The organism is Methylacidiphilum caldifontis, from assembly GCF_017310505.1.
In the GTDB taxonomy this organism is placed as follows: Bacteria; Verrucomicrobiota; Verrucomicrobiia; order Methylacidiphilales; family Methylacidiphilaceae; genus Methylacidiphilum; species Methylacidiphilum caldifontis.
On sequence record NZ_CP065957.1, the window covers coordinates 921219 to 978889 of the forward strand.

The 57671-nt window shown below is 42.4% G+C and carries 54 protein-coding genes (1 of these 54 only partly in view); 11 read left to right on the top strand and 43 right to left on the bottom strand.

Translation table 11 applies throughout. The annotated features are described in order from the left end of the window. On the top strand, positions 1-968 hold the 3' portion of the coding sequence (locus tag IT6_RS04355; protein ID WP_134440389.1) for a cytochrome-c peroxidase. Its footprint begins 73 nt before the window's first position; 968 of the gene's 1041 nt are visible here — the last part of the coding sequence; its start codon lies beyond the left edge, outside the window; it ends in the stop codon at positions 966-968. A 134-nt stretch (positions 969-1102) separates the two neighbouring features. Continuing rightward, positions 1103-3259, top strand: coding sequence for a ligand-binding sensor domain-containing protein (locus IT6_RS04360; RefSeq protein WP_206828100.1), 2157 nt, complete (start codon positions 1103-1105; stop codon positions 3257-3259). A 311-nt stretch (positions 3260-3570) separates the two neighbouring features. Here IT6_RS04360 and ftsH read toward each other — a convergent pair whose 3' ends face one another. The 4 genes from ftsH to IT6_RS04380 all read right to left on the bottom strand — a co-directional run bounded on the left by ftsH (position 3571) and on the right by IT6_RS04380 (position 8338). Beyond that, the gene (ftsH, locus tag IT6_RS04365) at positions 3571-5631 is read right to left on the bottom strand and encodes an ATP-dependent zinc metalloprotease FtsH (protein ID WP_134440391.1); all 2061 of its coding nucleotides are present in this window, start codon (positions 5629-5631) and stop codon (positions 3571-3573) included. A gap of 143 nt (positions 5632-5774) precedes the next feature. Then, entirely contained in the window at positions 5775-6908 is a 1134-nt protein-coding gene (gene mqnE / locus IT6_RS04370) for an aminofutalosine synthase MqnE (RefSeq protein WP_206828102.1), read from the bottom strand. Between the two features lie 4 nt (positions 6909-6912). Then, positions 6913-7776 carry a UbiA-like polyprenyltransferase gene (locus IT6_RS04375; RefSeq protein WP_134440393.1) on the bottom strand — a complete coding sequence of 288 codons (864 nt, stop codon included), beginning with the start codon at positions 7774-7776 and terminating at the stop codon, positions 6913-6915. A 7-nt stretch (positions 7777-7783) separates the two neighbouring features. Then, complete coding sequence (locus IT6_RS04380) at positions 7784-8338, bottom strand: UbiX family flavin prenyltransferase (RefSeq protein ID WP_134440394.1); 555 nt, start codon at positions 8336-8338, stop codon at positions 7784-7786. Between the two features lie 339 nt (positions 8339-8677). Between IT6_RS04380 and IT6_RS04385 the strand changes: the two genes are divergently transcribed. Together IT6_RS04385 and IT6_RS04390 are read left to right on the top strand one after the other, a co-directional pair. Then, positions 8678-9364, top strand: coding sequence for a response regulator (locus tag IT6_RS04385; RefSeq protein WP_206828105.1), 687 nt, complete (start codon positions 8678-8680; stop codon positions 9362-9364). Positions 9365-9387: 23 nt separating this feature from the next. Beyond that, complete coding sequence (locus tag IT6_RS04390) at positions 9388-10113, top strand: class I SAM-dependent methyltransferase (protein WP_206828107.1); 726 nt, start codon at positions 9388-9390, stop codon at positions 10111-10113. Here the strand turns inward: IT6_RS04390 and dapB are convergent. Genes dapB through dapF form a run of 3 tightly spaced genes read right to left on the bottom strand, consistent with a single transcriptional unit; the run spans position 10108 to position 12636 of the window. Beyond that, positions 10108-10857, bottom strand: a complete 750-nt coding sequence (gene dapB, locus IT6_RS04395; RefSeq protein ID WP_134440397.1) for a 4-hydroxy-tetrahydrodipicolinate reductase — start codon at positions 10855-10857, stop codon at positions 10108-10110. The two genes, IT6_RS04390 and dapB, sit on opposite strands and share 6 nt — an antisense overlap. A gap of 38 nt (positions 10858-10895) precedes the next feature. Further along, positions 10896-11801 (bottom strand): 4-hydroxy-tetrahydrodipicolinate synthase, encoded by a 906-nt coding sequence (dapA, locus tag IT6_RS04400; RefSeq protein ID WP_206828108.1) that lies wholly within the window; start codon positions 11799-11801, stop codon positions 10896-10898. A 13-nt stretch (positions 11802-11814) separates the two neighbouring features. Further along, entirely contained in the window at positions 11815-12636 is an 822-nt protein-coding gene (gene dapF / locus IT6_RS04405) for a diaminopimelate epimerase (RefSeq protein WP_206828110.1), read from the bottom strand. Positions 12637-12692: 56 nt separating this feature from the next. On the opposite strand from dapF, the gene hisH reads away from it, so the two are divergent. Both hisH and hisA read left to right on the top strand, forming a co-directional pair. Next, on the top strand, positions 12693-13376 hold the full coding sequence (hisH, locus tag IT6_RS04410) for an imidazole glycerol phosphate synthase subunit HisH (protein WP_242524340.1): 684 nt from the start codon (positions 12693-12695) through the stop codon (positions 13374-13376). Next, positions 13373-14089, top strand: coding sequence for a 1-(5-phosphoribosyl)-5-[(5-phosphoribosylamino)methylideneamino]imidazole-4-carboxamide isomerase (hisA, locus tag IT6_RS04415; RefSeq protein WP_134440400.1), 717 nt, complete (start codon positions 13373-13375; stop codon positions 14087-14089). Before hisH ends, hisA begins: the two co-directional genes overlap by 4 nt. A gap of 284 nt (positions 14090-14373) precedes the next feature. On the opposite strand, the gene IT6_RS04420 is transcribed toward hisA, so the two are convergent. The 3 genes from IT6_RS04420 to IT6_RS04430 all read right to left on the bottom strand — a co-directional run bounded on the left by IT6_RS04420 (position 14374) and on the right by IT6_RS04430 (position 17721). Then, positions 14374-15495, bottom strand: coding sequence for a metallophosphoesterase (locus IT6_RS04420; protein WP_206828112.1), 1122 nt, complete (start codon positions 15493-15495; stop codon positions 14374-14376). Between the two features lie 345 nt (positions 15496-15840). Continuing rightward, positions 15841-16308 carry a DoxX family protein gene (locus IT6_RS04425; protein WP_206828512.1) on the bottom strand — a complete coding sequence of 156 codons (468 nt, stop codon included), beginning with the start codon at positions 16306-16308 and terminating at the stop codon, positions 15841-15843. A 132-nt stretch (positions 16309-16440) separates the two neighbouring features. Beyond that, a complete protein-coding gene (locus IT6_RS04430) occupies positions 16441-17721 on the bottom strand; it encodes an RNA-guided endonuclease InsQ/TnpB family protein (protein WP_206828114.1) in 1281 nt (426 codons plus the stop codon). Positions 17722-17741: 20 nt separating this feature from the next. Here IT6_RS04430 and tnpA point away from each other — a divergent pair, with 20 nt between their 5' ends. After that, positions 17742-18155, top strand: coding sequence for an IS200/IS605 family transposase (gene tnpA, locus IT6_RS04435; RefSeq protein WP_206828123.1), 414 nt, complete (start codon positions 17742-17744; stop codon positions 18153-18155). Between the two features lie 12 nt (positions 18156-18167). On the opposite strand, the gene carB is transcribed toward tnpA, so the two are convergent. The 6 genes from carB to tgt all read right to left on the bottom strand — a co-directional run bounded on the left by carB (position 18168) and on the right by tgt (position 27366). Then, positions 18168-21446, bottom strand: a complete 3279-nt coding sequence (carB, locus tag IT6_RS04440) for a carbamoyl-phosphate synthase large subunit (RefSeq protein ID WP_206828134.1) — start codon at positions 21444-21446, stop codon at positions 18168-18170. Between the two features lie 100 nt (positions 21447-21546). Beyond that, positions 21547-22656 carry a cyclic dehypoxanthinyl futalosine synthase gene (gene mqnC / locus IT6_RS04445; protein WP_134440404.1) on the bottom strand — a complete coding sequence of 370 codons (1110 nt, stop codon included), beginning with the start codon at positions 22654-22656 and terminating at the stop codon, positions 21547-21549. Further along, positions 22653-23387: a menaquinone biosynthesis protein gene (locus tag IT6_RS04450; protein ID WP_206828136.1), complete on the bottom strand. Its 735-nt coding sequence runs from the start codon at positions 23385-23387 to the stop codon at positions 22653-22655. Before IT6_RS04450 ends, mqnC begins: the two co-directional genes overlap by 4 nt. Positions 23388-23412: 25 nt before the next feature. After that, complete coding sequence (secD, locus tag IT6_RS04455) at positions 23413-25704, bottom strand: protein translocase subunit SecD (RefSeq protein ID WP_134440406.1); 2292 nt, start codon at positions 25702-25704, stop codon at positions 23413-23415. A gap of 90 nt (positions 25705-25794) precedes the next feature. Next, on the bottom strand, positions 25795-26208 hold the full coding sequence (gene yajC / locus IT6_RS04460; protein ID WP_206828145.1) for a preprotein translocase subunit YajC: 414 nt from the start codon (positions 26206-26208) through the stop codon (positions 25795-25797). Between the two features lie 18 nt (positions 26209-26226). Beyond that, positions 26227-27366 (bottom strand): tRNA guanosine(34) transglycosylase Tgt, encoded by a 1140-nt coding sequence (tgt, locus tag IT6_RS04465; RefSeq protein WP_206828147.1) that lies wholly within the window; start codon positions 27364-27366, stop codon positions 26227-26229. A 201-nt stretch (positions 27367-27567) separates the two neighbouring features. Between tgt and IT6_RS04470 the strand changes: the two genes are divergently transcribed. The 4 genes from IT6_RS04470 (at position 27568) to IT6_RS04485 (ending at position 33282) form a co-directional block, all read left to right on the top strand. Beyond that, the gene (locus IT6_RS04470; protein ID WP_134440409.1) at positions 27568-28596 is read left to right on the top strand and encodes a galactose-1-phosphate uridylyltransferase; all 1029 of its coding nucleotides are present in this window, start codon (positions 27568-27570) and stop codon (positions 28594-28596) included. 36 nt (positions 28597-28632) lie between these two features. Beyond that, the gene (locus tag IT6_RS04475; protein WP_134440410.1) at positions 28633-30795 is read left to right on the top strand and encodes a glycoside hydrolase family 57 protein; all 2163 of its coding nucleotides are present in this window, start codon (positions 28633-28635) and stop codon (positions 30793-30795) included. After that, a complete protein-coding gene (locus IT6_RS04480; RefSeq protein ID WP_206828149.1) occupies positions 30783-32825 on the top strand; it encodes an alpha-amylase/4-alpha-glucanotransferase domain-containing protein in 2043 nt (680 codons plus the stop codon). The genes IT6_RS04475 and IT6_RS04480 overlap by 13 nt, the downstream gene beginning before the upstream one ends. A 151-nt stretch (positions 32826-32976) precedes the next feature. Continuing rightward, positions 32977-33282, top strand: coding sequence for a hypothetical protein (locus IT6_RS04485; protein WP_242524342.1), 306 nt, complete (start codon positions 32977-32979; stop codon positions 33280-33282). Between the two features lie 120 nt (positions 33283-33402). Here IT6_RS04485 and IT6_RS04490 read toward each other — a convergent pair whose 3' ends face one another. From IT6_RS04490 to IT6_RS04620, 27 genes are all read right to left on the bottom strand, one after another. Continuing rightward, positions 33403-33573, bottom strand: a complete 171-nt coding sequence (locus IT6_RS04490) for a hypothetical protein (RefSeq protein ID WP_206828153.1) — start codon at positions 33571-33573, stop codon at positions 33403-33405. 30 nt (positions 33574-33603) lie between these two features. Further along, positions 33604-34131 (bottom strand): RNA-guided endonuclease InsQ/TnpB family protein, encoded by a 528-nt coding sequence (locus IT6_RS04495; RefSeq protein ID WP_206828161.1) that lies wholly within the window; start codon positions 34129-34131, stop codon positions 33604-33606. Positions 34132-34519: 388 nt separating this feature from the next. Beyond that, the gene (locus IT6_RS04500) at positions 34520-34963 is read right to left on the bottom strand and encodes a DUF5069 domain-containing protein (RefSeq protein ID WP_134439353.1); all 444 of its coding nucleotides are present in this window, start codon (positions 34961-34963) and stop codon (positions 34520-34522) included. A 62-nt stretch (positions 34964-35025) separates the two neighbouring features. Beyond that, entirely contained in the window at positions 35026-35826 is an 801-nt protein-coding gene (locus IT6_RS04505) for a cytochrome c oxidase subunit II (RefSeq protein ID WP_206828163.1), read from the bottom strand. Positions 35827-35847: 21 nt separating this feature from the next. Next, complete coding sequence (locus tag IT6_RS04510) at positions 35848-36129, bottom strand: hypothetical protein (RefSeq protein ID WP_134439355.1); 282 nt, start codon at positions 36127-36129, stop codon at positions 35848-35850. A 48-nt stretch (positions 36130-36177) separates the two neighbouring features. Continuing rightward, positions 36178-36501, bottom strand: a complete 324-nt coding sequence (locus IT6_RS04515) for a hypothetical protein (RefSeq protein ID WP_206828165.1) — start codon at positions 36499-36501, stop codon at positions 36178-36180. Positions 36502-36511: 10 nt separating this feature from the next. Next, positions 36512-36718 carry a hypothetical protein gene (locus IT6_RS04520; RefSeq protein WP_134439357.1) on the bottom strand — a complete coding sequence of 69 codons (207 nt, stop codon included), beginning with the start codon at positions 36716-36718 and terminating at the stop codon, positions 36512-36514. Between the two features lie 13 nt (positions 36719-36731). After that, the gene (locus IT6_RS04525) at positions 36732-37028 is read right to left on the bottom strand and encodes a cytochrome C oxidase subunit IV family protein (protein WP_134439358.1); all 297 of its coding nucleotides are present in this window, start codon (positions 37026-37028) and stop codon (positions 36732-36734) included. Between the two features lie 49 nt (positions 37029-37077). Further along, positions 37078-37869, bottom strand: coding sequence for a cytochrome c oxidase subunit 3 (locus IT6_RS04530; protein ID WP_134439359.1), 792 nt, complete (start codon positions 37867-37869; stop codon positions 37078-37080). 42 nt (positions 37870-37911) lie between these two features. Beyond that, positions 37912-39759, bottom strand: a complete 1848-nt coding sequence (locus IT6_RS04535) for a cytochrome c oxidase subunit I (protein ID WP_206828166.1) — start codon at positions 39757-39759, stop codon at positions 37912-37914. A gap of 134 nt (positions 39760-39893) precedes the next feature. Beyond that, positions 39894-40493 (bottom strand): c-type cytochrome, encoded by a 600-nt coding sequence (locus IT6_RS04540; RefSeq protein WP_206828168.1) that lies wholly within the window; start codon positions 40491-40493, stop codon positions 39894-39896. A gap of 41 nt (positions 40494-40534) precedes the next feature. Further along, positions 40535-41140, bottom strand: a complete 606-nt coding sequence (locus IT6_RS04545) for a cbb3-type cytochrome c oxidase subunit II (RefSeq protein ID WP_242524343.1) — start codon at positions 41138-41140, stop codon at positions 40535-40537. A gap of 15 nt (positions 41141-41155) precedes the next feature. Continuing rightward, positions 41156-42616, bottom strand: a complete 1461-nt coding sequence (locus IT6_RS04550; protein ID WP_242524344.1) for a heme-copper oxidase family protein — start codon at positions 42614-42616, stop codon at positions 41156-41158. A gap of 12 nt (positions 42617-42628) precedes the next feature. After that, complete coding sequence (locus IT6_RS04555) at positions 42629-42994, bottom strand: hypothetical protein (protein WP_206828170.1); 366 nt, start codon at positions 42992-42994, stop codon at positions 42629-42631. Between the two features lie 265 nt (positions 42995-43259). Then, a complete protein-coding gene (locus IT6_RS04560; RefSeq protein ID WP_206828172.1) occupies positions 43260-43532 on the bottom strand; it encodes a c-type cytochrome in 273 nt (90 codons plus the stop codon). A gap of 843 nt (positions 43533-44375) precedes the next feature. Next, positions 44376-45077, bottom strand: a complete 702-nt coding sequence (locus IT6_RS04565; protein WP_206828174.1) for an ABC transporter ATP-binding protein — start codon at positions 45075-45077, stop codon at positions 44376-44378. Continuing rightward, positions 45074-46249, bottom strand: a complete 1176-nt coding sequence (locus IT6_RS04570) for a nitrous oxide reductase family maturation protein NosD (RefSeq protein ID WP_206828176.1) — start codon at positions 46247-46249, stop codon at positions 45074-45076. The genes IT6_RS04565 and IT6_RS04570 overlap by 4 nt, the downstream gene beginning before the upstream one ends. 16 nt (positions 46250-46265) lie before the next feature. Continuing rightward, a complete protein-coding gene (locus IT6_RS04575) occupies positions 46266-46718 on the bottom strand; it encodes a nitrous oxide reductase accessory protein NosL (protein WP_206828177.1) in 453 nt (150 codons plus the stop codon). Further along, positions 46715-47317, bottom strand: a complete 603-nt coding sequence (locus IT6_RS04580; RefSeq protein WP_206828179.1) for a hypothetical protein — start codon at positions 47315-47317, stop codon at positions 46715-46717. The genes IT6_RS04575 and IT6_RS04580 overlap by 4 nt, the downstream gene beginning before the upstream one ends. A 14-nt stretch (positions 47318-47331) precedes the next feature. Next, positions 47332-49314: a Sec-dependent nitrous-oxide reductase gene (gene nosZ / locus IT6_RS04585; protein ID WP_206828181.1), complete on the bottom strand. Its 1983-nt coding sequence runs from the start codon at positions 49312-49314 to the stop codon at positions 47332-47334. A 30-nt stretch (positions 49315-49344) separates the two neighbouring features. Further along, positions 49345-49800, bottom strand: coding sequence for a c-type cytochrome (locus IT6_RS04590; RefSeq protein WP_390881577.1), 456 nt, complete (start codon positions 49798-49800; stop codon positions 49345-49347). Between the two features lie 121 nt (positions 49801-49921). Further along, on the bottom strand, positions 49922-51124 hold the full coding sequence (locus tag IT6_RS04595) for a hypothetical protein (RefSeq protein WP_206828185.1): 1203 nt from the start codon (positions 51122-51124) through the stop codon (positions 49922-49924). Further along, positions 51121-51738, bottom strand: coding sequence for a c-type cytochrome (locus tag IT6_RS04600; protein WP_134439364.1), 618 nt, complete (start codon positions 51736-51738; stop codon positions 51121-51123). The genes IT6_RS04595 and IT6_RS04600 overlap by 4 nt, the downstream gene beginning before the upstream one ends. 14 nt (positions 51739-51752) lie before the next feature. Further along, positions 51753-52352 (bottom strand): DUF3341 domain-containing protein, encoded by a 600-nt coding sequence (locus tag IT6_RS04605; protein WP_134439365.1) that lies wholly within the window; start codon positions 52350-52352, stop codon positions 51753-51755. Next, a complete protein-coding gene (gene nrfD / locus IT6_RS04610; RefSeq protein WP_134439366.1) occupies positions 52342-53784 on the bottom strand; it encodes an NrfD/PsrC family molybdoenzyme membrane anchor subunit in 1443 nt (480 codons plus the stop codon). Before nrfD ends, IT6_RS04605 begins: the two co-directional genes overlap by 11 nt. Continuing rightward, complete coding sequence (locus tag IT6_RS04615; RefSeq protein ID WP_206828187.1) at positions 53781-56912, bottom strand: 4Fe-4S dicluster domain-containing protein; 3132 nt, start codon at positions 56910-56912, stop codon at positions 53781-53783. The genes nrfD and IT6_RS04615 overlap by 4 nt, the downstream gene beginning before the upstream one ends. A 57-nt stretch (positions 56913-56969) precedes the next feature. Beyond that, positions 56970-57626 (bottom strand): cytochrome c3 family protein, encoded by a 657-nt coding sequence (locus tag IT6_RS04620; protein WP_134439368.1) that lies wholly within the window; start codon positions 57624-57626, stop codon positions 56970-56972. Between the last annotated feature and the right edge of the window lie 45 nt (positions 57627-57671).

Consider the following 57671-nt stretch of genomic DNA (forward strand, 5'->3'; position numbering starts at 1 on the left):
GGTTTTCTCAAGATATCACGCCGGATAAAGTTAAAACCATCTTTGGCATTATTCCAAAAGTAGCCGAAAACCCTTCTAATCCCGTTACTCCAGAAAAAGTGAACTTGGGCCGTTATCTCTTTTTCGATCCAAGGCTTTCAAAGAGCGGCAAGATTAGCTGCAACTCATGCCATAGCTTGGCTAATAGCGGGGTAGATGGGTTGGCCACTTCCATCGGCCACAAATGGCAAATCGGTCCAAGAAATGCTCCAACAGTATTAAATGCAGCCTTGGAATTTAGCCAATTCTGGGATGGTCGAGCCAAGGATGTTGAAGAGCAAGCCATGGGACCTATGCTTAATCCCAAAGAAATGGCTTCGACTAAAGAACTTGTAGTCCAAAGACTGAAAAGCATCCCCCAATACGTCGACATGTTTAAGAAGGCATTTCCTGATGAAACGGACCCCGTTACTTTTGAAAACACCGCAAAAGCGATAGCTGCTTTTGAACGTACTCTTTTGACTCCCTCTCGTTTCGATCGATACATGGATGGCGATCTTTCCGCTTTAAGTCCAGAAGAAAAAGAAGGACTGAAAACTTTTATCCAAACGGGTTGTATTTCATGTCATAATGGAACAGACATTGGAGGAGGGATGTTTCAAAAGTTCGGGTTGGTCAACAAGGTCAGCTGGTTGCAGGACCTAGGTAGATTCGAAGTGACCAAGAATCCTGCAGATAAATATGTTTTCAAAGTACCTAGCCTGCGTAACATTACTAAAACGGCCCCTTACTTTAACAACGGTCATACTTGGTCTCTTGAAGAAGCCGTAAAAACAATGGGTTATGTACAGCTGGGGAAGACTTTGAGTGATGAAGAGGTCAAGAAAATAGTGAGCTTTCTGGGAAGTCTTTCTGCAGAACCTCCATTACAAGTTACATTGCCTAATCTTCCACCCTCGACTCCACAAACCCCTAGACCAATGCCCTGAAAAGGTTATAAACGGTAGAAAAACAAAACTTTGGATTTCGGGTTTAGGGTTTTATGGGCTTTCTATTTTGTAAAAGTGTAGCCTTTTTATCTTCATACGAAAGGAAAAGGATATGCACCCTGGGTAAAGCTCTTATGAATTTTTTTAAAAAGTTTCCAACAATCTTCGTTTTGCCCTTATTTTTGTTTCTTCCTGTCCCCGAAATCCATGCTATTCATCCCCAAAGGATAATCTTAGATAGCTACAACGACTTTGCCCAGGGAACATCTGAAAGTGTCGAAATCAAGGCTGAAGGATTCCTTACTCCCTCTCCTTTCATAGAAAAGATTTGCAGTCTTCCCGCTGAACAAGCCTGGTCTATATTGGCTGAATCTTATGACAGCTGTCTTATAGGTACATCTCCAGAAGGAAAACTATTTCGCGTAAAAAAAGACGGTTCTTACCAACTCATTGCAAAGTTTCCAGAGGGCAATGTTTCTGCTTTAACAAAAAACAAGAAAGGAGAAATTTTTGTAGGGACTTCACCCGATGGAAAAATCTATAAAATCGAGCCCAATGGTCATTTCAAAGTTTTTTTTGATCCTAAAGAAAAATATATCTGGAGCATGATCTGTGATGATAAATCGAATCTCTATGTAGGCACCGGAACAGCAGGACGCATCTATCGATTAACAGAAGAAGCTAAAGGAGAAATCTATGCCACAATCAGCGAGACTCATGTCCGATGTTTACTTTTACATCCCACAAAAGAAACCTTGCTTGCAGCCACAGCAAATCGGGGAGCCGTTTACGAAATTTTCCCAGGTGGAAAAGCCATCTTGCTCGTCGATCCTGAAAAAGATGAGATCAATCAGCTCGTTGTTGGAGACAACCATTGCGTTTATTTTTCCACTGTGGGGAAGAAAAAATTTGGCCGGTTACCCAACCAACCTCAACCAGATAGTTCTTCTCTACTACCCGAAGGATGGATAGAAGTAAGTGGGGAACAGGACGAAAACAAAGAGTATCCCAGCTCGAAAACACAACCCCTTGTAAACATTAAGCCCACTATTCCTCCTCGATTGTCTGAGATTTGGAAAATAGAAACTTCAGGGCTATCTTATCCCATTTGGAGCAGTAAGGATTTTGTTTTTGCCATTCAATGGTTTAAAAACAGGCTTTTTATAGGGTCAGATTCTGGAGGTTACATCTATGCGGTGGATACCAACGGAAAAATGGATCGCGTTTTGAAGACTGACTCTAGCCAGCTTAATGCTTTTGCCCTCTCTGGTAACCAGCTTTTCATTTCCTCGAGCAACCCCATTCATATTTATTTAACCGGAGAGAGCATGAGAGAAAGGGAAGCTATCTACCGTTCCTGGCCCATAGATGCCGGATCAATTGCCAAATGGGGATCTATACGGCTCGAAAAAGAGGGAAACGTAGAAGTTTTGACAAGAACGGGCAATACTCATAGGACAGAAGCCGGATGGTATGGCTGGCAGCCGCTCGTAGATAATCATTGCACAAGTCCAAGCGGAAGGTACTTACAATTCGAACTTCGACTTGGGAAAAATGCCAAAGTCAGCCGCGTGGAAATCGCCTGTCTGCCTAATAACATTCCTCCTAAAATTGAACTTTTAAAAATTCTTCCACCTGGAATTTCTTACAGCAGCCTCATGATGCCACCCCCTCCCCCTCCAACCAAAACTATTGAACAACTCCTTTCTCATGACGAAAAATCCACCGACTTCGAAAGCCAAAGCATGCCTCCACGCTTTCAAGTCAAGGAAAGCCGAGGCCTTCGAACAGTCGTTTGGAAAGCCATAGATCCGGATGGGGATAACCTTAAATACAGTATTTTTTTCAAACCCTACCCTTCTTCCGCTATTTGGACCCTGCTCGCCAAGGAACTTGATGAAAGTTTGTTTAGCTGGGATACCACCGGATGGCCTGATGGCTTTTATGTCTTAAAAATAGAAGCCACCGATGAGAAGGATAATCCTTTAGGCATGGGGTTATCTGCATCACTAGAAAGTAGACCTTTTTTGGTTGATAACACCCCCCCAAAAATCCTTATCCAGAACAAGGACAATGCAATTAGCATCACGGTCACAGATGAAGGAAGTGGTATTAAAACGGTGGAAATTTCTGAAGATGGGAAAACCTTTACTCCTCTTTATCCCAAAGAAGGAATGCTCGATTTTAGAAAACAAGAATTTGTTATCGGGTTAACCCCCGAAAAGAAAATCCGTTTTATCCGTGCCGAAGATGAAAGTGGAAATATATCCAATGCACTTTTGAATAACTGATCTAAAAGTGATTTCAACAAGGAGCATCCAAATTTCTTCCAAGTTGTTTCATCTTGTGCATTGTCCAGCTGTGAAGCCAAAGGCCTTATGATTAAATCCAAAAACTTTGTTAAATTTGTATTGCTTGATCGACAAATGAATTACAGCTTATTAATGTTATATTGAGTCGTCGTTTCGTGCTAAACGAACTTGGTAAGAGACCAGTCCTGCAATAATCCTCACTAGATGAATCTAATAGAGCCAATCACAACTAAACGACAAAGGATATAGCAAATATCCCCTTTCCCCGACAATCGTTTACCAAGCTCAAATTAAGCCGGTGCACCTTCAAGACCTGGCAACAGCCCATCGTTTTTTGTTGCTTCTTGTTGCCTTGCCGGGTTTTTCGTCGAAGACTCATCACCAGAAGGTAGGGCAGGAGTATTCTTAGAAGGAGGATTAGTCATTTTGCCCGTTTTTACAATTTCAATCACTTGATCGGCATTAAGGGTCTCATACTCTAGGAGAGCTTGAGCCAAAGCCTCGACTTTATCTTTGTGATCCAGGATTATTCTTTTGGCTTTTTCATAAGCGGTTTGAATAAAATGCTGGACCTCATGATCTATAGCCTGAGCAGTAGCTTCACTATAACCCCTGGATGTACCCAACTCTCGACCAAGAAACACCATGGAGCCGTCATCCGCATAATGGACCATACCCAGCTTTTCACTCATACCCCATTCGCACACCATTTTCCGGGCATACCACGTAGCCTGGCGGATATCGCCGCTTGCCCCACTTGATATATCTCCCAGGAATACTTCCTCTGCAACTCTTCCTCCCATAGCTACACACAGGTCGTCAAGGACCTCTTTTTTACGCGCATTGTATTTATCAGAAGCTGGAAGCATCATGGTCACGCCCAGGGCAGGCCCTCGAGGAATAATGGTAACCTTGTGTATAGGATCGGTATTTTCCAAAAGGACATTAAGAACGGCATGACCCGCTTCATGATAAGCGGTGGTCTTTCGTTCTTCTTCACTCATAGCAAGGCTGCGCCGTTCCTTTCCCCACCGCACTTTATCACGGGCTTCTTCCAGATCTGGTTGATCTACGCAGTCTTTCCCCTTTTTGGCTGCAATCAAGGCCGCTTCATTGATAAGATTGGCCAATTCGGCTCCGGAAAATCCCGGAGTTCCCCTAGCCAAGGCTGTCAGGTCGGCATTCTTTGAAAGCTTAATCTTCTGTGCATGGACTCTAAGGATCTGTTCGCGACCCCGGATATCGGGCAAGTTAACTCGCACCTCCCGGTCAAATCTGCCAGGTCTCAAAAGAGCGGGATCCAAAACGTCTTTTCTATTAGTCGCCGCAATCACAATCACCCCTTCTTGAGACTCTATTCCATCCATTTCTACCAAAAGGGCGTTCAAGGTCTGTTCCCGTTCGTCATGCCCTCCTCCAAGGCCAGTCCCTCGAGCACGACCAACAGCATCAATCTCGTCAATAAACACAATACAAGGAGAATGACGCCTCGCCTGCTCAAACATATCCCTTACTCGAGAGGCTCCCACCCCTACGAACATTTCCACAAAATCTGACCCACTAATACTGAAGAAAGGAACGTCAGCTTCTCCAGCAATAGCCTTGGCCAATAAAGTTTTTCCTGTTCCCGGAGGACCCACCATCAGTACCCCTTTGGGAATCCTTCCTCCAAGTTTTTGAAATTTCTTAGGGTCCTTGAGAAATTCAACCAACTCCTGGACCTCTTCTTTCGCTTCTTCAACTCCAGCCACATCTTTAAAAGTAACTTTCGTTTTTCCTCCACTCAAAAGACGCGCTCGGCTTTTCCCAAAGCTAAAAGCACCCCTTCCCGCCATCCTGATCTGCTGGCGGAAAAGAAAATAGAGCGCTAAAATGAACAGAAGGAAAGGAAGAACGCTTAAAAAAGCTTGACCCCAAAAATTATGAATGACTTTCACGTCAATTTCTGGAAAACCCTTGGTGGCCAGAAATTGTTTCAAATCTCGGTTAAATTCTAAATCCACAACGGTGCGGAAGGGAACAACAATCTCCGCATTTTCTGTTGGCCCCGCCGGCCGTGTATACCTCCCTTCCAAAAAGGTCTGTCCTGTAGAGGTATCTCGAATAAAAACTAAAGACTTAACTCTTCCTTGATCTAAAAGGCGAGTTAACTGGGGAAGAGATTTCTGTTCAATCCCTGGTCCTTGGTTTACACTCACATAGTAAGCCAATACAACAAAAAGGATTGAAACCAGAAAGAAAAGAAATCCTTTCCAATTTGATTCACCACCGGGTTCGTTTTTCGATGAATCGTTTCTTTTTAATGATGAACCTTTTTTCATTTTCGGAAATTGCAAAGAAGACTTAGACATACCAATTAATTATTATTTTTTATTAAACATAATACCATTACAAATAATTTCTTGCAAACGAAAGCTGGTATTTATGCAGTTTTTCCTCATTTCTTTAAGGGAAAAGTCGAAAGTAAATCCAGCAAGCTTTTCCCAAGCCATGTTCAGAGAAAACAGTAATCCAATTTACGGTAATAGGTATCACGGCGAATAGGAATTTTACCCGCATTTTCGATCGTTTTTTGTAACCTGGTCACGGTCTGGCCAGCTGGAGTTTTAGCCCCAGCCATGTGAAATATTTTTTCTTTTTCTATTGTTCCATGCAGGTCATCGGCACCAAAATTCAGGGCAAGTTCAGCAATAGCCATCCCCGAACTGATCCAATAGGCGGTAATATGATCGAAGTTATCCAAGAACAACCTACTGACAGCTATCGTTTTTAAAAAATCGATACCTGTAGCCTTCTTTATATTGCCAAGTTTTGTATTTTCTGGTTCAAAGGCAAAAGGGATAAAGGCGCAAAATCCTTTCGTTTCATCTTGGAGATCTCGCAACCTCGATAAGTGATCGATCCGATGGTTTAAACTTTCAACATGGCCAAAAAGCATGGTCGCCGTGCTTTTTTTCCCAAGACTGTGCCAAAGCCGATGAACTTCGATCCATTCATCAGCGGTTTCTTTTCCTGCACAGATTTTCCTTCTTATTATAGGATCAAATATTTCAGCTCCTCCCCCAGTTAAGGAATCCAGTCCAACCGAAGCAAGATCTTCAAGCACCTCGATAATCGGTTTTTTGGCTATTCTTTTTGCCAAATGCCTTATTTCAACCGCCGTAAAAGCCTTAATCATGACTTGAGAGACCTTTTCTTTAATCTCCCGTACCAAATCGAGGTAGTAGGAATAAGGAAGTTTCGGATGTAACCCTCCCACGCAATGAACTTCGGTTGCCCCTTTTTCTACAGCATCCGTAGTTTCTCTTACTAGTTCTTCAATAGAATAGCTAAAGGCTCCATCTTGGCCTTCCCTTCTATAAAATGCACAAAACTGACAGCTCAAAATACAAACGTTTGAATAATTAAGGTAGCGATTAAGAATATAGGTAGCCACGGCTCCATTTTTATCCCTGGAAACCTGTTCAGCTAGACTGCCCACAAAATTAATATCAGGACATTCATAAAGGCGCAGGGCATCGCTAGAACTTAGTCTCTGGCCTTCAGCGATCTTCTCAACCACATCAGCCAGTCCAAGCCGCATTGAATGGTCAAACAATGAGCCCTTTATGCTGCACTGCATTTTCATAATTTTAAATGGCGATACTTAAAATTACTCCAACAAAAATAAAAATGCTGATCCAAGCATTCATATTAAAAAAAGCGATATTGATCTTGGCCATTTCTCCTGCTCGGCTCAAAAAATGTTCATAAACAAGAATAACGGCTACCACGCCCAAGGCTATCCAATAGGGCCATTTCATTGTTCCGATCCATCCAAAGATAGCCCAACAGATCCATGCCAAAACATGGAGTAAGGCAGCAAGTTTCAAAGAAAAGTTCTCTCCAAATTGTGCTGGGACTGAATATAAACCCAACCGTCTGTCAAATTCAACATCCTGCAGAGCATAAATAATATCAAAGCCAAAAGTCCAGAAGAAGACCGCAAGAGATAAAAGATAAGGCAAAAGATCGTTGAGATTGTCCCTAACCGCTGCCCATGCACCAAGGGGAGCAAGGCTCAAGCATAATCCCAAAACGGCATGTGAATAGGATCCTAATCTTTTAGTTAACGAATAAAAAATGATAAGAAATGCTGCCACCGGAGATAGGATAAAACAGAGAAAATTTAAGGAATAAGCTCCAATCTCGAATATTCCCAAGGAGATAATCCCTAGAACCAAAGCTTCTCTTTTGGTTGCAAGTTTTGTTCTTCGTTGGGTCCTGGGATTTTGTTTGTCATATTCCCAATCGAGAAAACGGTTAAAAGCCATGGCTGCCGTCCTGGCTCCAACCATACACAGTAAGATTCCCACCAAAATCCTAACCGAAGGCAGTCCCCTAGCTGCAACCGCCATAGAGGTTAGTGCAAAAGGCAGGGCAAAAAGGGTATGCGAAAATTTTACAAGCTCAAGAAGGTTTCTTAGTTTGATAAAAAGTTTTGACAAATTGTTCACTGTTATTCTAAAAACTCTCTTTCCAGCGGGTCGACAAAGCATTATCTATACCTAAGTGATCCAATACTCTTGCATTGACCGTATCGATCAGATCATCAATGGTCTGGGGTAATGCATAGAAGGAAGGACAAGCAGGTAATATGACCGCACCAGCTTCTGCCAAAGTTGTTAAATTACGAAGATGAATCAGGTTAAGAGGAGTTTCTCTAATGACCAAGATCAACTTTCTTTTCTCTTTCAGGAAAACATCCGCGCTCCGAGTAATGGTCGAATTAGAAACACCCTGAGCAATCCGGCAAGCTGTACCGACAGAGCAGGGAATAATGACCATGGCATCAAAACGTGTAGATCCACTCACAAAAGGAGCATCCATAGTATTATCATTGTATAAACCAAATTTTTTAGGAATATCTAGTCCGCGGTTCAACTCCAATGCAATCACCTGCTTGCCCCGGTTACTCACCACTACATGAATTTCATGATCAGTCTGAGAAAGAAAATGGAGCAATCTTTGAGCATACAACGATCCGCTAGCTCCGGTAATCCCCACTACGATTTTCATCTGTTTTTTTATTACCTTTTTTTTAAGCTAGAAACAAGTTTTCTTATCACAATACCAGCAGTTCTTCCGAGTTGATCCTTATCTCAGGCCTAGCTAAATCATATAGAACACGAGGTTTTTATAAGCTTTTATAAAAGCGGTTTTTTGTTTTTCTAATAATAACTTAGTTGCATTTTTTCTCTTTTAAATGCTTTTTAGTTTTGTCGGTTATTTAAAAAAGTTTCAAGCCAGGGATATTGTACAAAAAGCCTCATTCCTAGTTCGTCTTGACAGGAGGAGGAAAAATAGGAAAACAGGTTGAGTTTAATAATTAAATGTTTTCAAAAAATTGAGAAAAGAATGGAAAACAAAAGTAAAATCAGAAAAGACAAAATTAAAATATTTATAGTTGATGATCATCCCGTAGTACGGGAAGGAATTATTCAGCTTCTGAGTCGAGATAAAAATCTTCAGATCTGTGGGGAAGCGGGCAATGCTTACGATGGTTTTGAATTGATAGGGAAAGTGTTGCCCGATATCGCAATCATTAATCTTTCCATGCCGGGTAAAAACGGTTTGGAACTTATTAGGGATATCCGCTGTGCCTATCCTCAGGTCCACAATCTTGTTTTTTCCATGCATGATGAAATGATTTATGCCGAAAGAGCTTTAAAGGCTGGTGCAAGGGGTTATGTGATGATGACTGAAGGGGGGGAAAAACTGATAGAGGCGATTTACAAAATTGCTAGGGGAAAGATCGCTGTCAGCCCGAAAGTTTCAAACCTAATTATTTCCAATATATCAACAAAAACTCAAAAAACGATCAATAATCCCACCCAGCTTTTGAGCAACCGGGAATTTGAAATTTTTCAACTTATAGGCAAAGGTTATGGCATAAGACAGATCTCAGAACAACTGCATATCAGCGTCAAAACCGTTGAATCGTATAGAAGCTCAATCAAGGAAAAGCTGAAAATCAAATCTACCGAAGAACTTGTTCACTATGCGGTAAGCTGGTGTCAAGCTGAATTTCTAGGAATGAAATAATCATCACAGGTCGGCTCATTAATATGAAAGATTATTTTGTCAAACGAGCTCAACCCTTCTCTATTTATTTTATTTTCAGCATATTTTTTATCTACGCCTTTTTCCGTTCAGTAGCTATAGCCGACCGGCTTTCTAGCTCGTATCGATTTAAAGATCCCTACCTGTGGGCCCAGCAGTTTGATTCACCCTCCCGAGATAGATGGCAGAAACCCACAGCCGTTATACAATCCCTGCATTTAAAACCTGGTCAAAAAGTGGTAGATATTGGAGCGGGAACCGGTTATTTCGCTGTCAAACTTGCCCATGCCGTCGGTCCTACGGGTGAAGTATTAGCGTTAGATAGGGAATCAACCATGGTTAGCTATTTACGGAAAAGAGCGAAAAAAGAGGGGCTAAAAAACCTAAAAGCACGACTTGTCCATGCCAACGACCCTAAGCTTAAAAGACAGAGCGCCGACCTTATTTTTCTCTGCAACAGCTATCATCATATTCACGATCCTGAATATCTTAAAAAATTGGCCCTTGCTTTGAAAAAAAACGGTCGCATCTGTGTTATCGATATTAAACCAGGATCTCCACGGCTTTTCCCCGCCACAGCACAATTTAAAAGGCATTTAAAAATTTCAGCCCAATCCGTAAAGGAAGATTTTGAAAAAGCCGGCTTTAGTCTCGATAAGGAATTTTTCTTTTTACCTTACCAATACTTCCTTGAATTCAAACCGCTTTCCGCCTTTCCAGCCAAGTCATAGAACTAAATGAGAGGCTAGGCGGTCTAAACCCAGGACATCCCGCATCGAATAGAGTGAAGGCGCTTTGCCTACTATCCACTTGGCCGCTTTGAGAGAACCCAGGGCAAAAGGAAATCGATTTTCAGCTCTATGGGTTATTTCTATTACTTCTCCAGGCCCACAATACATAACTGTGTGTACCCCAACCACGGTTCCTGCTCTCAAGGAATGAACTTGAGGAAGTCTTTCTTTTGTCTTTTCCCCTCTCTTTTCGTCTATCCTTTGATCAATCTGTTTTTCTGCTTCAATCAACACCTCTAAAAGCCTTTTTGCCGTCCCACTAGGAGAATCGAGTTTAGTATTATGATGGATATCGATAATATCCTTGTCATAGCTTTTTCCCAAAACCAGCGAAGCAACACGAACCAATAATTCCATGAGATTTATTCCCAGTGAGAAATTAGCAGAAAGAACAATAGGGATCTTCTGAGCCGCTTGCTTGATTTCTTCCAACTCCTCAGCAGTATGACCGGTGGTACCGATCACAAGGGGAAGAGACCGACTCGCCGCTTTTCTTACCAGCTCTTGACTAAAAGTATGCACTGAAAAATCGATGAGACAATCTGCTTCTTTATCCAAGAGATCTTCAAGGCTATCCTCTTTATCAGCTAATCCGACAATTTTCACCTCATTGTCCAAGGCAGCAGCCTGAACTACCGTTTTCCCCATTTTCCCATCAGCTCCTGTTAAAAGAATTTTTATCATGTCTCTGTTTTTCCTCTCTGTTTGACCGTTTCTCTGGATCAGGCCAACAAGTATTCTAGGTTAGATAACTTTTCTTTTGTGCGTTTTAAGGTTGCTTCGAGTTTGGCTTGATTTTGGGGTTGAAGAGGAGCCAAGGGAAGTCTTATTTCCGACTCAATCCATCCCTCCATCGCTAACGCCGTTTTTACAGGCACTGGATTAGTCTCGATCATCAGGTCCCTGAATAGAGGATAAAGAGCGTGATGGAGAAGACGGGCTTCAGCTGATTTTCCAGAGAGAAATAACCGGACTAAAGCTCCCACCGCTTTGGGAAATAAATTTGAGGCTACGCTGATTACCCCTACTGCCCCCACACTTAAGAAAGGTAAAGTTAAAGAGTCATCCCCACTCAAAATGGAAAACTCCTCGGGGAGAACCTGTTCTAGTTGACTCACTCTGTCCACGCTCCCTCCGGCTTCCTTTATGCCAACAATGTTACTGTTTTTTTCCACCAACCTAACAACGGTTTCCACAGAGATATCTACACCACATCTTGAAGGAATATTGTAAAGGAGTATGGGCAAAGCAGTCGATGAAGCGATCGAGGAAAAATGCCGGAAAAGCCCTTCTTGCGAAGGCCGATTATAATACGGGGATACAAGAAGTATACCATCCACCCCAATTTTTTCGGCTTCTTTTGTCAGATGAATCGCTTCAGCTGTACTGTTTGAGCCCGTTCCAGCAAAAACCTTTATCCTTTCCCCCGCCACTTCTTTCGACCATCTGATCACTTCAATATGCTCATCGTAACTAAGAGTAGGAGATTCTCCTGTCGTCCCCACCGGTACAATGCCCTCAATGTGGTTTTGAATCTGGTTATCGATAAGCCTTTCAAGAGCTTTCTTATCTATGCTTCCTTTTTGAAAAGGGGTTACAATCGCTGTGTACGTTCCTTGAATTTTCATATTGGTTTTTGTTTTAAGCTATATCTATGGTCCCTACAAAAACTTTTTTTGCAGGACCTTCGAGTATTACCTCGTTAAATGCCTGATCTAATCTTGTAAAATACACCTTTAAACTATCTCCACTACGAACCAAAACCTCTATCGGGCTATCCATGCCCAAAACTAAGTGAGATATCAAAGCAGAAGCTGTAACCCCGGATCCGCAAGCCAAAGTTTCTCCTTCCACGCCCCGTTCATAAGTTCTTATCTTTATTTTTTGCTCAGCTACTTTCCAAACAAAATTTACATTTGTCCCTTCAGGTTTAAAATCCTCATGCCACCTAATACTAGAACCCAGTGCCCGGAAAGAATCCAGGGAAAGATTTTCATAATCACCAAAAAGGACAACATGGGGAACTCCCGTATTAATTTTATGGACTTCGAAAAGTCGATCATTGAGTCTCAGAGGAATTTGTAATCTCAAGTCTTTTGGGGAAGGAACGGTAATTTTAACCCCTTCTTCAGAAATCCAACCCGTTACCCTCCCGGCATCAGTAATAAAACTAACTTGCTTTTTTTCGATGTTCCCCACTCCTTTTTCAAAAAGGAATCGGGCAAAACACCGTGCTCCATTCCCACAAAAGCTCGCCCGACTTCCATCGGCATTGAAGTAAACCATTCGGGGCTCAGTCGCATCGCCGTTTTCTATGACCAGAAGTCCATCTGCTCCTATTCCCCTATAACGGTCGCAAAGATAACTAATTCGAGCAGTGTTTAACTGAATTGAGTTTTTACGATTGTCGAGCAGAATAAAATCATTACCCGCTCCTTGCATTTTGGTGAAAAAAATGTCCATAAAAAATTGTTTTTTAGCTAATATTATACAAATTCACTAATAAAAAAGTTCTAGAATTGCAAAACCGTTGTAACGAACTCGACTTATCCAATCTTCCTGTCGGCATAATCGACTACGGGATGGGTAATCTTAGGAGTGTCGAAAATGTTCTTGTTACCTTAGGATGCCGAGTAGAAAGACTCCTTTCTGCCCCCTCCCATACCGATTTTCTTGCCATTGTTTTACCAGGGGTTGGTGCCTTTGGTGATTGCATGAAAAGCCTTCGAAATAAAGGGTTTTTAGCCTTCCTTGAACATTGGATATCCAGGGACTTGCCTTTTTTAGGAATTTGCCTAGGATACCAGATTCTTTTTGAACAAAGTATGGAATCAGAAGGCTGTGAAGGGCTGGGGATTTTTGAAGGAAGGGTAGTGCGATTTATCGAAGGCAAGGAAAAAATACCCCATATAGGCTGGAATTCGGTTCAAATCGCCAAAAAATCCAGTTACCTCGAAGATATTGTCACAGGTGATTATTTTTATTTTGTTCACAGTTACTATCCCGATGTCCTCCAGAAAGAAATCATCCTTTTGCATACAGATTACTGTGGAGTCAACTTTAGTAGCGCTATTGCCAAAGGCAATCTTTTAGCCACACAATTTCATCCTGAAAAAAGCCATAAAAAAGGGATACAACTTTTATCAAACTTCCTTAACAGGGCAAAAATGTACTGGTTGCTTGAGAAAAAGGTGGCAAAATGAAAATCTATGCTGCTATCGATCTTTTTAAAGGCCAGGTCGTTCGCTTAAGACAAGGCAAAATTGAAGAAATGACTGTTTATTCATCTGATCCAGTCAAAACAGCTCTTTTCTGGCAGGAACAAGGAGCAGATGGATTGCATATTGTCGATCTGCAAGGAGCATTTGAGGGAAAACCCCAACATCTAGCTCTGCTTGAAAAAATCGCCCAGGTGGTAACCCTTCCTATCCAGTTTGGAGGGGGATTGAGAACGGAAGAACAAGCTTTAAAGGCCATTGAAAAAGGTGCCCAAAGAGTGATTATTGGAAGTAGATTAGTCACAGACCCTGAATTTTTGGATAATCTTTCGAAGAAATTAGGCTCAGAGAAAATAGTGGCTGCGTTGGACACCAAAAACGGGGAAGTCCAGGTTGAAGGATGGAAAAAATCCAGTGGCTATACAGTAGAAAACTTTATAAAATGGATAAAACAGAAAGGAGTCGGATTTTTACTTTACACGAACATCCAGACCGATGGGACATTGAACGGGCCCGACATAAAAGGCACTCAAGCTGTGGTTAAAATGAGTTCGTTGCCTGTCTTTGCTTCTGGCGGAATAGGTTGTGACAAAGACCTTGAAGAGCTTCAAAAAATAAAAGATCTTTATGGGGCTATCTTGGGAAGAAGTTTGTACGAAGGGAAAATTTCTTTGGTTGTAAAAAAGAAAAAAGATTAGGGCTTAAAATCGACTTTCTTTATTCTCTAATAAATGGCTTTGGTCTTTAAATCTTAGAAAAAAAATCCTGAATATTTTTCAGATTTCTTGCCTAATAGCTCAAAAAAAGAGATTTATTCTTGATAGCCATATTGAACCCTAGGAGCATCTAGCCTTATCAGCACAACAACCTTCAATTACAATATATTGCTTTATAACTCCTTTCTTGAGAAAGTAGTTCTCGTAAAAGCGCGAAACTCACGCCATACCATTAGGTTGGCGGGGGTAGTTCATAGGGGGGCAATCTATTTTTTAAAAAAAAGCTGAAGAAAAACGATTTCTGATTTTTGCCCTACTCTAACGGGTGGACCCCATGTACCGGCTCCCCTTGTCACGATGATATGACTTGCCCCTATTTTTCTATAGCCATAACTCAAGGGAAAGAGCCGATCTACAATGTAGTTTATAGGCCAAAATTGTCCTTGATGTGTATGCCCACAAACCAAAAGATCCACTTGTTCCCTAACCGCTTCATCAATAGCTGTCGGCCTGTGATCCATTACAAAGAGGGGTTTGCTCCTGTCGCTTTCTTTAAGAATTTCCTTGAGTGTTTTCCTTTTCCTTTTTCCCTCGATGATTTCTACAGCCCTATCATCTCTTCCAATGACGTAAAAAAAATTATCTACTTTCCTTTGTTCATCCCTGAGAACGGCAATGCCACAATTTTCGAGAAAGGCCGACAAGCTATCTGAATCATAAAAACATTCATGATTGCCTATACAACTATACACTCCCAAAGGGGCGGCAAGATTTTTAAAAAATTGATCAATCCCTTCTTTTTCTAAAACTCTTCTGCTCCCGTCAATGAGATCTCCTGGAAGTAAAATTAAATCAGGCTTAAGAGAGAGAATTTTTTTTATAATAATCGAAAGTCTCCTTTTGCCGATAGTGCCTCCTGCATGGATATCTGAGGCTACAACCACTCGCAATGAAGACAGCGGGCATGTTTTTTCAATGCTCAGTTCCATCTTTTTCACTTCGATATCAAGGGTGTTCAGATAACCCTTAATTAAAATCAAAGCTACAAGTCCGACCTCACCAAGGCCTATCATCCATAGCCTACCAGCAAAAAAAGCATGAAAAGAGGGTGGAGCAACTATCCATATTCCATCCGCCAGGCATATACCAAAAAAAAAGTAGATAACAGCAGGGAGCCAAAGGCTAGAGAAAGCCATAAGCCCATTGAGCATAGGTAGATGCAGCCGTTCTTTAATGGCCGAACAGATGAAATAACCCCAAACAGCCCATGCACAAATCACCAGATAAAAACCCTGGAAAAATAAAATATGAGGAAGAACCAAAAACCCCCTGAAAATTACATAACCACTAAGCCCATAATAAAGGGCAAAAAAAAATCCACGTTTCATTTTATATTCAATCCCCTGTAAAGCCCTCTAATAATGGAATGAGCTTGGCATCATTACTAATATTCCCCTTTTTTTTAGCTCGGAATCCCTGGGTAATCATGGTTGCTTGATTTTTTAATTATTCAACCTATCCCAATTTAACCGACAGCATTGATAGAGCTCAGCTTATTCAATTTCATTGTTTTTTGCCCTTCTTTATTTGATCATTATAGGGTTACATCCAAAAGAACCCCCCTTTTGAAAACGGGTTAACTGACAAGGGGATATTTTTGATTGTCTTGACGAAGAAATATAAAAAGAAGCCTATTCATAGTTGATTTTTGACTCTTTATGTAATCTCATCGACTAGCTATTTTTCGAGCGAGTTATAACCTTATCTAGAGAGAGAGATCCTCCACCCCCAATCAACAAGGCAAATGCACCCGCCCACAGACTCAGAGCATACTCCATGCCTCCATCATGGACAAAAAAAGCTTTCAAATGTGCAGTAAAAATGGCCACCGTCATGATGATCACTAAATTGAGGGCTGCAATGCGAGTAGCGAAACCCAACAAAAGGAGAACTGCTCCCAAAAACTCACCTCCCCCTGCTAGAGTTGCCCAGAAGATTCCAGGGACAAGGTGTAATTTTTCGGCAAAACTGCTCGCCGTACCCTCAAGCCCTTTTCCCCCAAACCAACCAAAAAGTTTTTGTGCTCCATGGGCAAAAAAGATTATACCGAGGACAATCCTTAAAGGGAAAAAAGCCAAGGTTGATGACGTTTGAAAAAGCCAACAAAACAAGTTTGAATACACTCTTTGCTTTGCTTTCATTGTGCCAAGTAAACTACAAAGACGCTGCCATGTTTCTAAGCTGATTTGATTATACTCTTTGCTTTGTTTTTCATCGCTTTTTTGAGACCTTGACATCCTCCCCGGCCTGAAGGTCGGAGATTCCTACGGCGCTCAAGGGTGGCATGGCACCTCTCCTGGGTCGCTTCGGTGGGTTCCTGCTTCCGACCGCCAGCGCGGTTCGATCCACAGGCCATCCGGGCTGACGGCTTGCGCCATCCTGCTGCAAGCGTGCAGCGTGCCCTGCCCTTCGTCCCGCAACATTTGCATCCCGCGAGAGAAGATGTTGATTGCACCGACCACATCGGCGTTGTCCTCGAAACCACATTCCACACACGCAAACCAGGCCTGCGTCTGGCGGTTGTCCGCCGAAACGTGTCCGCAGCACGGGCAGGCGCGGCTCGTATTCTCCGGCGGCACGGCGATCAGCCGGCCTCCGCTCCATGCCAGCTTGTAGTCCAGTTGGCGACCGAACTCGAACCAACCTTGATCCAGGATCGACTTGTTCAGGCCGGACATGGCCCGAACCTTTCGGCCTGGAGCCTCGATGGTGCCCGCCGCCGACCCGGACATGTTCCGTACCTGCAGGTCCTCGACGAAGACTACAGCGTGGTTTTTGCTGATCGCGGTCGAGGTCTTATGCAGGAAGTCGCGGCGGACATTGGCGATGCGTGCGTGGATGCGCCCAACTCTTGCTTTTGCCTTCCTCCAGTTGTTGCTGAATCTGACCCTGCGGCTCAATGACTGCTGCGCCTTGCCCAACGCCATCTCATGCCGTCTGAAGCTGTGGAGCGGGGCGTAGAACGTGCCATCCGAGAGCGTAGCGAAGCGGGCGATCCCCATGTCGATGCCAACCGTACCCCCTTGCGGGACGATCTGCTCGACCTCCCGCTCGGTCTGGATGCTCACGTACCACTTACCGCATGACTGGCTTACGGTGACGTTCTTGACTACACCGAGCACATCGCGGCTGTTGCGGTAGCGCAGCCAGCCGAGCTTGGGCAGAAAGATGCGGTTGTTGTGCTGCTCCAGCTTGATCTGCTTCGGGTCGGGGTAGCGGAAGCTATCCGACATGCCTTTCTTCCTGAAGCGTGGGAAACCAGCCCGCTTGGCAAAGAAGTTGGCGTAGGCTCGCTCCAGGTCTTTGAGGGATTGTTGCAAGGGATGCACCGGAGCGTCCTTGAGCCATGCCGTTTCCGCGCTGTTGCGCCACTCGGTGAGCAGCTTGCACAACCCAGCGTAGCCAAGTTTTTTCTCGCCTCGCTCGTGGCGTTCCTTCTGCAACGCCAGCGCCCTGTTGTAGACGAACCGGCATGAGCCAGCAAAGCGGCACATTTGCCGCTCCTGCTGGCCGTTTGGCATCAATTCGTACTTGAAGGCTTGGCGAATAAGCATGGAAACATTATACTGAGCCTATGGCGCAAAATCAAGATATAAGACATGGACGGCACTGTGTCTTCAAGATGCACGTCCATTTGGTCTTCGTGACGAAATACCGCCGCAATGTGTTCGACGACGACGCCATCAACCGGCTGCGCACGATCTTCGCCAAGGTCTGTGCCGACTTTGAGGCGCAACTGATCGAAATGGACGGCAAGGACGATCACGTCCATCTGCTCGTGGAATATCCACCCAAGGTCGCCGTCTCCAATCTGGTGAACAGTCTCAAGGGCGTATCCAGCCGGCTGCTGCGCAAGGAGCGGCCCGACATTCAGAAGCGTTACTGGAAAGGCGTGCTGTGGTCGCCGTCGTACTTCGCTTCAAGTTGCGGCGGCGCGCCGATTTCCATCGTGCGCCAGTACATCGAGCAGCAGCAGACGCCACACTGAAACCAAGGACGGCTACGCCCTCCGCGCTATCCTTCCCCGCCCCAAGCGGCGGGGCAAGCCCGCGCACTTGGTCAATTCCAGATGGTAATCCTGCAAGGGTTTAACGTGGAATTCCCTTGACTGGAGAGACCTTATGGCTTCAACTGTTGCTTTAGCAGCGGCTATGGTTGTCATTACCGGTATTTTACTATAGAGAGAAGTGGTCCTTATCCGAATTTCATCTTTTCTTGCTCTTGGTCCAGAAGGAGTATTGATCACAAGGGCGATTTCCCCGTTTTTGATCATGTCGAGGACGTTGGGTCTACCTTCGGACAATTTATGGAGCTTAGTACATTGGACTCCCGATTCATGGAGAGCCCTGGCTGTACCTTCGGTAGCTACGATATCAAAGCCCAGATGAACAAGAGCCCTCGCTATCTCCACACCATCTTTTTTATCCTGGTCACGGACACTCAAAAAAACTTTTCCTTTTAGAGGTAACGGCGCATTCAAGGCAATTTGGGTTTTCGCATAGGCTATCCCAAAATCATCATCAACACCCATGACTTCACCCGTCGACTTCATTTCTGGTCCAAGAATGATATCGACACCAGGGAATCGGTCGAAAGGAAATACCGCTTCTTTGACACAGTAATAAGAGGGAGCAATTTCTCTGCCCACGTATCCTAACTCTCTAAGCTTTTTACCCATGATGACTTGGGCAGCCAATTTGGCTAAGGGAATTCCTATCGCTTTACTAATGAAGGGGACAGTCCGAGAAGCCCTGGGGTTGACTTCAAGGACATAAAGCGCATTTTTTTGAACTGCAAATTGTACATTCATCAATCCCACAACATTCAGTTCCCTTGCTAGCAAGAACACCGTCTTTCTGATTTCTTCCTTGATCTTTTCAGAAAGACTAAAAGGAGGAAGAACACAGGCGCTATCTCCAGAGTGTACCCCCGCCAATTCAACATGCTCCAGGATAGCTCCAATAAAGACATCTTGACCATCACTCACACAATCGACATCCACTTCTATAGCTTCTTCCAAGAAGTGATCAAGCAACACGGGCTTATCCGGTGCAGCCTGGATCGCCTCCTCTACAAATTGAACGAGATCATTTTCCGTATAAACAATATGCATCGCTCTTCCTCCCAAGACATAAGAGGGACGCAAAAGCAGTGGGAATCCGATTTTTTTAGCAGCTAAAATGGCTTCTTGCACATTGCTGATAATGGAACTTAGGGGTTGACGTAAGCCGAGTTTGGAGACCAACCGGGAAAAAAGTCTCCTATCTTCGGCTGTTTCTATCGATTCAACAGAAGTCCCTAAGATCCTAACCCCTGCTTTTTTCAAGGAGAAAGCGAGATTAAGAGGCGTCTGCCCACCAAATTGGGTAATAATACCATGGGCTTGCGTTTTTTCATAAACATGGAGCACATCCTCTATCGTCAAGGGCTCAAAAAAAAGAAAATCAGAACTGTCATAATCGGTGGAAACCGTTTCAGGATTAGAATTAATCATTATCGTTTTATATCCGAGCTCTCTTAAAGCCATCAGGGCATGAACACAACAATAATCAAATTCGATCCCCTGCCCAATCCGGTTTGGCCCAGCCCCTAATATGATGATCTTTTTGTCTTGCTTGTTTAACTCAAATTCGCTTATTCCCGGCTCATAAGAGGAATAATAATAAGGAGTAGAAGCTTCAAATTCAGCAGCACAAGTATCAACAAGCCTGTAGGTCGGAATACAATTTTCCTTTTTTCTTAAGGTTCTAATTTCTTCCTCGGGAAGTCCCCACAACGAGGAAAGCTGTTTATCTGAAAACCCATCTACCTTTGCTTCAAGTAAAAAAGAAGGTGCTCCCTTCTGCCTCAATATTTCTTCCTCCTGAACAAGCTCTTCAATCTGGCTCAAAAACCAGGGATCTATCCCACTTAGAGAAGCAATTGTATCTATGTCCATTCCCGAGCGCAGTGCATGCCGGATGTAAAAAATACGTTCAGCCCTTGGAGTAAGGAGAAAATAGCGAATCTGTTCCAAAGGTAAAATCTGGTCATGGCCATGAACTCCCCCCGCAAGCCCAAAAGCCCCAATTTCAAGGGATCGTAAAGCTTTCTGAAGAGACTCTTTAAACGATCTTCCAATAGCCATCACCTCTCCAACACTTTTCATTGATGAAGAAAGAGTAGGATCGGCTTCTGGAAATTTTTCAAAAGTAAACCGTGGGATTTTAACCACCACGTAGTCTATCGCTGGCTCAAAACAAGCCAAGGTTTTCCGGGTGATATCGTTGGGAAGCTCATCCAGAGTATATCCAACAGCCAGTTTAGCTGCAATTTTAGCAATGGGAAATCCTGTTGCTTTCGAAGCTAAGGCCGAAGACCGTGAAACCCTCGGGTTCATTTCAATCACGACCATTCTTCCAGTTTTTGGATCTACGGCAAATTGAATATTAGATCCTCCCGTCTCCACCCCAATCTGTCTTATCACCGCAAAAGCCCAATCCCGCATCTTCTGATACTCTTCATCGGTAAGAGTTTGGGCTGGAGCAACAGTAATACTATCTCCGGTATGCACACCCATTGGATCAAAATTCTCAATCGGGCATATCACCACGCAACAATCTTTGCGATCTCTCATGACCTCCATTTCAAATTCTTTCCAACCCAATAACCCTTCCTCGATTAAAATTTCACCAATCGGTGAAACATGGAGCCCACGAGAAACGACCTGTTCAAACTCTTCACGGTTGTAGGCGATACCTCCTCCTTGACCACCTAGGGTAAAAGCGGGCCTGATAATGAGTGGAAATTTATTAATTTGGTAAGCCACTTGTTTCGCTTCTTCCACACTCCGGGCGATTCCAGATTGGGGAACATCCAGGCCAATCCGGATCATTTCTTCCTTAAAAAGTTGCCTATCTTCAGCTTTCTTTATGGCGTCTATTTTGGCTCCTAACATCTCCACACCAAAAGCATCTAAGACTCCCCTTTCAGCAAGTTCTACGCCCACATTTAAAGCGGTTTGACCACCTAAAGTCGGCAGCAGGGCATCAGGCCTTTCAAGCTTGATAATCTTTTCCAGAAAATCAGCAGTTATCGGTTCGATATAAGTCTTGTCGGAAAATTCAGGGTCAGTCATGATCGTTGCCGGGTTACTGTTGATGAGTATCACCCTGTAGCCTTCCTCTTTCAAAGCCTTGCAAGCCTGAACCCCCGAATAATCGAACTCTGCAGCTTGTCCAATAACTATAGGACCACTGCCAATGACTAAAATGGATTTTATATCTGTTCTTTTACCCATTGTTTTTTTCCATAAAGAAGCGAAAGCAGGGCATTAGTCTAAACGAACAGGACGCGGCTGAGTATTATAGGCTAAAACAAACCACTAAATAGAAAGTTATTCAATTTAAAAGTTGATAACCATTGTTCCTTCTTTTAGGTTGAAACCCACATCGACTTATAGTTTCTTCAATCTCCGTTACGGTTGTTCTATAAGTGGTTCCTGCAGCAGAAACAACGTTTTCTTCCATCATTACACTTCCAAAGTCATTAGCCCCAAAATAGAGGGCAATCTGTCCCACTTCCACTCCTTGGGTGACCCATGAAGACTGAATGTTTTCGATATTATCAAGAAATATCCGCGATAAAGCCTGCATTCTCAAGTACTCGGATGGCCCCTTTTTTGCAACCTTTAGCTTCGTATTGTCAGGTTGAAAGGTCCAACAGATAAAAGCGGTAAACCCAGCCGTGCTATCCTGTAGATTTCTGATTTTTTCAAGATGTTCCAACCGGTCTTCAAGCTGCTCGACATGCCCAAACATCATTGTTGCACTCGATCTTAACCCTAACCGATGGGCAACCCTCATGACTTCCAACCATTCTTGAGAAGAACATTTGAGGGGAGCAATTCTTTTCCTTACGGAATCAACAAGGATTTCTCCTCCTCCTCCAGGAATTGATCCTAGGCCGGCTTCCTTAAACCGCTTGATTACCTCTTCGATTGACAGATCAAAGAGCTTAGAAAAGTGGAGGAACTCGGGAGGTGAAAAACCATGAATATTAATGTGGGGAAATTTTTTGTGAATGGAATGAAGGAGGTTGATATAATAATCGATACCCAGTTTAGGATGGTGACCTCCCTGCAGCAAGATCTGGACACCCCCAATGGCATCCAGTTCCCTTATTTTTTCTTCAATCTGTTCGACTGAAAGGACATAATGATCTGGATCTTTTTCTGTCCGATAAAAAGCACAAAACTTACAATAGGTTGTACAGACATTGGTATAATTAATATTTCTGTCTATAATGTAAGTCACAATTTCAGCTCCTTTTCCTCCATAAGCAGGAGCTTTAAGAAGCTTTCTTCTCAAATCAGCTAACATGCCTAAATCGGCTAACGGCAGAAAATAAAGCTCTTTTGCTTCTTCAACAGTAAACCTTTCAAAGCTTTCTATTTTTTTTCGGGCCACTTCCAATACATTTTTTGAGTTCGAACAACTGATTACATTCATACCCAATAAAAAGGGTTATATTGATCAACTACATTTATCTTTATCAAATTTTTTAAAAATTCTTCAATGCCCATTTTTTCTTTTTCTCCTACCTCGTAGTGAATGTAATGGGTAAGATAATGGAGTTGATGGCTATTTGCAGCAATTTTTTCTCTTGAAGAAAGTCCCCTTTCTTTTGTTTTAGTCAAGAGTGATTTTATCTCTTCCTTAATCGACATCCCAGCTGGGCCCAGCGTCCAAAGAGCAAAAACAAAGGGAAGGCCAGTCAGCTTTTTCCACAGTCCTCCCAAGTCTACAACCTCTTGTCCAGGATGTTTCTTGCGATATTCAAGGGCCTTGTCACCAATCAGAAGAAAACCATCGGCTTGCTCAACGCTTGAGACAAATTGAACCTTCTTGCCATAGAAACTTTCTAATATTACTTGAAGAAGCAGTACTGAACTGCGACTTTGAGGATCAGCATTCACAGTTTGAACAAGCTCAAGGGGCTTTTTAAGCACAAAAATAACACTATAGACATCCCCATTGGCAACAATACCTATCCCATCAATAAAACAGTTCCATCCCTCCACAAGCGAAGCTCCCACAGGACACAAAGCTACGTCGAGCTGCCCATTTTTTAGCATAATTGAAAGTTCCACCGGTGAGCCGTAGATCACTTGTTTTTCAATGCCATAGATCAGGGGCTTAGCATTGAGGTAAGGGACACAACCTATTCTAGGATTATGCATCAGGAACAATAAAAAATAAGAAAAGTTAAACAGTTTGGGTTTGAATAGATATTTTCTTTCTTTTTTCGGTTATCTTATGAAACCAATACAACAGGGCGGGACTAATCAAGTGAGAAGAAAACATACCCGCAAGGACACCGATCAGGATAGCCAAGGCGAACACAGAAATGACATACCCCCCAAGAATGAGCATGGAAACAGTCGCAAGAACAACTGTTCCTCCAGTCATGATCGTTCGGGCAAGGGTTTTGTTAATCCCTTCATTAATAATCTCCTTAAAGGAAATATTCCCTTTGTATTTTAATGTTTCACGAATTCTATCTGAAATGACGATTTTCTCGTTAATTGAATAACCCAAGATGGTCAAGAAAGCGCCGATCAAGTACATATCAAATTCTTTTCCTAAAAGAGCCATAATGCCAATAGCTAGCAATACATCATGAAGCTGGCCTAGTCCCGCTGCCAACGCAAATGACCATTCATAACGTAACGATACATAAACAAGGATGGCTAGAAGCCCCAAGGAAAGGGATAAAGCAGCCCGGTTCTTCAGTTCGTCTCCAACCACTGGACCCACACTATCCATCCTAGAAAGACTAAAACCCGCTTGAGGAAATTTCTCCCTAAGAATGTTTACACTTTTCTCCCCCTCCCCGTACCGGACCTGGTAAATCATCTGGTTATTCTCCCGGGTGTACTGAAGGAGGCTTGGATGAATTTTTGCTTCCTCAAGAGATTGCCTTACTTTTGCAAGGGGAACACCTTGTTTATAAGTCACGGTAATGGAATCCCCACCAGAAAAATCAACACCCAGCAGTTCTCCGCTTCTTAGGAAAAAAGTCGCCATGCCCACCACCAAAAGAATGGCAGCGGTGGGCACGGTTATCCAGCTCAATTTAATAAAGTCGAAATTAGGTTTATGGAGAAATTTCATCATGGCCAGCTTTCTTAACATTCCCCAAGACAAAAGCCATTCAAACAAATTCCTGCTGAATACCAGGGCAGCAAAAAGATTAGCCACGATTCCCAAAACTAAAGTCACAGCAAATCCCTGTAGTGGTCCACTTCCAAGTTCCATCAAAATAATGGAGGGAATAATCAAGCTCACATTGGAGTCAAAAATAGCACTAAAGGCTTTGTTAAAACCAATAAAAATCGCGTTTTTAACATTAACTCCGCTTTCAAGTTCGTCTCGGATTCGTTCATAAATCAAGACGTTAGCATCAACGGCCATCCCTATAGTTAAAATGATTCCTGCAATGCCAGGCAAGGTAAGGGTAAAATGAAATTGTGCAAGCAATCCTAAAAGCAGCAGTAGGTTCACAAGAAGGGCAATGACAGCGACAACACCAGCAGTCCTGTAATAAAAGACCATAAAGAGGACAACGGAGCCAAAAGCGGCTAAGGCAGCATTTACTCCACTGATAATCGAGTCTTTCCCTAAGGAAGGATCAACCCCTCTTTCCTCTAGAATCTTTACGGGGGTCTCCAGCGGATTTTCAAGAACGCTAGCAAGGTCTTCCGCTTCCTTGGGGGTCATGTTGCCTCCAGAAATGACAGCATTTTTAAAAATAGCTGTTTGAATGACAGGAGCACTCTTGACTTCGCCATCCAAGACAATAGCCAACCTTTTGCCAATGTTGTGTGATGTAATTTCTCCAAATCTCTTAGAACCCTCTTCATTAAATTCAATCACGACCGTTGGTCGACCCACTTCATCAAAACCCCGAAAAGCACGCCGTACGTACTTTCCCCCCATCTCCTCCCTCTTTCGAACTAGAATAAAGGCCTCTTGCTTATTACCCCTTGACTCTTCCAGGGAAAAAGGGAGGATCTCGTAACCTAAAGGTACTTTTTCCTGTCCAGATTGGATAGAAGCTAAAAGCTTATCTGTATCGGGATGAACAAGTCGAAATTCCAGCTTAGCAACCTTGGAAAGCTGTTCTTTAGCTGCAACCTTTTCTGACTCAGATAACCCCGGGATCTGCACGCTTATGCGTTTTTTACCTATGGGTTGAATGATCGGTTCAGAAAGACCAAATTTATCCACCCTTTTGCGAATAACCCCGATGGCTTGATCGAGTGCCCTTGCTGAAGGTTCACCTTGGAGCTCAAGTAAAAAAGCCGTCCCTCCTTTGAGATCCAAGCCTAGCTTAATTTTCTCTGCGGGGGGGACGAGAGAAAAAAAAGCATTACAAAGGATTGAAATGCTGCAGGCTAAACCTACCCACCTTTTTGTTCTATCATCAGAGGCGGTAAAATACCAGATGAGAGTGACAAGGAAAAAAAGGGCTGTAGAAAAGGAAACAAATAACATTTTATCCCTTCTTCAGGTTTGACAATTTTAAGCTCCCCTCATTATCTAAACACTGGCCCATTGCCTAGCTATTCAGCAAGTTTTTTCTCATTAACTCTTCCCTTTTGCCTCCTTGGATTCTTTCGCCACATCTTTGCTCTCTTCTTTAACGGTCTTTGTGACAGTCGTTAAAGCACTTTTAAGTACTTCTATTTTGACGTTTTCAGCCACCCGAATCACCACCGTTTTTTCTTTCACGTTCGTGACTACCCCCAATATGCCCCCTGAGGTTATAACTCTGTCCCCTGTTTCTAGACTGGCTATGAGCTTTTCCTGCTCTTTTTTCTGTTTCTGTTGAGGTCGAATAAGCAGGAAATAGAAAATACCAAAAATGAGAATCGTCGTTATAAAAAAAGTCATCGGAGGAGGGCCCTCGGGCGCCTGTGGATTTACCCCCCCACGACCTCGAGGTTGGGGAGGAGGGGGAGGAGCCATACTAAACCAAAACTCAGTAGCTGTTTTCATAAATTTTATCACCTTTATTTATTTTGTTATCTTTTTATTTCTCCATCTACTTAAAAAATCATTCCATTGTCCATGAGATAGGAATAATCTTATTTCCTTCATCAATCGATTGTAAAATAAAAGGTTATGCATCGACAAAAGCATAATACCAAGAATTTCTTTTGATTTTAACAGATGATGGATATAGGCTCTACTAAATTTTTGACAAGCATAACAACAACAGCGGTGATCTAGGGGTGAGCCATCTTTTTTGAAACGTGCATTTTTAATGTGGATTATTCCCTCTTCTTCGACATAAGCCGATCCATGTCGGGCTAATCGTGTCGGCAAAACACAGTCAAACAGATCTATGCCCAAATCGACCATCTGGACAATTTGCCAAGGATGCCCCATGCCCATGACATATTTCGGCACCGCTTCATCCAAAAAAGAAGATACAGCGGCTATCGTAGCAAAACTTTCTTCTATGGGTTCACCTACACACAAGCCTCCGATCGCATAGCCATCAAATCCGATATTCAGAAGCTCCTCTGCACAATAAATCCTTAGCCTTGTATCTGTCCCCCCCTGAATGATACCAAACAAAGAAAAAAGAGAGCAACGGGAGGAAGCCCCTTTTTGTTGATGACGTAGCCAAGTTTCTTTCCCTCTCTTGGCCCATTGGATTGTTCTTCGGGTAGCCTCTAGCAGATCCTTTTCTTTTGAAGGCCAAGGAGGGCATTGATCAAGACTCATAACGATATCTGAGCCTAAATCCAGTTGCGTGGTAATGGCATTTTCAGGAGTCAGCAAAAGCATAGAGCCATCGATCGGTGATTTAAAACGTACCCCTTCAGGGAAAATCTTGCAAAAAGAGGATAGGCTAAAAACCTGGAATCCTCCACTATCTGTCAGAATTGGCCCGTTCCATCCCATGAACTGATGAAGACCCCCAAAATCCCTGATTAGAGAAATTCCTGGCCGTAAAAGGAGGTGGTATAGATTGGCCAAAACTAATTTTATCCCCTCCTCTTCAAGATCTTTGGGAAAAATAGCTTTGACGGTTGCCGCAGTTCCTACAGGTATAAAACAGGGAGTCTCAACCACCCCGTGGGGAGTCAATAACCTTCCTAATCTGGCCCTTGATCCCTCTGATTTTTGAATAATTTCAAAATTCATGATTATACTCTTCTTTAATTAACTAAGCCAAAAGCCCCTATACTTTACTTTTTATTCTTGCTCAAAATCTCTCTCTGAGTACAAAAAAGAACTGAACCAAACATATATAGATTTAACAACATTATGATTTTTTTAAGGTTAATCCGATAGGTCTCTTTTTTTTCGTAATTTCACAAAAGAAAAGGTAAAATATTAAATTTTATGCCTGAACTTCGTAAAGATCCATTTGTCTCTAATCGGTGGATAATTTTCTCTCCTGAAAGAAAACAAAGACCCGTTGAATTTAGTTCCACGGACAAGGAAAAGGGGAAAGAACCTTTTGATGTTTTTTCATGGGGGAAAGAAAATCTTACCCCTCATGAAGTCTTTGCCTTGAGACCAAAAGGAGGCCTAAAAGACTCCCCGGGCTGGTCGGTACGCGTCGTGCCCAACAAATATCCAGCGTTACGTATTGAAGGTGATCTTCAGGCCGAAGGCATAGGTATATTCGACCGGATGAATGGTATTGGAGCTCATGAAGTCATTATAGAAAATCCTAATCCGGACATAGAACTCGAAGATCAAACCGTAGAAGGCATTGCTGGGGTACTCCAAGCTTATCGAGAAAGAATCCTTGACCTACAACAAGATATCCGCTTCCGGTATATCCTCATTTTTAAAAACAAAGGCAGGCTAGCCGGAGCGACCCTTAAACATCCTCATTCTCAACTCATCGCTTTACCTATTGTCCCCAGGGAAATTAAGGAAAAGATTGAACAAGCTCGAAGGCATTTCGGCATAAAAGAAAGAGGTCTCTTTGCGGACGTTTTACGCGAAGAACTCCGGTCAGGAGAAAGAGTAATCATGGAAAATTCTTTTTTTGCAGCCTTTTGTCCATGGGCAAGCCGATTTCCTTTTGAAAGTTGGATTATGCCCAAATTTTCTTCTTTAGATTTTTCCACCCTTGACGACAATCAAATCATGCTTTTGAGTGACATCCTTCAAAACCTGCTCCGCCGACTGAAAAAAGGATTACAGAACCCCGATTACAACATGGTTCTGCAGACTGCACCGCTTCGAAACTCTCGACAGGATTACATGACCGCTGTAGAAGTGGATTTTCGTTGGCACATTGAAATATTGCCCCGGATTTCTTACCTCGCTGGTTTTGAACTTGGCAGCGAATTTTTTATCAACCCGGTCTTCCCCGAAGAAGCCGCCGATTTTCTTCGACAAATTCGTAAAATATAGTTTTTTATGCTACACAGCTAAACCATTTTTATAGGTATGAACATCCTCCTACTCTGGCACATGCATCAACCCGAATATACCGATTATTCTAACAATGTGGCTCTTATGCCCTGGGTTAGGCTCCATTCCGTCCACAGTTATTTTGACATGGTGGAAATGGTCGGAAGATTTCCTGCTCTCAAAGTGATTTTTAATTTCAGTCCAGTGCTTTTGGAACAGATCGAAAAATTGGTCAAAAAGGAGACAAAAGATTTCATTGAAATCTTAACCCGAATACCTGCCGACTCCCTAAACCAGTTCCAAAAACAAAAAATTCTAGAAAATTTCTTCAAAGCCAACTACGATACGCTTATCAGACCTATTCCCCGCTATTATGAGCTGCTCAAAAAAAGGGGAAAAGTCGTTAATTTTGCTCGACTTGAAGAATTAACCTCTCTATTTAGCACCCAAGATTTCCTGGATATCCAGGTATTTTATAACCTGGTATGGTGCGGTTATGCTGCTCGCAAACGATATCCTCTGATAGAAGAGTTACGTAAACAAGGAGGTAATTACACAGAGGAGCAAAAAGAAGAGCTGCTTAAAATTCATCATGAAATTCTTGCCTTGATCATCCCTAGCTACAAAGCTGCTCTTGAAAGAGGTCAGATAGAAATAACCATCTCCCCTTATTACCACCCGATTCTGCCCCTCATTTATGACACCAATTTCGCCCGAAGATGCATGCCCTATGTTAACTTGCCTTCACAATTCAAAGCTCCCGAAGATGCCCTCAACCAACTCAAACTGGGCCAAGAAAAAATGAAAAGTGTGTTTGGACAACCGGCTCGTGGTGTTTGGCCTTCGGAAGGCTCGGTATGCCCAGAACTCATTCCCCTTTTTAAAGAAGCTGGCTTTGATTATTTTTTTACTGATGAATCTATCCTTTTCCGTAGCCTTGAACTTGATCCTCATTGGAGAGGTAAACATGAAGAGCACTTGCTCCTTTTTCAAGGTTGGAAAGTAGAGTTGCCTGAAGCTTCCCTTTTTGCTCTTTTCAGGGAGAGGCCTCTTTCCGACTTCATCGGCTTTAAAGCCTCTCAGAACGATCCTAACCAAGCCGCCAATTTTTTGTTGCACAACCTAGAAAATACTTGCCGGCATATCGATCCTCGCAAAGGAGCCATCCTTTTAGCCCTTGATGGGGAAAACGCCTGGGAAGCTTTTCATGATGGCGGAGAAACTTTTCTGAGTTTTTTCTATCAGGGTCTTGTTAACCATCGTAATTTAAGGCCAATTTTGGCTAAAGAATATTTTGATGAGAATCCCCCAACCAATACCGTTCATAAACTCTATACAGGTTCCTGGATTAACGCCGATTTTGACATCTGGATAGGTGACAGCGAAGAAAACAAGGCCTGGGAGTGGATGGGTAAAACCAGAGAGTTTTTAATCAATAAATCTGGGCAAATTTCTATATCTTCTGAACTGAAAGCCAAGAGCTGGAAAAGTCTTTATGCCGCTGAAGGAAGCGATTGGTTTTGGTGGTATGGTCCTGATTTTTCTACCGACTCCGATCAGATTTTTGATGAACTTTTCCGCACGCATCTCAAAAATGTCTATGGTTTTTTAGGCTTTACCCCTCCTCCTTACCTCGACATTCCAATCAACGTTCCCTCTCCTCCCGTTCCCTATACCTGCCCAAGGCTATACATTAGTCCAAAGCTCACAGGCAGGCTGGAGAACTACTTCGATTGGGTCGGATCAGGTTTTCTTGACATCTCCGTTCAACAAACTGCCATGTACCAAACAAACCGCATTGGCAAAAAACTGTTTTTTGGTTTTGACAAACAGAATTTTTACCTTCGGCTCGATTTAGCTGCAAAACCGGATATTGTTGTCGTCGACTTTCTCTCTCCAAAATTACACCGTATTGAATGCCAGGCCATTGAGGATAAACAGTGGGAAAAAAAATTTTTAGCCATTGACCAAACTGGCACTTTCCAACCTGTTCAAGCAACAATCGAGGCTTTCTGGGATGATTTTTTCATCCTATCCGCCGAACTCGCTGCTTTACAATGGGAAAAAAACAATCAAGTCAGTTTTTTTGTCAGAATACTTGACCAAAACCATCTGGGGCTGGAAAGATATCCTGAAAAAGGAACAATAGATTTTATTTTTCCTTCCGAAGATTTTGAGTTACAACAATGGTTTATTTAAAACAGATTAATATTCTTTGGATTGTCCATTTTCATCAACCTAACGGAGTTTTCCCTGAAACCTATAAAAAATTTACTCAAAAAGCCACTCTCCCTTTCCTGTACTCCATAAACAATCATCCAAAGGTTAAACTTTCTCTTCATTTTAGTGGCAATTACCTTGTTTACCTTCAAAACGAAAACAAAGAAGTCATTGATCTACTCCGGAAAATGGTTGAAGATGGGCAGATTGAATTGCTCGGAGGAGGCTTTTATGAACCCATTTTCTGTTTCCTTTCCCGAGAAGACAGCTTGCTTCAACTCCAAAAACTCCATCAGTTTATTGCCGATCATCTCGGTTTTTCTCCAAAAGGTGCCTGGCTTGCTGAATCTGTCTGGGAACCTTACTTTGTTGAGCTCCTTGCTCAATCTGGATATCAGTATACAATCCTGGAAGACAGTCTTTTTGAAAATGCAGGATTATTACCAGCTGAAATAAAGCATCCTTTTCTTACCCAATTTAACCGACATTCAATTTATGTCTTTGGTTACCATTCCCTTTTTTCAAAGGAAATCCCTTTCAAGGAAATCAAGGATATCCACCCTTCGTTTGTGCAAATCAGCCATAGAGAGGGGATGCAGATTGTTTGTATCGCCCAGAGTGGAGAACTCTATGGTTTCTGGCCGGATACAAGGGAGCAGGTTTACCAAAAGCATAGGCTTGAAGACTGGTTGCATTACCTGGATGAAAATTCAAGCTGGATTCAGACTCGGTTCCCCTCCGAATTTATCGATGGCTACTGGCCTGTTATTTCCCTGCCTTCGGGAGGCAGAAAGGAGCTTCAGCCTTTTTGTTTGCCCCATAGGGCAACTTTAGAATTTGTTTCTGCACAAAATGACCTGAAATTGCGGTTTGATGCCGATAGGTTTCTCAAATTTTTTAAGGGGGGCAACTGGTTGACTTTTCTTTCTAAGTATCCTGAAGCCAATTATATCCATAAGCGGATGTTGCAGGTTAGTGAAAAGATCCGATCCCTTCCTAGGGAATTACAGGAGGATATTTATGACTCTATCCTGGCAAGCCAGGGACACACCGTTTACTGGCATGCTTACAAGGATGGACTTTTTGGAAATTATATCCGTGATAATGCTTTTTCTCATATCTTGAATGCTGAAAAGATGATCAGGGAAAGAGCACCTCAGCTCTTCAGTCCAATCGAGAATGAGGATTTTGATGCGGATAAATTCCCAGAAATTTTTCTGCGCTCTTCTCGTTGTTCTGTATGTATAAAACCACTACTTGGAGGCTCAATCACCGAATTTAATTTTCTGCCCACTTCCTATAACCTGTCCAACACACTGAGAAGACATCCCTGTTTTTTCCCTGAACCTATACCTCCAGATATGTATGCAGAAGACTGGCATCAAAGAACGGTCTTCCTCGATCACTTTGTTCCCTTAAGTACTTCTTTGTATGATTTTGTGAGTGGATCTTTTTTGGAATACGGGGATTTCGTCAATCAGCCCTACGAGATCATCAATACCGCAGAAACAGCAAAGGGATATACCGTGCTTCTTGAAAGAAAGGGAGGTTTGTATTTTACAACTAACAAATTCAATTTTACGATCAGCAAGGAATATACCCTTACTCCAAGCGATGAACTCCACCTCCTATACACGATAACCAATGAAGATAACATCCCTATAGAGCTTTTGTTTTGTTGTGAAATCAACTACTCGATTCTTTCAATTGATTCTCCTGACCGCTACATTTTGATTAACGGAAAGAAAATGACCCCTGGAATGGCTTTTGAAGAAGAGAAAGTCAGGGAATGGACAATTGTCGATGAAACCCGCAAAGTAAAATGGCAATGGTATTTAGCAGATGGACCTCTCCACCTATTTCACTTTCCCTTATATACTTTAAATTATGAGAGAGGTTTATTTGGTAAAGATTACCAGGGTTCGACTTTTGAAATATTAAAACCTTTCCATCTTTATCCTAGGGAAAAAATGGAGCTCAAAATATTTTCAAAATTTGCAAATTCCTAGATTGAATTTTTTTAAAAAGTTTCGTAGCCTTCCTCACAAGGTGAAAAAAGTATTGATATTATTCATTTCTTGTTCATTTGTTTTTTTAGCTTGTTCCAATAAATCTAAGAAAATTGAATCGGAGGGAACCAGGGGTGCTAAAGCGGGGAAATTGCCAGAAAAAGCAAACCAACCCCAATCTGGGAGTACTGCGGGTACAACAGGCGAAAGTGTAGCCGGAAGCCCTTCGACTTCAAATCCTCCTGTTTCTGGAGAATACAAACCATGGGGATCATCTGGAGGCTCAGCCGGGCAACAAACCACAAGCAAATATCCTAAAGGCATTTCTGTTCCGGGAAAGCCAGGTTATGTGAAGAGTCCCTACGCTCCAGATGCAGGACTGGTCGATGTCAGAGGGTTTCCCCCTGGCACGGAAGTCAGATGTCCTTATACAGGCAAGATTTTCGTCGTTCCCTAATCTCGACAAATCTTAGATAGCCGATTAACTGCCCAGGCAGGAAACCAATTAATCTTTCATTTCCTGCCTGGCAATGAACTACTTCCCCCAACCTGATGGTATGGCGTGAGTTTCGCGCTTCTACGGGAGTGCCGGGTTGCCTGGAAGGCTTGCCGGTCTTACCTCCCTCCACGCCTTGGCCGGTTCCCGGCCACCAATCTGTTTCATGACCCAGCTCAAAAGCAGCTTGGCGGCATTCTCATCACCTGAACAAGATGCGCCACAAGGACAATCATGCCAGCGCTGCGACAAGGGCTTTTTCTGCAGCCTGCCGCACAGCTGTCAGCGCTGGCTGGGCTTAAGCTTGCGGCTATCCGCCTTCATCGCCCAGCCACCAGCCTCTTGCACTTTGTACCTGAGCATCTGATGGAACATGCCGGCTGCGGCATCGAAAATGCCGCGGTTTAAGCCTCTCTTATACGCGCCGCCCAAAGCCGTCATCCCACGAATGTTCAACTGCTCCAGCCCCAAAACCGCAAAGGTGGCCACAAGCCAAGCGCTGGCCTGGTGGAGAAAATCCCGGCGCTGGTTGGTCACCTTTTCATGCAATCTGCCCAAAAGGGCGTATTCTTTCCTCAGACGGTTGGAGAGGGGAAAGCCTTTCATCTTGCCGCTGGCCTTTTTCGCCTCTTCCTCCTTGCGGCAGATGCGTTTTTGTACGGCGCCGATTCGTTCTAGAGAGCACTGCAAATGCCGGGGATTTTCGATCCGCTCCACCCCTTCCGGCGTGGCCAGGGTGGCGAACGTTTCCACACCCCAATCCAGGCCACCGATCCGTTCCCCATGTAATCTCTTGGGCTCGCACTCCACCGTAACCGAGGCGTACCCTGTGCCGCGGCGGTGCAGAATCTCGCAGGTTTTGGGCGCGTCAACCCTCCGGGCCTTGCCTCGGATGCGATGGGGTTACAAGACCCACGGAGATGGTTGGCGCTTGCTTCCCGGTCCTGGGATAAAACACGGCAAGGTGCGCAGGGACAAAACACGCCGGACTGATCGCCCTGACGGACGATAGCGCCGCTTCACCACCACCTAAATCGCCGCCCGATTATAGGTGGAGCACTGCGGCGTAGGCTTGGGTAGACTAATGACCGCAAGCCACTCATACCTAGAGAATAAATGAGCAAATAGAGAACATAAGCTCAATATAGAAAAAACCGGTGTTCCACTTTTGTTGGCCTCTGCAAGTTTAAGATATTTTTTAGGGCTTACCCCCAAAACTCACATAATCGTCAAGATCGAGTAGATCAAACCAACTCAAAATATCCACCCGTTGAGGAGCAATTTTTTCAAGGGTTTCCATGAAAAACTTCCTGGATTCTCGATCCATAGGACCACTATTTTCCTGAAACTTTGACCAACTTTCTATCTGCCAAGCAGCTAAAGAAGAAAGGGTTAAAACTTCCTCCAAGACCTCTTGGTCAGACTGAGCTCGATGTAAAATATCCAAGAATTGTTTATCACTAATGCCAATAAAAGAAAAAAGTCTTTGATCCATCGGGCAATTAAACTTATATTCTCCAATTTTCCCAGCAATAAAGGCTCTGCCCTTATCAATTGCCCGTGGAAGAAGGACAAATCCTCCCAGCCTTACTCGCGGGCTGCGTGGCGGATGTTGTGTAAGATCAAAAGGATCATAATCCATAAATCATTGGAAAGTCCTTGATAAAGAAAACCCAAAAAAGAGCGTCTTCTAGAAAAAATTCTTTAGTGCCGATCCAATTGAGCAACGACCGATTTCTGTGCTGGGCTACTGTCAGCGTTCATTTCAGCCATCTGTTTAAGCCAGTTATTATACTCTTCCACTGATTCGACCACCAGATAGCCTTTCATGGCGAAATGCCCTACGCCACAAAGCTGCCCACATGCAATCTCGAATCGACCCGTTTTAATGGGTGTAAACCATAGAGGAATGGTTAATCCAGGAATAGCATCCCTTTGTATGCGCATCTGTATAATATAGAAATTGTGCACCACATCTTTAGATCCAATTTGTACCAAAAGAGGCTTTCCAACTGGAACATGCATTTCGTTCATGGTCACGATATCATCTTTGGAAGCTGGATCATTTTTATCTAGCCCGATGGGATTCATAGGATCAATGAGGAAATTATCACGTCTTCCAAGTTTTCCGTCTGCACCTGGGTAATGGAAAAGCCATCCAAATTGTTGAGCTATAGCTTCCACAACAATCGCTTCCGAAACTGATGGTGGATTTAAAACCCGCTTCCCCCATAAAGGTATGGAAAAGCCAAACAGTAAAACCATTTCGACAAAGATGACACCCCACTCCAAATGTTTAGGCCAATCCGCCTTTAATCCTTCATAATTTGCCTGAGGATGCTTCTTTTTCGAAAATTTAAAGAGTGAGTACACGAAAAAAGAGGACCAAATTACAAAAAGGATGAGCATAAACCAAAGTATCAGTTCCAGAAACTGATCAACCTGGTGCCCATGTTCAGCGGCATTAGGAGAAATACCTGTAAGTTCGAGCAAAAGTGCAATCATCGTTCTCTTTCCTTGTTTATCTTATCCACGTTCAACATTCAGCTCAGCATTCGACTCTTCAGTTTTGCAGTCTTGAAGACAACTATTTTCACTATTCAAGGCAGCTTCTTTTTTGCTCATTTTTACAAAAAAAGAAATGAAAAGCCCGAAAACTAAACCTAATAAAGCCAGTAAAAAAAGGACAGCTGGCAACATTCCTCTAGTGGCATTAGAATTTGGTACTGAGCAAATACCACAAGAGAAGGCTTTATCAACGCTCAATGGAAGCAACGATAATAGACAACTCACTAAGCCGATTTTCATATCCTTCTCCTTGTTTCTTTTTTCCCAATCCCTCTCTCCCCTTTACTTTTATCTCTCATTTTTCCAAAGCTTTTCTTCCTCACTCTCTTCTTCCTGCAAATAGAGGAACTCCGCATAATCAGGAAGTGGCTTTTTCGTTTTCCTGACGAGGTAATAAATAAAACTACCCACGGCCAGCCATATGATGAGTACAAAGAAAGCCAAGAAAAATCCTACCCAATCCTCTTTCTGAATTTGCTCGGTAGATCCAGTCATGGAAAAAATTCTTTGATCATGACTCCAAGATTGAATGAGAAAAAGAAAAAGGATGATAGCCATGACCACCAGGCCATATCTCATTTTTCTTTTAGGTTTTGGATCAAGCTCGAGCATCTTCATCATATCAATAAATTTTCAACTTTTTCATTTTGAGCACAAACCATACTCCATAAATAACGGCTAAGATCCCCAAAAGAAAAGAACCTACCCCTAAGCCAATATAAAGAAGCTCTTGACTGCTAAAATAGCTATAGATAGCCCATGCCCCAAAAGTCAGGAAAAGTAAGATGGCCAGTGTTATAAAAACAAGGTGAAATTGTCGCAGAGACATATTTTTCTCCTTTTTATTTTCCAATAGAGTCAAAATAAGAAGCCACTAATAATAAAAATAAAGCCAATACAAAGAGAACCGCAAGACCTATAAGGTGATGGATTGTCTTTTTTTCCCAAAAAATGTGCATGAGAATACCTAAAGCTAAAAGAGCCTGGACGCCAGCAATTACAAGTCCTGCTGCTATGTTCCCTCCTCCCAAGTGAAGATAGGAAACAGCAACATTAACTATTGCCAGGACAACCAAAAACCCAAAAACGATAAAATAGGATTTAATCCGCTTTTTTTCCTCATGTATTTCTTCGCTCATTGACTATAGTCTCCTCTATTCCTAATAACTATTTAATCTTTCTTTATCCCTAAAAGAGGTAAAGAGTAGGAAAAAGAAAGATCCACACCAGATCAACAAAATGCCAAAAAAGGCCTGCAACTTCCACTCTGTTTGCTAAATGTTCGGGATTTCTTTTATAAAGGGAAGCACCTGGACCCCAAAAATAACCTAAAACCAATAGTCCTCCAAGAATGTGGAGAGCATGAATTCCGGTCATCGTGAAATAGGTAGCCAAATAGGTATTGTATTTTGGTACAAAATTCGACCACCAACGGATTTCATTCTTGGGAATCTCAAGAACTTTTTCTTCAGCCTCGGGTTTAGAAAAAATGGACTTAAGTTGATAAACAAAATCCCCCGCATTCTCTGGATCTGGTTTGATTTTTAAAACGTCCGAGCGCATTGCTTCTTCTTCGCTCATAGCTAGATGCCCCGTGATTTCCTGGCCATTTTTAAGAATTACCCCATAGTGGTGAAATTTATCCTTGTATTCTACAGACTTAACGCTAAGAAACAAAACACCACAAAAAAGAGTGATTCCCAGCCACTGCCTATATTTAGCAAAATCTCGCATTTTCAGCGAGCTCCAGGCCAACACCATAGTAATGCTAGAACTTATGAGTACCATGGTATTAAAAAGCCCCATCGGTACATTCAATATATGATGTGGCCAATGCGATGCTCCAAGTCTTAAGAAAATATAGGCTGAAAAAAGTCCACCAAAAAGCATGACCTCGGAAGCCAAAAACAACCATATTCCTACTTTTGCATTATAAAGACCGGTATCAGGCCTTGCTGTAACTGTATAAGGAATCTCCATTACTGAACCCTCTTGTTTTTCTTCTATATATCGTTTTTGTTTTTATGAAGGAATCTGGGATAAATTTCCTTCTTTTCTTAATCTTTCTTCCGGTTCCCATTGCGGTAAATAATCCTGTTTATATCCCGGGACACTATATTCATAAGGATCCCGGTAAACCGCTACGGGATGGAGAAAATTGCCATGTCCAGGAGGTGTAGGCGTTGCCCATTCAAGGGTAGTCGCTTGCCAAGGATTATCGTCGGTTACCTTTTTCCCAGCCCATAAGCTCCAGAAGAAATTGATGATAAAGGGGATCTGGGCAATGGCTAATGCCCAAGCAGAGACACTCATGACCTGGTTTAACCAAAGCACATTCTGCGCCATCTGCCAACCCGCTCCACCATCATACCATCTTCGATGAACACCGGCAAAACCTTGAACAAGCATGGGAAAGAATATGCCATTAAAGAAAATGACCGTTGGCCAAAAATGCAGTTTGCCTAAAAACTCATTCATGTACCGACCTGTAGCTTTAGGAAACCAGTAATAAATGCCTGCAAAAAGGGCAAGCAGAGAGGCAGGAGCCATCATGTAATGGAAATGGCCGATAACATAATAGGTATCATGGAGCACGACGTCTGAAGCCGTCCATCCCAGAGGCAATCCTGTCAGTCCTCCTATGCCGAACATCGGAAGCCATGCCAAGGCAAAAAGCATTGGGACATTAAATCGTATCGATGCTCCCCACAGGGAAAGCAGTAATACCGTTCCCAATAAAACGGAAGGAATAGAAATAATCGTCGTAAAAATTTGGAAGAAGGAAGTAACTGCTTGGCCCATCCCTGTCATATACATATGGTGGGCCCAGACGATCATCGATAGAAAACCAATAGCCAAAAGCGAATAAACAAAAACCTTATAACTCCAAAGAGGTTTGCGGGTGTTGTTAGCAAAAATCTCTCCAACAATACCCATGGTGGGTAGAATCTGGACATAGACTTCAGGATGCCCCAGGAACCAGAAAAGATGCTGCCAAAGAATGGAAGACCCTCCTCCACTTATATCCGCATGTTTGCCGTTTACAATCAACCCCTCAGGAGAAAAGAAACTCGTTCCAAAAAGCCGATCCATAAGCTGCATGATTGCAGCCGATTCAAGGGGAGGAAAAGCCAAAAGCAACAAAAAAGCCGTAACCAGTTCACTCCAGACAAAAACAGGCAATCTCATCCAGCTTAATCCCTTGGTTCTGAGCTGAATGATGGTAGTAATAATATTCACTGATCCCAGCAAACTTCCCGTAATATTGAAAGCCATGCCTATAAGCCATAGCGTCTGTCCATTAAAAAGGGGATGAAAACCAGGTCCCATATCTGCAAAATCAGCCAATGGTGTATAAGAAGTCCAACCTGACTTTGCCGCTCCCCCAGGAACAAAAAAGCTCACCATCATGATAACTACCCCAACAAAAAACAGCCAAAAACTAGCCATATTCAGTCGAGGGAAAGCCATGTCAGGTGCACCAATTTGCAGGGGAACAACAAAATTACCAAACCCAGCAAAAAGAGCTGGAACCAGGGCCATGAAAATCATCATCGTTCCATGCATTGCTCCAAAAGAATTATAAAGCTGTGGGGTCATAACCCCCCCCGGAGCCATTGATGAACCAAGAAGTTTTTCAAGAATAGGTCCAAAAACAGGAATAGGCTTTCCAGGGAAAGAAAGCTGCCAGCGCATCAATACCATCAAGAAAAAAGCAAAAAGAGCCACAAAAAGTGAAGTGACCATGTATTGATAGCCGATCATCTTATGATCGGTGGAAAAAACGTACTTTCTTATCCAAGGAATTTCTTCGTGTTTCTCATGAAGGCCATGTGCAGCATGTGAAGTCATCGACATTTCAGAGTCCATAGTTTTCTCCCGCTATGTTGTTATAACATGTAATTTATTTTTTCTCTTTTTCAAATCAATTTATAAATTTTACTCTTTTTATCTTATTAATAAAATTGATTAGGCAAAAAAGTTCAATGTCAATTTACATACTTTTATTCTCCAAGGTGGGAAAGCTCATCCACAGTCCATGAGCCTTCTTTTTTGCCGTACTTTTCTCTAAGCTCTTTGATCTCAGCTTCATCCACCTTACCGGCATGATTACCCCAAGAGTTTCGAATATAAGTCATGATCGCAGCCAGCTTTTGATCGGTTAAGGCCGTTTTCCACCCAGGCATCACACCATTGTAGCTTGATCCATTAATTTTCAACTCTCCAGAAAGTCCATTTAATAAAATGGCCCCCAACCTCGCCTTATTCCCTACGACATACTCAGAGTTTGCAAGGGGAGGATATTGTCCAGTCATGCCCAAGCCATTCTGCTGGTGACAGGCCGAACACATCGCCTGATATTGGTCCTTACCTAAGGCCATCGTATCCATTTTAGCTTCGACAACACTTTTTTTAACCTCTTCCTTGGATTTCGGCTTAGGAATATATCCCCAAAAGAGGCTTCGAGAGTCGAAGATGTTATTCTTCCATCCGCCTGTTTCGAATAGCAAAATATATAGAGCCAAGAGCACAACCAAAAAAGAGAAAAGCAAAAACCACCTGGGGATTTTATCTTTTGTCCTTTCTTCTAAATCCTTCTCCATATTGCCTTTTACTATGTTATTAGGAGTTTGTTGCCTTTCTTTCAGGGTTTTTTTGGTTGAGTCTCAACCGGATAGGATCTATCCAAAGAGATCAGATAGGCAACTAAAGCCATTGCTTCGGGTGAGGGCAAAATTTGTATATCAGGAGGTACGCCTCGGGTCAATTCCTGGGGTAATGCTATTGGATTCCTTTTACCTTCGGCTCTTACTTTCCGAAAAAGATATCGATAGGGAGGCATGATCGTTCCAGGAAATACTTTTGCTGGATCATAAAGAAGGAGATAAAACCAATGGGGATCTTTTCTTCTTGTCCCTATATTAGAGAGGTCAGAGCCCATTCTCACTATGCCCAGAAAAGGGTTGGGTTCATGATAATAATCTAAGGGTAAAGTTCGACGGTTACCCCATCCCCTTGCGATGTCTGAACCCATATTGGCAGGTCTAACCACTTGGGTATGGCAACCTGCACAGCCATTAGCTCCATAGACTCTTTGTCCAGTTTTGATAAGCCCAAAGTCAGCAGGTGGGCTTTCATCAGCTGTTGGGGGCATATCCAGGACCCTAGCTGGAATAATGACATAAAGCCACCATCCAAATATAAAGCAGCTTAAAATCCCTAATATCCAAAGAAATTGTTTAAACATCATCTTCAACTCAATCATTCATCGGTTATCTAGGCTCTGAGACAAATTATTGATTTCTCCTTTTCGCTCTTCAACTTCCATTGGTAAAATCGTCATCAGCAACAACAGAAAACAGTAGGTCAACTGGGAGAAAAGGATGAGTGTAGCAGACATCCCCGCTCCTCTAAGATAAGGCAATACCGATTCAATAACCTCCGTAATGGGTAATTGCACATCTTGGAGTTCAAAACTCTGAACAATCCCTCCCAGGCATAGGAATATAAAAAGAAAAGTCATCCCATATATATTTGCCCAAAAAGTGATTTTCAAAAGGATTTCCGAGACCCAAGGTTTTTTATAAAAACAACAAAAAAGATCATGAGCAGTTGCTAGTAATCCAAAAGAATAAAATCCATAGATAAAAAGCACAAGAAAAGCTATTTCTACAAAGCTAAAATGGGTAAAGCGACTCACCAAGGGAAATGAAAGAACTCCATCACCACAAAGCGCTATTAAAAAGCAATAGAGGGCGATCAGATAATATCTCGACACGATAGAAACCGGGCTAGCCTTAAAAGTTTCTTTAAACCGCTGCCACAAATCAATACCAATGGCTAGCGCTCCAAGGATTGCCAAAAATCTCGAAGCGATTCCTAGTCCTACAATCCAAAGAGGAAAAGGACCACCAACTAGATGTGATGCACTCGAAAAATTTGAAAAGAAAAAAAACGTTATAAGCCCTCCCCATGAAAGAATTGAGGGTTTTTGTAGACCCCGCATCCTTTCAATGTAGTCATAGAGCATCGCCAGTCCTATCGGAGCTAGCCAGAGGTGCAGAAAGCCTTCATTAAACCACCATTCCATGCTCGCAAAAGCAACCCCGCGAATTACTTCCCAATGGAAAAAGACAAACAAGCTCCCTATGGCCCAGGGAAACCAGAGCAAAGATAAAAGGAGGTAGCTGGTTGAAATTTTTTTTGAAAACAACCCTAAACTTAACAGCTCCCTGACCAAACCATAAACCATCAAGATGTAATTCAAAAGAAGCAGAAACAAAACAAAATCTGGCCAACCCGCCCATGATAGGGAAGGAATCTCCCCAATGAGGACAGCCATCATCCCAATAAAAAGGGATATGTTCCAGAAAATTGCAGAAGAAAGAAAATAGCCGCTTTCCTTGAAAACTCCGCTTCGATTGCTACCCACAAGATAAAGGGCAAAAGCCAACCCTCCGTTCATCCCCCAGCCATAGGAAAATACGAGAAATGAAGCCAACTCGATGCGTCCAAAAGTCAACCATCCCCACGACCCAAGAAGGTTAGGAATCATAATTTTCCCAGCTCCAAGCAGAGCAAAACCTAGAGAGACCAAAAGCCAGAAAAAAGCGGCCATGAGCAGGAAGATGACAGGTCTCATGAAAGAGCCATCCAGGGATATTTCTCCTTTACCGGCGGTCTGCAAGCCTGTTGGTTTTAAAGAATTGATTGTCTGTTTACTCATCGCACTGGCTTTCTATTTTGATTCAGAGGGCCGTTGTATGCCGGGCAAATAAACCCCAGAGGCTTTGGATGTTTTCGACTTGTATTCCTTAACAATATCTTCCATAGCTTCATCTATGGGGATGTGAACAATTTTCTTTTCCTTATCAATCCACCCATATGAAGAAAGTTTTTTCTTTTCTTCGATCTGCTCTCCCAAACGCATTTGCCTTATATTTTCTGCTACCTTCTCATCTTCTGCTTTTCTTTTATAAAGGATTGACCAAGCATAAAACCCGGAAAGCAAAAACCCGCATAAAAATATAAGGAGAATGGCTCCATCCCTAAAGAAAGAGAAAGGGGCTAAAACTGTTTTTTGATGCTCTTCGCTCAAGTTCATTTTTAATAATCAGTTAATTAATTATTAACTCCTATGCGTAGAGTGAGAAATTCAAATCATTGGGAATCTTATATAAAAAACCTCGTCTCAGGATAAAGATTTCATAAATTGGTCAAAATTTCCTACAAGGAGATGCTAACATGATAATTAAACTTTACCACAAACTTCTCAACCAAATCCATGCCTAACTTTTCTATTTAGCCAACTACTATTTAGCAAAAAAATAAAGCTCACTATCTATGGGAAAATTTTTCCAAAAGAGAACCTACGAAGATCCTGGTGGCTTTGTAGTTCTGAGGTTGAGAATCCACTCAACCATCCTTTCTGCCTCCTCCTTTTCTACCCTTTGAGGTGGCATACATTCCCATTTTGTCTTCCACTTTCCACAAGAACCTTCCAATACACTCTTTACAAGCACTTCTTTTTTTTCGTATCTCTGAGCTATATCGTAAAAGGAAGGTCCGACGAGAAATCTTTTCGTATCATGACAATCAGTGCATCCCCTAAGCCTGAAAAGCTCTTTTGCACTAATCTCCAATCTTGGCTTTTCCTCTACACTTGTTTTTTCGCATGATGGGACATACAAAAGAGCAAATAATAGTAAAAATGATAAAAATAGTAAATACATATTAGAAATTTTTCCTTTTAAAGATTTTAAGATTCAAAAAAGAAATGATGAATGTGTAAAAAAGAGATAAAATAAAGGGTAAAAACCAGAATTCTTTGATATAGGAACTTTTTATCCACCTTCCCAAAAAGCCCATGAGCTCGTAAAGCCCCACCTCCATAAGAAGAGTGAGTCTCAAAAAGTCTACCGGATTTATAAGGGTAAGGCTTATCAGCAGCATTTCCGCTGGATATTCAGAGAGAGCTATTACAAGATAAAGAAGGAGTGCATCGTAAAATATACAGAAGAAGAGCCACAGAAAAAGGGAAAAACCAAGTCCCTTTATACTATCTTCTATAAATAGGAAAGAGAAAATACCAAGGCTTACAAATAGGGGGACAAGAGAAAGATTGAGAAGCACGCACTTTAAAAAGCTTTGACTGAATCCTGCTAAGTAGTAGAAAGGAAGGAGGGAACCTAAAAGGTAACTAAAGCATAAGGAGAGGCTAATGCTTATACTAATTGAGAACAGAAGGATAGATCTTTTGACGGGTTGAGAAAGGAGAAATTCAAGGAAGTTTTTATTGCCGTAAAGAAATGTGGTAGTAAGAAGCAAAGAAAATAAGGACAAGGAGAGGGAAGAGAGATTACCATAGCTAACCACTGCCTTTTCTACACTTCTTCCAAACTCTAGTAAAATGTAAGTTACCAAAGCGTAGAAAATAAAGGTTGCAAAGGTCCATCGACTCTTTAAAAGATCATAAAATACATATTTTATGAGCTTAACAAGCAAATCACAGCCTCCTCAAGCCTTACCTTACCAGTTTTTTTCTTAAGATCCACAAGGCTCCCTTCAAAGATAACTTTGCCATCGGTTAGAAAAACCACCTCATCTGCTATCTCTTCCACTTCGTTCATTATGTGAGATATGTAAATCACTGTTTTATCCCTTTTTTTCTCTTCAAGGATAAAGCCCTTAAGTCTATATGCGGAGATGGGATCAATCCCCACCAATGGCTCATCCAATATAAGCAAAGGTGTATCAAATGCCAAAGCTACGAGAGCACCTACCTTTTGCCTTGTACCCCCTGAAAGGCTTGAAAACTTCTTTTCCAATTCTTTGCCAAGGTTTAAAAGGTCAAGAAGTTCCTTAAGTCTTATAGCCTTCTGATCCCTTATGTCCTCTATCATGGAGATTATTTCTCTCACTTTAAGGTTTTCAGGAAACTCAGGAATCTGTGGCATGTATCCTATTATTTTTTTATATCTAGCATCTCTATATATATCTCTGTTATTTATAACTACCTTTCCCTTATCAGGAATGACAAGGCCAAGGAGGATTTTAATCAGAGTGGTTTTCCCTGAACCGTTAGGTCCGAGGATGGCTATGGTTTTTTTTTCTTTAAGCTCAAAGTTGAGATCTTCAAAGAGCTTCCTTCTCCCAAAAGACTTATAAATTCTCTCAAACCTTATCACGGTCTCCTCATCAGGGGTTTTTTATCTAAAAGAGCTTGAGGATTAAGTAAAGGGATATACTTCTCCATAGAATCCATTATTCGGGCAAAGAAGCTCTCGTAAAGAAGTAGAGAGAGGGGATATCGCTCGAAGAGAACTGCCATAAAGGATACTGGTCTATAGGGCAAGTCTCCATAACCGTCCCTATCAAGATCATAACCTTCATACTTATCGTAGTAATTCCCCTCAAAGGTATTTGTAAAATAAGATAGAGTGTTGGTTGAAACATCAAATGCATTGCCTACTAAGGAGTTTTTAGTAAAAAAGTTATCCTCACTGTTAGCATATATCCTCACTGCCCAACCGTTGTTCTCAAAAAGATTTTCTTCAAATCTAGTCCTGTTGCATCCATCTAGGTAGACACCGTGAGTATTATTAACAAACCTATTTTTGTAAAGGAAGTTGTCGGATATATCTTTCATTAGGAGTCCGTAATTTGCCTCTCCTTCGTTCTTTTCGAAGGTGTTTTCCTCCATGTTTATATTTTTTGAATACATGACCGCTACACCTGCCCCGTTTTTGTAAAAGTAATTTCTCCTATAAGTATTATTGTTGGAAAACATAAAATGTAATCCGTATCTTAGGTTGTATTCGCTTCTATTGCCCTCTATGAGGCTGTCCTTTACGAACTCTAGATATATGCCATCCCTTTGCCCTTTAATATAGTTATCTTTTATTTTAAGTCTTTCGGAATTCCAGGCATGAATACCATTACCAGAGGAACCTTCAGATTTTGCAAAACCCACCACCGTATTGCTTTCAATCTGACAATTGCTTACCTTTTCAAGATGCAAGGCAAAGAAGTTATTGAAAAATTTGTTATTTTTTATAACGCAGTTTTTTGAGTTTATCACTTTAAGCCCCGCTATATCTTCGCTGTAAGACATACCCGAGTTCTTTATCACAAAACCCTCAATTTCTACATCATCTGCCTTTACTGTTATCACCTGCTCTCTTCCTTCTCCATCTATAATTGGCTGTCCCTTCCCTAAAAGCTTCACACTTTTGGTGATCACAATACCACCATTGTATGCTCCATAGTTTACCACAACTGTGTCTCCAACCCTTGCTTTTTCTATGGCACTCTTTATGTCCTTGAACTCACAGTTTGAGCATACAATTAGAACAGACATGACGAGACTTAGCATATCAGTTGGAAGACTTGTATTCTACTTTTATAAGATCCCTTAGGGCCTGCCAATCAAGTATTTTTCCCTCTTTACCCAGAAGAATCTTTATAGCATCCTCTTTGCTTTTGTAGGCTGACAGATTCATGCCCATGGGACTTCTTATCTGAGGACTTCTCACATAAGAAGCAAGCTCGGCCGGAATGAATTCATCAGTATTTAAAAAGTTTATCACATAAGCTCTTTTTATGTCTTCCTCATTATGGTTGTAATATCCTACCATGCATTCTACAGAATCAAACTTATAAACCTTACCCTTCTTCGTTATTACTTCAGTAGCAAATCTCTTATCAGCTATAACCATTTTACAATATTCACATATATCCTCACCAGGCCTTATGAGTTCTGGTTTTTCCGATGTGCAGGAAAAAAAGAGGAGGAGGAAACTCCAAAGCACTCGGATTAAAGGTTTCATGCAAGCTTCATCATCATCTTTGTGGGCTTTGAGTGTATAAGGCCTAAGATAATCGCAACAACGCCAAGCAATAGAGAAACTATAGCTATATAGCCACCAATATCAGGGAAGGAGCTTGCAGTCATGTTCAACAGATGTTTGGTCCCTATTAGTGGGGGTTGATAGGCAAGCCCTGGTACCTTTATAGGTGCGTTAGGATCAAGGTTGTGTCCATAGTCATACTCCCATCTGTAAAAGTCTGCAATGCCTATAAGGGCAATAGCTATAAATGTTCCGACCCAAGCGAAAAGAAGTACCCTTTTACCAAGAAGTGCCGAGATAAGCCCAAAAGCTATAAGAAAACCAATTATGAAGGGAAGTATTTTTAATTCAGGTACAGCATTAGGGTCTATGTGTTTCATCCCAATGTAGTGATTCAAAAGATTTATGTTGAAAAGGTCAAACTCTGTACCTCCGGTTATTGTATTTAGCCATATAAACATCCTAATTCCTTCAGGATACTGAGGGGCTAGAAGCTGGATTTTCCAAAAGGGGAAAAAGTAAGAAAGGATAAGCAATAGAGAGGCAAGGGTTATAATTGCCCTTGATATTATATTCATTTCTCATCGCCTCTTTACTTTTGTGTTATAGGGGTACCTGTGTAATATTTTAAGGGAACATTAGAGCCTTCAGGTGATACCCTTACATAACCCTGCATTTCTTGGTGTAGTGCAGAACAAAAGTCGGTGCAATAAAATGCATGAATGCCAGGAGCTTTAGGCCTCCACACAAGAGTCTTAGTCTCTCCCGGCATAACCAGTATTTGTGCATTATCTGAACCCCTGATAGCAAAGCCGTGAGGTATATCCCAGTCCTGTTCAAGGTTGGTCAGGTGAAAGTAAACTGTGTCTCCTACCATTATACCCTCAATGTTGTCGGGAAAAAAGTGGGATCGGATCATGGTCATACATACATGAACCTCGTTACCCTTTCTCTCAACCTTTGCATCTTTTTCCGCCTTCACTGCATAGGGATGCTCGTTCTCAGCAAGAGGATATATTTTTATAACGTTTTTCATCAGTAGATCTGCTGGTATAGCTTGAGCATAGTGGGGCTCTCCTATAGTTGGGAAATCTAGGAGAAGCTGCATCTTATCGCCTGTTATATCATAAAGTTGCGCTGACTGGAAAAGCTCAGGACCTGTGGGAAGGTATCTATCCTTTGTAATCTTGTTCATAGCAAGGAGATACTTACCCCAAGGTTTTGTCGAATCACCTCCGGGTATCATCAGGTGTCCTATCGAATAGTAAGTGGGTATCCTATCAACCACTTTACCACTTTTGTAGTCGTATTTGACCACTTCTGAAGAGACAAAGCAAGAGGTATAAGCAAAACCTTTTCCATCAAATTCCGTGTGAAGGGGGCCAAGTCCAGGCTTTTGAATTTCACAATGGAGTACAGCATCGTACTTCAGAACAGGTATACCATCCACCTCCTTCTCAAAAGCTTTCTGTTCTATAGCTTTTAGCATCTTAGAGAAGGAATGTATAGGTATAACAGTGGCAAGCTTCCCATTTCCAACAATGTATTCGCCATCGGGAGACACATCAACACCGTGAGGAGACTTGGGAGTAGGGAGGTAATACACAACACCGGGACATTCCTTGGGATTAATTACCTTCACTGATTTTTTAACTTCGGAGAAGGCCATGTGTTTTTTCTCATCCCAGTAGTTGTGATAGTAAACCGTGGGCATTTCCTGATACTTGCCTTGTGCAATATACTCTTCTGCCTTTTTCCAGTTGACAGCTGCTATATAATCCTTGTCATTCCTTGAGGCATTTATTTCAAGAAGGGTGTAAGCTTGCTCCGTGTTATAACAGGTAAAGAAAGCCCAACCATAAGATGGTCCTTTTCCACAATGCGCCAAGTCATAGTCAAATCCTGGCATAAGTATTTGGAAAGCCACATCCATCTTACCCGGCTCGTCAGCTTTTATAAAGGATAATGTTCCTTTAAAATTCTCAGCGTAGGAGCTTATGGGTACATCCTTCTGAGGGATAGGAATAGAAAAGCGTGTTGCAGCAGTAATATATTTTGAATCAGGCGTTATAAAGGGAGACGCATGGTTTCCTGCAGTGTTAGGAATCTCTAGGATTTCCTTTGTCACAAAGGAGAAGAGATCAATCCTAGCTATCCTCGGCGTGTTGTTGGCGTTTATAAAAAGCCATCTGCCATTAGGAACTCCGTCAGTCTGAGAAAGCTCAGTATGATGACTGTCATCCCACGGAATAAAGCCGTGTGAGGTCATAAGCATAGGTTTTGTCTCAGGTGTGTAGCCATATCCCGACTCTGGATCCTGAGCGAAAACCTTTATTACATTTATGAGCCTTCCAGAAGGAAGTCCATAAACGGAAACTTGCCCACTGAAGCCACCTGACAAAAAGGCGTAAAACTCATCGTATTTACCCGGAGGAACGTAGACCTTAGAGGCTACATCGGTAGTCCCCACCTCCGTCCTCATAGTTTCCTTCTTTTGCTGGCATCCCACCAATAAAACACCCACCAGGAGGCCCAAAAGCCCTCCAATCAACAGCTTCTTTTTCTTTCCTAACATGATGCCACCTCCTTTAAATTAAAATCCCAATTACTTTTCATCAACGCTCCTTAGATATTCAAGTATTGCTCTTGCATCACCCTGAGAGACATTCTGAAAGGCCATCTGAGTAAGATACTCGGAAAGTAGTTGGCTTGCTATAGGATCCTTTTGTTCCATCTCGGCGGGATTTAGTATCATGTTCATGATCCATTCGGGCTTCCTTCTCTTTGTAACACCTTTGAGAGGAGGTCCCACATACCTCTCCTCAAGCTTGTGACATGAAGCACATTTAGTATCAAAAATTTCTTTGCCTTTTTTGACAAGGCTTTGGTCTATGGAGCCTAGCTTAACCTCTTTGATAGGACCAATACCCTTATCACTTACTGCCTTCTCATTTGGCGGATCAGGCAAGGGAGAAGCGGGTGAAGGAATATCCGCAGACTTTGCTCGATACGAAAAGATCAAAAGACCTGAAAGAGAAAAGAGCAGAACCGTTTTCACCACATATTTCCTTGTAATATCATTTAACAAAATATTTAGTCGTAAAGATTTATTGTCAATTATAGGTATTCCCTGTTTTTAATATAGGACTTTATTGTTTTTAATAGACGATTAATTAATTAAATTAATTATATACTTCTATTGATTCTTGAAGCCTAGGATCATGGATCGGATACAGGTAGGCTTCGGTAGCTTTTTTGAGATAACCTGCTAAAAAAACAAGGCCCATGCCGATCAAAATAATCATTTCTATCCAGCCCACGGCAAAATTTCGACTCAATTCCATCGGCATAACAATCCAATACAACTCCACAGCTTGCATAAAGAGCACCCACAAGGCAACAAATCCCAAAAAATTTTTGTTTTTTTTAGTCGATTGGGGAAGCAAAAACAGAAATGGCAGAGCAAATCTCCCTCCAACCAACAAAAGAGAAACATAATACCAACCGTCATAATTTCTTCTTATGAAAAAATAAGTTTCCTCGGGGATATTCCCATACCAGATTAACATATATTGGCTAAAAGCCAGGTAAGCCCATAAGGCAGTAAAAGCAAAAAGCAATTTGCCCAGTAAATGGTAATGTTCTTCGTTCAGCTGTTGGAGATAACCCCGTTGACGCAGCATAATTAGGATTAGGATCCAGAAACTTAAGCTTGCTCCCGCTGACCCAGCAAAAAGGTAAAAAGCCCATACGGTTGAACTCCACCGATAATCCAAAGACATCACCCAATCGATAGCAAAAAAGGTAAAAAGAAAACCAAAGATGACAGCAATCGGATAAGCGAGTCGTTTTAATCTTAAGGAATGATAAGGATTAGCATCCTCGTCCTGGACGCAGGACAACTTGCGAAAAAACCAACTTACAAAACCAAAAAAACAAAAATAAATAAAAGCCCTCAGACAAAAAAAAGGAACATTGAGATAAAGGGATTTTTCCAGATAATCTTTAAGTTTTTGAATTTCAGGCCTTGTCCATTCATACAGAAGATGGGAGGAAAAAATATCGAAAAAGATGGGCAAAGAAAAAAGGCTGACTAAAGGGAAAAGGGAAGCTACATTTTCTACTTGTCTACGGAGCAAGGTATCCCAACCCGCATTGGTTACATAATGAAGAAGGACCCAAAAGAAAGAACCTGCACACAAGCCGAAATAAAATAAAAAAGAAAAGAGCCATGCATGGTAAAACTCAGATCTGTTGACACCGAACCCCATAAAAGAAATCAAAAGAAGAACAATTCCCGAAATTCCCATAGTCCAAATCGGGCTTTTAAGCTTTTCTTGAGGAAGAAGAAGCCGATCGTGAGGATGAAGACTAGAGTCGTTCACGGATTAGCCTCCTTAAATAGTCTTTTTTTCTCATCTGGTAATGCATCAAACAGAACATTCTGGCTCCTTTGTAAAGCTCGGATATAAGCAACGATTGCCCATCTTTCTTCAAGGGATAAACTCGAACCATATCCCAACATCATCCCTTGACCATAAGAAATGATATAAAAGAGTTGGCCATCAGGGATCTGTCGAATATAATCTTGATGATAGTTGGGGACACCTAAAAGATTGAAATGGGTAGCGATCCCATTGCCATATCCCGCTAAGCCGTGGCAAGCTGAACAATAAATCTCAAACTTTTCCTTTCCCTTTTTAAGTGTGTTAACACTCACCTCTATTGGGATACCCTCCCCCCATTGATCCCCAATAATACCTGTGGAAAAATAAGGATTTTCTACAGGCTCTTCCCAACAAACTGTTCCCGCAACGGGCATCCTTGAAGCTCGACCATCGGGGAAAAATATACTAGAAGCCTGTTCCTTGACTTTCAATTGCCTGACCATATCGGGAAAAATTTCTAGGGGAGGTTTGCGACTTTTTGATCCCCTTAAACCCGCTGTAGCCACAACAGTAATAACCAAAAGAAAGCAAATAAAAAAGAAATATCGCATCGTGTTTTAATCCTTTATCTGCGAATAAACACAACCTCTTCAGCTCCAAATTCTTCTAACAGCAACTTCGTTTCCTCTTCCGAAAAAAGAGGATCTGCGTTTTCCACAACCAGGAAAAAACGATCATCCAATCCTTTACGTGCCAGCTTTTCCCAGTTCCAAACAGGCTTGTAAACTGAAGGCATGCGGGACAATAGAAAAACACCAATGACTGTACTAAAAGAGGCAAAAAGAATAGTCATCTCTATGAGAACAGGAACAAACGCTTGAAAACCTAAATACGGTTTGCCCTGGACAACGAGGGGATAAAAAAGTCCCTGGAGATGGCTACTCAATACCTCTTTAAAAAATGCTGGTCGAGGAGCCGATATAGCAGTCACCATGACCAAGGCGATTCCCAATCCAATCAAGCCTCCAACGAGGCTAAAGAAAGAAACCTTTGATTTAGCCAGATTCCTAGTTTTATCCATACCATGGATAGGAAAAGGAGAGTAGACTTCCCATTGCGTATAACCCCTTTTTTTCAGTTCTGTTGCTGCAGTCTTCAATTTTTGAACAGAATTAAATTCCGCCCCAACTCCATAAATCTCCTCATCAATACGTTCAACCTTCATAAGTCTTTCCTTCGTTGGAAGAATTATTCCGCCGCTCCCTTTCATAGACCAACGTCTTTACTTCAGAAATGGCTATTACGGGGAAAAACCGCGTAAAAAGAAGAAACAACATAAAGAAAAATCCAACCGTGCCCACGAAAAGTCCAATATCCACCCACGTCGGGTAATACATTCTCCAAGAACCGGGGAGAAAATCCCTCGAAAGAGCCGTAACAACAATAACAAACCGCTCAGCCCACATTCCCACGTTGATCATAATCGAAAGGATAAAGACTATCCAGGGATTCAAGCGTATCCTCTTAAACCAAAAAAGTTGTGGCAATAAAACATTAAAACCAAACATTAAAAAATAGGCGATACGGTAAGGGCCAAAAATTCGGTTCCAAAAGACATATCTTTCGTAGTTATTTGCGCTATACCAAGATGTGAAAAGCTCAATAAGGTAGGAATATCCAACCATTGTGCCTGTAGCCAGCATAATCCTGGCCATATTGTCTATGTGCTTGGGAGTGATAAGATCTTTTAGCTGTGGATACAACGCTCTAAGAGGAATTAATAAAGTTGCAATCATAGCAAAACCACTAAAGATTGCTCCCGTGATAAAATCGGGTGGGAAAATCGTTTCATGCCAGCCAGGCAGGATTGTTGTTGCAAAATCCGTAGAAACTACTGATGCCACGGAAACGACAAGGACAGTTGCAATGCCCCCTAGACATAAATAGCCCAACTCATAGTTATGCCATTCGGCAGCCGAACCACTCCATCCCCAGCATAGCACATGATATAGCCTCTTTTTCCAACGCTTTTGAGCCCTATCTCTTAATACGGCGATATCTGGAATAAGTCCAAAATACCAGAACAAGCAAGAAACCGTAAAATAAGTCCCTACAGCGAATTCATCCCAGAGTAATGCTGCCCTGAAGTTTTGCCATATCGCATAGGATTCCGGTACAGGAACAAGATACCAGAACATCCACTGCCGGCCTATGTGAAAGAGGGGAAAGACAGCAGCACAAAGGACAGAAAATATGGTCATCGCCTCTGCTGCCCTATTGACCGAATTTCTCCATTTCTGTCGGGTTAGCAGCAAGATTGCCGAGATCAGAGTTCCCGCATGGCCTATCTCAATCCAAAAAACGAAATTAAGGATCGCCAACCCCCAAAACACTGGGCTATTGAGACCCCATACACCAAGACCTGTACTAATAAAATAAACAATCGTGATGGGTAAAAACAAAGAAAGGATAAAAGCGATGATAAAGGCTATCCACCACGGCAGTTTGGCGGGCTTCTCTACGATTGAACAGACAGCATCAGTTATCCATCCGTAGTTTCTATCGTTTAAAACCAAAAGAGGCCTTTCAAGCTCCTGGATTATGAGTTCTTTCTGTTTTTGAGACAACTGACTGGGTAAAGTCGATTTGCTTATCATAGCTTTTCTTTTTCGTAAACTTCAGGCTTAATCGAAGGATTGGGATTATTGATCCTTGCTAAGTAAGTAATCCTTGGCCGGGTGTTCAACTCCTCCAAAACGCGATAGGCTCTCTCACTTTTTTTCCATTGAGAAACCGCACTCTGGGGATCAGCCAGATTACCAAATACAATGGCCTCGGCAGGACAAGCGGCTTGACAGGCAGTTTTTACTTTATCAGTAGGGATCGTTTGAGGTGGGGATCCTTTGGCTTTCGCCAGGACCGCTATCTTCGCCTCTTCGATGCGTTGCACACAAAAAGTGCACTTCTCCATGACCCCCCTCATTCTCACTGTTACGTTGGGATTTCTTTGAAGTTGTATTGTCAGGGGAGAACCGAGGTCTCCAAAAGGACCAAGATACAAATTGCCGATTTGGAAAGGACCAATTCTTTTTTTCTTGAGCACGTCTCGCTTGTTATAATCAAAGAAATTGAACCTTCTGACCTTGTAAGGGCAGTTTGCTGCACAGGCCCTGGTTCCAATACAACGATTATAAACCATGACATTAAGACCATCCTTACTGTGAACCGTTGCATATACAGGACAAACCGCTTCACATGGTGCATTCTCACACTGCTGGCAGAGCATGGGTTCGAAATAGACTTGAGGACTTTCCTCGGGCCCCTGGAAATAATTGTCGATCCGAATCCATTGCATAATCCGGCCCCGCATAACCTGCCCTTTACCGACAATCGGTATGTTGTTTTCGCTTTGACAGGCTACAACACAGCTGTTACAGCCCACGCAACTCCCCAAATCTATGACCATGCCCCATTGATATGGCCCTCCCCATACTCCACCGGTATAAGCAGGTCCTTTTTCTTTTTTACCCGAATAAGGATTTTGATAGATAGAAACCTCGGGCACTGCTTCGGTTTCCTTCTCCGCAACAAAATCTGGATGCCTCCGAAAATATTCAACTGAAGCTGCCTTGACTATATCCCTCCCATGTAACTGCTGATGCTCCTGTGACTTGGCCAAGAGATAAAAGCGACTTGTTTTTTGAATCGTTATATCGCTGATCCACCAAAAATTGCGGTTCTGTGTCAATGGATAAGCGTTAAAACCAGCCTCTCCAGCAACTCTCAGTGCTTTTTTGCGACCATATCCAAGCGCAATGGAAAAGGAATAATCAGCATGCCCGCCGATTACATATACAGCTGCCTCAATCCACTTTCCTCCATAACCTATACGAACTATTTCTGCTTTTTTTGAATCGGCATTGCGGCCATTTATTCCATACTGTTTAGCTGTGTTAGGACTCATCAAAAGAGCGTTATCCCAGCAAAGCTTCGTGATCGCATCGGGAAGTTCCTGCAACCAACCGTTATTAGCTAAACTGCCCTCGTCCACTTTAGGACAAGGATAGAAAACAAGTTCCAAAGCAGCTGTATTCACTACCCCATTCTTAGGACTCTTACCAAGGTTTTCCAGCATGGACCATTTTGGAGAAGCTAACACCGCAAGGGGAGCTGATTCTTGATAAAACCCATCATGCAAGAGTTTTCTCCATCTGAAATCCCTTTCGGATACCGCAGTGGGAAAGAGTTTAAAGAAAGTCTCCTGAACAAGCTGCAATCCAATGGGTATCGGAATAAAAGGAGGAGCACCGGCAACCGGAGGCTGAGCAATCATAGAGGGTGGAGTGGGTTCCGGCTCTTCAAGAGCCTCCCAATTCCCATTCATAAAAGCCAAAAGTTCCAATAAACCAACAGAACCAAAAAGAGGCTCTATCAAGGGCTGCTGGCTAACGTATATCCCCGTAGAAGTTCTTGAGTCTCCCCATGACTCTAAATAGTGACTCAAGGGTATATGCCAATCTGCTGCAGAAGCGGTTTCGTCATACAATATTCCAAAATGGATAACCGAAGAAAGGCTTTTCTGAAGCTTTTCCCACTCCATATCTGCTGGAGCATTATACACAGGATTGGCTCCAATAATCAGGAGCTCCTTTATCTGCTCTTTTTTAATCCTCTCGCAAAGCTCTTCGAAGCTCGTTCCTTCGGATTCAATCCCAGGAATAAAATGCATCGCTTTTTTTTGACCAAACGCTTCGTTGAGAGCAAAGACAATAATTTGTTGCTCGACGGGAGCCATTCTATTGATGATTACAAGGGGGGCTTGGGCTGCATTCAAATCCCGAGCAAGCTCTTTTATCCATCGTAGTTGCTCCTCACTCCATCCAGTAGGTAAACTAAAAGAGGAAAGAAGAGGTTTAAGGCTATCGTAGCCCCCTTGCTGGACTAAAAAGTAACATAAAGAAAGCAAAAAGGAACCCACATCAGAAGCTTTTAAAGCAAGTCGATGATCAGCCATCGACCCCGTAACCGTCATCCGGTTCTCAACGACATAGAGGCGGTTCATCAACCCATTCTTGTCCTTGAGTTTCCTAGACTGGGTAAAACCACGAATAGCTTCCACCCCTTCCTCAGCCGAACAGAAGTCACAACCCAAAGAAAGGATCAAGTCAGCCCTTTGCCAATGAAAAACAGGAAATAAAGAACTGCCATAAAAAAGCTTTATCGCCTGATTTCTGTTGGCATTGCCTACTGGATCATAAAATGCAAATGTTGATTGGGGACATTTTTCAAGAAAGTTGGCTTTGAGCCGATCGAAAGTAGGTGAAATAATCGGCGAAGAAAGTATAGCCAGACCCGCACCCTTCCGATCAATGTACTGCTGAATGCTTTGTTTGAAATAAGAAATAAATTCTTTTTTGGAGACCGTTTCAGTTCTACGCATAATGCGTCCATCTCGGTCAGGGTCATAGAGATCAAGAATCGAAGCTTGGGTTTGGGTACTCACACCATATTCTGAAAAATGGGGATTGGGATGTATATGCGTAGGCCTGCCCTCATGCGATTCAACCAGCAGGGGCTCAGCACCGCTACGGGTTTGTCTGCAAGTAGCGTAAAATGTAGCCTTCCCTGGAATAATCCACTCTGGACTATTCGTATAAGGAACAAGAAAGGCTTCGGGTCTACGGCATCCCCCCGCTGCAACTGTTCCTGTAGCCATTACAGCTGCAGATAGAGTCTTCAAGAAACTTCTCCGATTCATCTTCGGCTTTTCTTGCATTTCATCCATGATTAGCTCCCCTAAGGTGCATGACTCAATAAGGTCATTATTTTAAATTACATGTCATTACCTATGACAGGCATCGCAGTTTTCTGGAGGATGGATTCCCATTTCCTCTACCAGTTTTTTACCCATTGTAATCTGCTCTTTTCCTTCATGTTCAGGTTTCCAATCCATATCGAACACTTTATCCTGGGGACGAATAAAATATTCTGGATTTCTATGACAATCCAGGCACCAACTCATACTCAATGGCTTGTCATGATAGACTTCCTTCATACGGTTAACCTGACCGTGGCAACTTACACAGCTTATTCCCCGATTAACATGAGCGGAATGATCAAAATAAACATAATCGGGAAGTTGGTGAATCCGCACCCATTGGATAGGCTTTCCTGTCTCCCAACTCTCTCGTAATGGAGCAAGTTTAGGACTATCCATCTTGACCTGCCTATGACAGTTCATACATGTCTGAGTTGTAGGCAAGTTTGAAAAACCGCTCTTTTCAACATAACTGTGGCAAAACCGGCAATCTAGGCCGAGTTGGGCCGTATGCAAGGAATGATCGAAAGGAATAGGTTGAGTAGGCATGTATCCAACCCGTGAATATTTAGGGGTAAAATAATAACTGATCCCTATAACTAAAAGTAAACCTAAAACGGCTATCCCCAATACTATCTTAGGCGGTAAATCATTGGACGAACGGCTGAAAAGATTACCCATTGATAAAATAAATCGATCAAATTCTATAAGCTTTTATAATACTTT

What these genes read in the sequence shown, in the direction of transcription:
- IT6_RS04430 (WP_206828114.1), bottom strand. Translation starts at nt 17,721, where the DNA reads ATGCTTATTCGCCAAGCCTTCAAGTACGAATTGATGCCAAACGGCCAG.
- IT6_RS04580 (WP_206828179.1), bottom strand. Translation starts at nt 47,317, where the DNA reads ATGAATATAATATCAAGGGCAATTATAACCCTTGCCTCTCTATTGCTT.
- tnpA (WP_206828123.1), top strand. Translation starts at nt 17,742, where the DNA reads ATGGCGCAAAATCAAGATATAAGACATGGACGGCACTGTGTCTTCAAG.
- IT6_RS04480 (WP_206828149.1), top strand. Translation starts at nt 30,783, where the DNA reads ATGGTTTATTTAAAACAGATTAATATTCTTTGGATTGTCCATTTTCAT.
- IT6_RS04550 (WP_242524344.1), bottom strand. Translation starts at nt 42,616, where the DNA reads ATGAGTAAACAGACAATCAATTCTTTAAAACCAACAGGCTTGCAGACC.
- nosZ (WP_206828181.1), bottom strand. Translation starts at nt 49,314, where the DNA reads ATGTTAGGAAAGAAAAAGAAGCTGTTGATTGGAGGGCTTTTGGGCCTC.
- IT6_RS04380 (WP_134440394.1), bottom strand. Translation starts at nt 8,338, where the DNA reads ATGAAAATCGTAGTGGGGATTACCGGAGCTAGCGGATCGTTGTATGCT.
- IT6_RS04600 (WP_134439364.1), bottom strand. Translation starts at nt 51,738, where the DNA reads ATGCGATATTTCTTTTTTATTTGCTTTCTTTTGGTTATTACTGTTGTG.
- IT6_RS04605 (WP_134439365.1), bottom strand. Translation starts at nt 52,352, where the DNA reads ATGAAGGTTGAACGTATTGATGAGGAGATTTATGGAGTTGGGGCGGAA.
- IT6_RS04530 (WP_134439359.1), bottom strand. Translation starts at nt 37,869, where the DNA reads ATGGAGATTCCTTATACAGTTACAGCAAGGCCTGATACCGGTCTTTAT.
- dapF (WP_206828110.1), bottom strand. Translation starts at nt 12,636, where the DNA reads ATGGACATTTTTTTCACCAAAATGCAAGGAGCGGGTAATGATTTTATT.
- IT6_RS04420 (WP_206828112.1), bottom strand. Translation starts at nt 15,495, where the DNA reads ATGAAACGTGGATTTTTTTTTGCCCTTTATTATGGGCTTAGTGGTTAT.
- IT6_RS04615 (WP_206828187.1), bottom strand. Translation starts at nt 56,912, where the DNA reads ATGGATGAAATGCAAGAAAAGCCGAAGATGAATCGGAGAAGTTTCTTG.
- IT6_RS04390 (WP_206828107.1), top strand. Translation starts at nt 9,388, where the DNA reads ATGAAAGATTATTTTGTCAAACGAGCTCAACCCTTCTCTATTTATTTT.
- dapB (WP_134440397.1), bottom strand. Translation starts at nt 10,857, where the DNA reads ATGATAAAAATTCTTTTAACAGGAGCTGATGGGAAAATGGGGAAAACG.
- mqnC (WP_134440404.1), bottom strand. Translation starts at nt 22,656, where the DNA reads ATGAATGTAATCAGTTGTTCGAACTCAAAAAATGTATTGGAAGTGGCC.
- carB (WP_206828134.1), bottom strand. Translation starts at nt 21,446, where the DNA reads ATGGGTAAAAGAACAGATATAAAATCCATTTTAGTCATTGGCAGTGGT.
- IT6_RS04515 (WP_206828165.1), bottom strand. Translation starts at nt 36,501, where the DNA reads ATGCTCGAGCTTGATCCAAAACCTAAAAGAAAAATGAGATATGGCCTG.
- hisA (WP_134440400.1), top strand. Translation starts at nt 13,373, where the DNA reads ATGAAAATCTATGCTGCTATCGATCTTTTTAAAGGCCAGGTCGTTCGC.
- dapA (WP_206828108.1), bottom strand. Translation starts at nt 11,801, where the DNA reads ATGAAAATTCAAGGAACGTACACAGCGATTGTAACCCCTTTTCAAAAA.
- IT6_RS04470 (WP_134440409.1), top strand. Translation starts at nt 27,568, where the DNA reads ATGCCTGAACTTCGTAAAGATCCATTTGTCTCTAATCGGTGGATAATT.
- secD (WP_134440406.1), bottom strand. Translation starts at nt 25,704, where the DNA reads ATGTTATTTGTTTCCTTTTCTACAGCCCTTTTTTTCCTTGTCACTCTC.
- IT6_RS04620 (WP_134439368.1), bottom strand. Translation starts at nt 57,626, where the DNA reads ATGGGTAATCTTTTCAGCCGTTCGTCCAATGATTTACCGCCTAAGATA.
- IT6_RS04545 (WP_242524343.1), bottom strand. Translation starts at nt 41,140, where the DNA reads ATGATGTTTAAACAATTTCTTTGGATATTAGGGATTTTAAGCTGCTTT.
- IT6_RS04575 (WP_206828177.1), bottom strand. Translation starts at nt 46,718, where the DNA reads ATGAAACCTTTAATCCGAGTGCTTTGGAGTTTCCTCCTCCTCTTTTTT.
- IT6_RS04555 (WP_206828170.1), bottom strand. Translation starts at nt 42,994, where the DNA reads ATGAACTTGAGCGAAGAGCATCAAAAAACAGTTTTAGCCCCTTTCTCT.
- IT6_RS04520 (WP_134439357.1), bottom strand. Translation starts at nt 36,718, where the DNA reads ATGTCTCTGCGACAATTTCACCTTGTTTTTATAACACTGGCCATCTTA.
- nrfD (WP_134439366.1), bottom strand. Translation starts at nt 53,784, where the DNA reads ATGATAAGCAAATCGACTTTACCCAGTCAGTTGTCTCAAAAACAGAAA.
- IT6_RS04475 (WP_134440410.1), top strand. Translation starts at nt 28,633, where the DNA reads ATGAACATCCTCCTACTCTGGCACATGCATCAACCCGAATATACCGAT.
- IT6_RS04570 (WP_206828176.1), bottom strand. Translation starts at nt 46,249, where the DNA reads ATGTCTGTTCTAATTGTATGCTCAAACTGTGAGTTCAAGGACATAAAG.
- mqnE (WP_206828102.1), bottom strand. Translation starts at nt 6,908, where the DNA reads ATGAAAATGCAGTGCAGCATAAAGGGCTCATTGTTTGACCATTCAATG.
- tgt (WP_206828147.1), bottom strand. Translation starts at nt 27,366, where the DNA reads ATGAATTTTGAAATTATTCAAAAATCAGAGGGATCAAGGGCCAGATTA.
- IT6_RS04510 (WP_134439355.1), bottom strand. Translation starts at nt 36,129, where the DNA reads ATGAAAATCGGCTTAGTGAGTTGTCTATTATCGTTGCTTCCATTGAGC.
- IT6_RS04505 (WP_206828163.1), bottom strand. Translation starts at nt 35,826, where the DNA reads ATGATTGCACTTTTGCTCGAACTTACAGGTATTTCTCCTAATGCCGCT.
- yajC (WP_206828145.1), bottom strand. Translation starts at nt 26,208, where the DNA reads ATGAAAACAGCTACTGAGTTTTGGTTTAGTATGGCTCCTCCCCCTCCT.
- IT6_RS04535 (WP_206828166.1), bottom strand. Translation starts at nt 39,759, where the DNA reads ATGGACTCTGAAATGTCGATGACTTCACATGCTGCACATGGCCTTCAT.
- IT6_RS04385 (WP_206828105.1), top strand. Translation starts at nt 8,678, where the DNA reads ATGGAAAACAAAAGTAAAATCAGAAAAGACAAAATTAAAATATTTATA.
- IT6_RS04500 (WP_134439353.1), bottom strand. Translation starts at nt 34,963, where the DNA reads ATGGATTATGATCCTTTTGATCTTACACAACATCCGCCACGCAGCCCG.
- IT6_RS04525 (WP_134439358.1), bottom strand. Translation starts at nt 37,028, where the DNA reads ATGAGCGAAGAAATACATGAGGAAAAAAAGCGGATTAAATCCTATTTT.
- IT6_RS04540 (WP_206828168.1), bottom strand. Translation starts at nt 40,493, where the DNA reads ATGGAGAAGGATTTAGAAGAAAGGACAAAAGATAAAATCCCCAGGTGG.
- IT6_RS04450 (WP_206828136.1), bottom strand. Translation starts at nt 23,387, where the DNA reads ATGCATAATCCTAGAATAGGTTGTGTCCCTTACCTCAATGCTAAGCCC.
- ftsH (WP_134440391.1), bottom strand. Translation starts at nt 5,631, where the DNA reads ATGTCTAAGTCTTCTTTGCAATTTCCGAAAATGAAAAAAGGTTCATCA.
- IT6_RS04425 (WP_206828512.1), bottom strand. Translation starts at nt 16,308, where the DNA reads ATGAAAGCAAAGCAAAGAGTGTATTCAAACTTGTTTTGTTGGCTTTTT.
- IT6_RS04360 (WP_206828100.1), top strand. Translation starts at nt 1,103, where the DNA reads ATGAATTTTTTTAAAAAGTTTCCAACAATCTTCGTTTTGCCCTTATTT.